53 protein-coding genes and 1 pseudogene (2 of these 54 cut by a window edge) are annotated in these 57421 nt (G+C 63.2%); 24 read left to right on the forward strand and 30 right to left on the reverse strand.

What is annotated here, in order from left to right:
* Nucleotides 1-889: the 5' portion of an adenylosuccinate synthase gene (locus tag NDO48_RS00520; RefSeq protein WP_018430025.1), read on the reverse strand. Its footprint begins 410 nt before the window's first position; the window shows 889 of its 1299 coding nt (coding positions 1-889); its start codon is at nt 887-889; the stop codon falls past the left edge of the window.
* A 193-nt stretch (nt 890-1082) separates the two neighbouring features.
* Here NDO48_RS00520 and NDO48_RS00525 point away from each other — a divergent pair, with 193 nt between their 5' ends.
* The 3 genes from NDO48_RS00525 (at nt 1083) to NDO48_RS00535 (ending at nt 4399) form a co-directional block, all read left to right on the forward strand.
* The gene (locus NDO48_RS00525; RefSeq protein WP_018430024.1) at nt 1083-1976 is read left to right on the forward strand and encodes a DMT family transporter; all 894 of its coding nucleotides are present in this window, start codon (nt 1083-1085) and stop codon (nt 1974-1976) included.
* A gap of 69 nt (nt 1977-2045) precedes the next feature.
* Entirely contained in the window at nt 2046-3785 is a 1740-nt protein-coding gene (locus NDO48_RS00530; protein WP_267320674.1) for a SulP family inorganic anion transporter, read from the forward strand.
* On the forward strand, nt 3785-4399 hold the full coding sequence (locus tag NDO48_RS00535) for a ParB-like protein (protein WP_018430022.1): 615 nt from the start codon (nt 3785-3787) through the stop codon (nt 4397-4399). Before NDO48_RS00530 ends, NDO48_RS00535 begins: the two co-directional genes overlap by 1 nt.
* Nucleotides 4400-4482: 83 nt before the next feature.
* Here the strand turns inward: NDO48_RS00535 and serA are convergent, their stop codons facing one another.
* From serA to glmM, 5 genes are all read right to left on the reverse strand, one after another.
* The gene (gene serA, locus NDO48_RS00540; protein WP_018430021.1) at nt 4483-6081 is read right to left on the reverse strand and encodes a phosphoglycerate dehydrogenase; all 1599 of its coding nucleotides are present in this window, start codon (nt 6079-6081) and stop codon (nt 4483-4485) included.
* A 171-nt stretch (nt 6082-6252) separates the two neighbouring features.
* Nucleotides 6253-7428, reverse strand: coding sequence for a phosphoserine transaminase (locus tag NDO48_RS00545; protein ID WP_018430020.1), 1176 nt, complete (start codon nt 7426-7428; stop codon nt 6253-6255).
* A 183-nt stretch (nt 7429-7611) separates the two neighbouring features.
* On the reverse strand, nt 7612-8295 hold the full coding sequence (locus NDO48_RS00550) for an outer membrane protein (RefSeq protein ID WP_018430019.1): 684 nt from the start codon (nt 8293-8295) through the stop codon (nt 7612-7614).
* 212 nt (nt 8296-8507) lie between these two features.
* Nucleotides 8508-9269, reverse strand: coding sequence for an outer membrane protein (locus tag NDO48_RS00555; protein ID WP_018430018.1), 762 nt, complete (start codon nt 9267-9269; stop codon nt 8508-8510).
* 237 nt (nt 9270-9506) lie between these two features.
* A complete protein-coding gene (glmM, locus tag NDO48_RS00560; RefSeq protein WP_018430017.1) occupies nt 9507-10859 on the reverse strand; it encodes a phosphoglucosamine mutase in 1353 nt (450 codons plus the stop codon).
* 254 nt (nt 10860-11113) lie between these two features.
* Here glmM and nudI point away from each other — a divergent pair, with 254 nt between their 5' ends.
* Nucleotides 11114-11545 carry a nucleoside triphosphatase NudI gene (nudI, locus tag NDO48_RS00565; RefSeq protein WP_267320675.1) on the forward strand — a complete coding sequence of 144 codons (432 nt, stop codon included), beginning with the start codon at nt 11114-11116 and terminating at the stop codon, nt 11543-11545.
* A 158-nt stretch (nt 11546-11703) separates the two neighbouring features.
* On the opposite strand, the gene ftsH is transcribed toward nudI, so the two are convergent.
* From ftsH to ybgC, 9 genes are all read right to left on the reverse strand, one after another.
* Nucleotides 11704-13638, reverse strand: a complete 1935-nt coding sequence (ftsH, locus tag NDO48_RS00570) for an ATP-dependent zinc metalloprotease FtsH (protein ID WP_018430015.1) — start codon at nt 13636-13638, stop codon at nt 11704-11706.
* Between the two features lie 105 nt (nt 13639-13743).
* Complete coding sequence (tilS, locus tag NDO48_RS00575; RefSeq protein ID WP_018430014.1) at nt 13744-15099, reverse strand: tRNA lysidine(34) synthetase TilS; 1356 nt, start codon at nt 15097-15099, stop codon at nt 13744-13746.
* Nucleotides 15093-16157: a tol-pal system protein YbgF gene (ybgF, locus tag NDO48_RS00580; protein WP_018430013.1), complete on the reverse strand. Its 1065-nt coding sequence runs from the start codon at nt 16155-16157 to the stop codon at nt 15093-15095. Before ybgF ends, tilS begins: the two co-directional genes overlap by 7 nt.
* Nucleotides 16158-16327: 170 nt before the next feature.
* Nucleotides 16328-16837: a peptidoglycan-associated lipoprotein Pal gene (pal, locus tag NDO48_RS00585; protein WP_018430012.1), complete on the reverse strand. Its 510-nt coding sequence runs from the start codon at nt 16835-16837 to the stop codon at nt 16328-16330.
* Nucleotides 16838-17095: 258 nt separating this feature from the next.
* Entirely contained in the window at nt 17096-18412 is a 1317-nt protein-coding gene (tolB, locus tag NDO48_RS00590) for a Tol-Pal system beta propeller repeat protein TolB (RefSeq protein ID WP_018430011.1), read from the reverse strand.
* Between the two features lie 37 nt (nt 18413-18449).
* Nucleotides 18450-19517, reverse strand: a complete 1068-nt coding sequence (locus NDO48_RS00595; RefSeq protein ID WP_018430010.1) for a hypothetical protein — start codon at nt 19515-19517, stop codon at nt 18450-18452.
* A 9-nt stretch (nt 19518-19526) separates the two neighbouring features.
* Entirely contained in the window at nt 19527-19979 is a 453-nt protein-coding gene (gene tolR, locus NDO48_RS00600; protein ID WP_026227608.1) for a protein TolR, read from the reverse strand.
* Between the two features lie 10 nt (nt 19980-19989).
* Nucleotides 19990-20703, reverse strand: coding sequence for a protein TolQ (gene tolQ / locus NDO48_RS00605; RefSeq protein WP_018430008.1), 714 nt, complete (start codon nt 20701-20703; stop codon nt 19990-19992).
* A gap of 371 nt (nt 20704-21074) precedes the next feature.
* The gene (gene ybgC / locus NDO48_RS00610) at nt 21075-21542 is read right to left on the reverse strand and encodes a tol-pal system-associated acyl-CoA thioesterase (protein ID WP_018430007.1); all 468 of its coding nucleotides are present in this window, start codon (nt 21540-21542) and stop codon (nt 21075-21077) included.
* Nucleotides 21543-21598: 56 nt separating this feature from the next.
* On the opposite strand from ybgC, the gene NDO48_RS00615 reads away from it, so the two are divergent.
* Complete coding sequence (locus tag NDO48_RS00615) at nt 21599-22849, forward strand: glycoside hydrolase family 5 protein (RefSeq protein WP_026227607.1); 1251 nt, start codon at nt 21599-21601, stop codon at nt 22847-22849.
* Between the two features lie 4 nt (nt 22850-22853).
* Here NDO48_RS00615 and NDO48_RS00620 read toward each other — a convergent pair whose 3' ends face one another.
* The 10 genes from NDO48_RS00620 to NDO48_RS00665 form a co-directional block, all read right to left on the reverse strand.
* Nucleotides 22854-23756, reverse strand: a complete 903-nt coding sequence (locus NDO48_RS00620; RefSeq protein WP_267320676.1) for a metallophosphoesterase — start codon at nt 23754-23756, stop codon at nt 22854-22856.
* Nucleotides 23753-24244, reverse strand: coding sequence for a GNAT family N-acetyltransferase (locus tag NDO48_RS00625; RefSeq protein WP_018430004.1), 492 nt, complete (start codon nt 24242-24244; stop codon nt 23753-23755). Before NDO48_RS00625 ends, NDO48_RS00620 begins: the two co-directional genes overlap by 4 nt.
* Before the next feature lie 3 nt (nt 24245-24247).
* Complete coding sequence (ruvB, locus tag NDO48_RS00630; protein WP_018430003.1) at nt 24248-25288, reverse strand: Holliday junction branch migration DNA helicase RuvB; 1041 nt, start codon at nt 25286-25288, stop codon at nt 24248-24250.
* A gap of 40 nt (nt 25289-25328) precedes the next feature.
* Nucleotides 25329-25949: a Holliday junction branch migration protein RuvA gene (gene ruvA, locus NDO48_RS00635; RefSeq protein ID WP_018430002.1), complete on the reverse strand. Its 621-nt coding sequence runs from the start codon at nt 25947-25949 to the stop codon at nt 25329-25331.
* A 13-nt stretch (nt 25950-25962) separates the two neighbouring features.
* The gene (locus NDO48_RS00640; RefSeq protein ID WP_018430001.1) at nt 25963-26376 is read right to left on the reverse strand and encodes a type II toxin-antitoxin system VapC family toxin; all 414 of its coding nucleotides are present in this window, start codon (nt 26374-26376) and stop codon (nt 25963-25965) included.
* Nucleotides 26357-26626, reverse strand: a complete 270-nt coding sequence (locus NDO48_RS00645; RefSeq protein ID WP_018430000.1) for an AbrB/MazE/SpoVT family DNA-binding domain-containing protein — start codon at nt 26624-26626, stop codon at nt 26357-26359. The genes NDO48_RS00640 and NDO48_RS00645 overlap by 20 nt, the downstream gene beginning before the upstream one ends.
* A 106-nt stretch (nt 26627-26732) precedes the next feature.
* The gene (locus tag NDO48_RS00650) at nt 26733-26984 is read right to left on the reverse strand and encodes an AbrB/MazE/SpoVT family DNA-binding domain-containing protein (RefSeq protein WP_018429999.1); all 252 of its coding nucleotides are present in this window, start codon (nt 26982-26984) and stop codon (nt 26733-26735) included.
* 190 nt (nt 26985-27174) lie between these two features.
* On the reverse strand, nt 27175-27687 hold the full coding sequence (gene ruvC / locus NDO48_RS00655; protein ID WP_018429998.1) for a crossover junction endodeoxyribonuclease RuvC: 513 nt from the start codon (nt 27685-27687) through the stop codon (nt 27175-27177).
* Between the two features lie 90 nt (nt 27688-27777).
* Nucleotides 27778-28314, reverse strand: coding sequence for a DUF1465 family protein (locus NDO48_RS00660; RefSeq protein ID WP_026227606.1), 537 nt, complete (start codon nt 28312-28314; stop codon nt 27778-27780).
* A 387-nt stretch (nt 28315-28701) separates the two neighbouring features.
* Nucleotides 28702-29091, reverse strand: a complete 390-nt coding sequence (locus NDO48_RS00665) for a hypothetical protein (protein ID WP_018429996.1) — start codon at nt 29089-29091, stop codon at nt 28702-28704.
* Nucleotides 29092-29565: 474 nt separating this feature from the next.
* On the opposite strand from NDO48_RS00665, the gene NDO48_RS00670 reads away from it, so the two are divergent.
* Nucleotides 29566-30117, forward strand: coding sequence for a DUF2269 family protein (locus NDO48_RS00670; protein ID WP_267320677.1), 552 nt, complete (start codon nt 29566-29568; stop codon nt 30115-30117).
* A 36-nt stretch (nt 30118-30153) separates the two neighbouring features.
* Here NDO48_RS00670 and NDO48_RS00675 read toward each other — a convergent pair whose 3' ends face one another.
* Nucleotides 30154-31788, reverse strand: coding sequence for an acyl-CoA synthetase (locus tag NDO48_RS00675; RefSeq protein ID WP_267320678.1), 1635 nt, complete (start codon nt 31786-31788; stop codon nt 30154-30156).
* Between the two features lie 53 nt (nt 31789-31841).
* Entirely contained in the window at nt 31842-32612 is a 771-nt protein-coding gene (locus tag NDO48_RS00680; protein ID WP_267320679.1) for a sulfite exporter TauE/SafE family protein, read from the reverse strand.
* A gap of 172 nt (nt 32613-32784) precedes the next feature.
* On the opposite strand from NDO48_RS00680, the gene NDO48_RS00685 reads away from it, so the two are divergent.
* The 8 genes from NDO48_RS00685 (at nt 32785) to NDO48_RS00720 (ending at nt 40321) form a co-directional block, all read left to right on the forward strand.
* On the forward strand, nt 32785-33432 hold the full coding sequence (locus tag NDO48_RS00685) for a thiamine phosphate synthase (protein ID WP_267320680.1): 648 nt from the start codon (nt 32785-32787) through the stop codon (nt 33430-33432).
* A 2-nt stretch (nt 33433-33434) separates the two neighbouring features.
* On the forward strand, nt 33435-34562 hold the full coding sequence (locus tag NDO48_RS00690; RefSeq protein WP_267320681.1) for a tetratricopeptide repeat protein: 1128 nt from the start codon (nt 33435-33437) through the stop codon (nt 34560-34562).
* 104 nt (nt 34563-34666) lie between these two features.
* Nucleotides 34667-35233 carry an elongation factor P gene (efp, locus tag NDO48_RS00695; protein ID WP_018429990.1) on the forward strand — a complete coding sequence of 189 codons (567 nt, stop codon included), beginning with the start codon at nt 34667-34669 and terminating at the stop codon, nt 35231-35233.
* Nucleotides 35234-35259: 26 nt separating this feature from the next.
* Nucleotides 35260-36060 (forward strand): inositol monophosphatase family protein, encoded by an 801-nt coding sequence (locus NDO48_RS00700; protein WP_026227605.1) that lies wholly within the window; start codon nt 35260-35262, stop codon nt 36058-36060.
* Nucleotides 36061-36132: 72 nt separating this feature from the next.
* The gene (gene trhA, locus NDO48_RS00705) at nt 36133-36822 is read left to right on the forward strand and encodes a PAQR family membrane homeostasis protein TrhA (protein WP_018429988.1); all 690 of its coding nucleotides are present in this window, start codon (nt 36133-36135) and stop codon (nt 36820-36822) included.
* A 187-nt stretch (nt 36823-37009) separates the two neighbouring features.
* A complete protein-coding gene (locus NDO48_RS00710) occupies nt 37010-38029 on the forward strand; it encodes a MotA/TolQ/ExbB proton channel family protein (RefSeq protein ID WP_018429987.1) in 1020 nt (339 codons plus the stop codon).
* Complete coding sequence (locus NDO48_RS00715) at nt 38030-39061, forward strand: peptidoglycan -binding protein (protein WP_018429986.1); 1032 nt, start codon at nt 38030-38032, stop codon at nt 39059-39061.
* Nucleotides 39062-39952: 891 nt separating this feature from the next.
* Complete coding sequence (locus NDO48_RS00720) at nt 39953-40321, forward strand: hypothetical protein (protein ID WP_157632811.1); 369 nt, start codon at nt 39953-39955, stop codon at nt 40319-40321.
* A gap of 108 nt (nt 40322-40429) precedes the next feature.
* On the opposite strand, the gene NDO48_RS00725 is transcribed toward NDO48_RS00720, so the two are convergent.
* Nucleotides 40430-40783, reverse strand: a complete 354-nt coding sequence (locus NDO48_RS00725; RefSeq protein ID WP_267320682.1) for a DUF1304 domain-containing protein — start codon at nt 40781-40783, stop codon at nt 40430-40432.
* 130 nt (nt 40784-40913) lie between these two features.
* Between NDO48_RS00725 and NDO48_RS00730 the strand changes: the two genes are divergently transcribed.
* The 7 genes and pseudogenes from NDO48_RS00730 (at nt 40914) to NDO48_RS00755 (ending at nt 53645) form a co-directional block, all read left to right on the forward strand.
* A complete protein-coding gene (locus tag NDO48_RS00730) occupies nt 40914-42398 on the forward strand; it encodes a carboxypeptidase M32 (protein WP_018429982.1) in 1485 nt (494 codons plus the stop codon).
* A gap of 212 nt (nt 42399-42610) precedes the next feature.
* Nucleotides 42611-45076, forward strand: coding sequence for a DUF3857 domain-containing transglutaminase family protein (locus tag NDO48_RS00735; RefSeq protein ID WP_267320683.1), 2466 nt, complete (start codon nt 42611-42613; stop codon nt 45074-45076).
* Between the two features lie 126 nt (nt 45077-45202).
* Nucleotides 45203-46855, forward strand: a complete 1653-nt coding sequence (locus tag NDO48_RS00740) for an FAD-binding dehydrogenase (RefSeq protein ID WP_018429980.1) — start codon at nt 45203-45205, stop codon at nt 46853-46855.
* 143 nt (nt 46856-46998) lie between these two features.
* On the forward strand, nt 46999-49467 hold the full coding sequence (locus NDO48_RS00745; RefSeq protein ID WP_267320684.1) for an autotransporter domain-containing protein: 2469 nt from the start codon (nt 46999-47001) through the stop codon (nt 49465-49467).
* Between the two features lie 19 nt (nt 49468-49486).
* Nucleotides 49487-49567, forward strand: a pseudogene (locus NDO48_RS30525) (FAD-binding dehydrogenase); the annotation flags it as partial.
* Nucleotides 49568-49993: 426 nt separating this feature from the next.
* Entirely contained in the window at nt 49994-52855 is a 2862-nt protein-coding gene (locus NDO48_RS00750; protein ID WP_018429978.1) for an autotransporter outer membrane beta-barrel domain-containing protein, read from the forward strand.
* Between the two features lie 100 nt (nt 52856-52955).
* Nucleotides 52956-53645 carry a nitroreductase family protein gene (locus NDO48_RS00755; RefSeq protein WP_018429977.1) on the forward strand — a complete coding sequence of 230 codons (690 nt, stop codon included), beginning with the start codon at nt 52956-52958 and terminating at the stop codon, nt 53643-53645.
* A 4-nt stretch (nt 53646-53649) separates the two neighbouring features.
* On the opposite strand, the gene NDO48_RS00760 is transcribed toward NDO48_RS00755, so the two are convergent.
* On the reverse strand, nt 53650-55455 hold the full coding sequence (locus NDO48_RS00760) for an ABC transporter transmembrane domain-containing protein (RefSeq protein ID WP_026227602.1): 1806 nt from the start codon (nt 55453-55455) through the stop codon (nt 53650-53652).
* Nucleotides 55456-55644: 189 nt separating this feature from the next.
* Between NDO48_RS00760 and rpmE the strand changes: the two genes are divergently transcribed.
* Entirely contained in the window at nt 55645-55866 is a 222-nt protein-coding gene (gene rpmE / locus NDO48_RS00765) for a 50S ribosomal protein L31 (protein WP_026227601.1), read from the forward strand.
* Nucleotides 55867-55968: 102 nt separating this feature from the next.
* Nucleotides 55969-56469: a hypothetical protein gene (locus NDO48_RS00770; protein WP_267320685.1), complete on the forward strand. Its 501-nt coding sequence runs from the start codon at nt 55969-55971 to the stop codon at nt 56467-56469.
* Between the two features lie 8 nt (nt 56470-56477).
* Here NDO48_RS00770 and NDO48_RS00775 read toward each other — a convergent pair whose 3' ends face one another.
* Nucleotides 56478-57101 carry a TetR/AcrR family transcriptional regulator gene (locus tag NDO48_RS00775; RefSeq protein ID WP_267320686.1) on the reverse strand — a complete coding sequence of 208 codons (624 nt, stop codon included), beginning with the start codon at nt 57099-57101 and terminating at the stop codon, nt 56478-56480.
* 94 nt (nt 57102-57195) lie between these two features.
* On the opposite strand from NDO48_RS00775, the gene NDO48_RS00780 reads away from it, so the two are divergent.
* On the forward strand, nt 57196-57421 hold the beginning of the coding sequence (locus tag NDO48_RS00780; protein ID WP_267320687.1) for an NAD(P)H-binding protein. The gene runs 617 nt beyond the window's last position; only the first 226 of its 843 coding nucleotides appear in the window; its start codon is at nt 57196-57198; its stop codon lies beyond the right edge, outside the window.

The following is a 57421-nucleotide window of genomic DNA, read 5'->3' on the forward strand; positions in this document are numbered from 1 at the left end:
GGCCACGGGTGCCCAGGAACTCGCCGATTTCGTTCTGCTGTTCGGTCGGGAAGGGGCCCTCGCCGACGCGGGTGGTGTAGGCCTTGGTGATGCCGAGCACGTAGTGGATCGATCCCGGACCCATGCCTGAACCGGCAGCTGCCTGGCCGGCCACCGTGTTGGACGACGTCACGAACGGATAGGTGCCGTGGTCGATGTCGAGCAGGGTGCCCTGCGCGCCTTCGAACAGGATGCGTTCGCCGGCGCGGCGCTTGTCGTCGAGCACTTTCCAGACGCGATCCATGTAGGGCAGGATCTTGTCGGCGACCGAGGTCAACTCGGCCATGATGGCCTCGTGCGTCACCTCGGGATGGCCGAGGCCGCGGCGCATCGCATTGTGGTGCGTGAGCAGCCTGTCGACCTTGACGGGAAGCGTTTCCAAATCAGCCAGATCCATCACCCGCACCGCACGGCGGCCCACCTTGTCTTCGTAGGCGGGGCCGATGCCGCGACGGGTCGTGCCAATCTTCGTTCCCGAATTGGAGGCGGCGTCCTCGCGGAAACCATCCAGCTCGCGATGCAGCGACAGGATTAGCGCGGTGTTTTCGGCGATTTTCAGGCGGTCCGGACCGATGTCGACGCCCTGGGCGCGGATCTTCTCGATCTCGGCCACGAAGGCATGCGGATCGAAGACCACGCCATTGCCGATGACCGACAGCTTGCCCTCGCGGACGACGCCGGAAGGCAGCAGCGACAGCTTGTAGACCTTGCCGTCCACCACCAGCGTGTGGCCAGCATTGTGGCCGCCCTGGAAGCGCACCACCACATCGGCGCGTTCGGACAGCCAGTCCACGATCTTGCCCTTGCCTTCGTCGCCCCACTGGGAGCCGACGACCACCACATTGGCCATGATTTCTTCCTTCCGGTTTCGCGTTGGGTCGCGAACAGTTCAAAATGACAGGCCTCTATAGCGCCAAGCAATTGGAAGCGCGACCTTTCTTTGCCTCCCGAGGCACAACAAATTCCGTCTTTGGACGCATTTACTTGGTCGGAATGGCCACTTAGGCGGGAATTGCGCCTTTTTGTCAGCGAGAGCCTGCCTGATGTATCGAAATGCCTATGTGCTGCTGCTTCTGACCGCCCTGTTTTGGGGCGGCAACGCCGTGGCAGGCAAGCTGGCGGTAGGGCACGTCTCGCCGATGTTCCTGACCATGACACGCTGGGGCCTGGCTGCAGTGCTGCTCGGCGCGGTCGGCTGGCCGCGGCTTCAGCGCGACTGGACCGTGGTGCGCAAGCACCTGCCTTTCCTTGTCGGGCTGGGCATGATGGGCTTTACGCTGTTTAATGTCGCGCTCTACTCGGCACTCACTTTCACCACCGCCATCAATGCCAGCATCGAGCAGGCAGGCATGCCGATGGTCATCTTCGCCGCCAATTTCCTGTTCTTCCGCATCAAGGTCGCCTTCGCCCAGGTGGTCGGTTTCCTGTTGTCTCTGCTGGGCATTGCCCTCACCGCCAGCCATGGCGACTTTGCCACTTTGCTCGCGCTCGACATGAATTTCGGCGACGGCCTCATGCTGATCGCCGTGATCGTCTACAGCGCCTACACGGTGGCGCTGCGCTTCAAGCCCGATATCCACTGGCAGAGCCTGATGATCATGCTGACAGCCTCGGCCTTCGTCACCTCGATCCCTTTCGCTGCCTGGGAGTATGCAACCGGCCGGTTCATCGCACCCGATCCGGTGGGCTGGGCATTGACTGTCTATATCGTGCTCTTTCCTTCGCTCATTGCGCAGATCTTCTACATCCGCGGCGTCGAGTTGATCGGCGCCAACCGGGCCGGCCTGTTCATCAATATGGTGCCGATCTTCGGCACTATCCTGTCGGTGCTGATCATCGGCGAGGATTTCGAACTCTATCACGCCATCGCGTTTGCCCTGGTGCTCGGCGGCATCTGGCTTGCCGAGCACAGCGGGCGCAAGATGGCGCAACCGTAGCGGGAACGGGGAGCGCATATCCCGCGTTATTGCGGACAGCCGGGGCAGGTATGCCAGCGGGATCCGAAGATGGGCGAGGCTCGGATGCAAGATGAGGCCGATCGACGGACCGGGTTGCAGGGCTCGCGCCTGCTCTTCGGCGCCTTGCAGGGTTGGCGCAGCCGTGACTTGAGTGGCGACCTGACGGCGGGACTTACGCTTGCGGCGATCGCCATTCCCGAGCAGATGGCCACTGCCCGCCTTGGCGATTTTTCGCCTGAAGTAGGCTTCTTCGCCTTCATTGCCGGTTCGCTGGCTTTCGCCGTACTCGGCGCCAGCCGCTACCTTTCCGCCGGTGCGGATTCGACCATAACGCCCATTTTCGCTGGCGGTCTTGCGCTGATCGCCACATCAGGGTCGCCGCAATATGCCGCGCTTGCCGCCATGCTGGCGCTGATGGTCGGCGCCATCGTCGTCGCCGGCGGATTGCTGCGGCTGGGCTGGCTGGCCGACCTGTTGTCCGTCCCCGTGACCTCAGGCTTTCTTGCCGGCATTTCGCTGCACATCATCATTTCGCAATTGCCGGGGGTGCTCGGCCTGCCGGCCGGCAGCGGCGATGTCTTCCAAAGACTGGCGGCGATCTATCATGATTTCGGGCAGGTCAATCTGTCGAGCGTGGCACTCGGGTTCGGCGTGTTTGCCGTCGTCTTTGCCGGCGAACGCATCAGCCCGCGCATTCCCGGTGCGCTCATTGCTTTGGCGCTCGCGACCTTGGCCGTCGTCGCGTTCGACCTGCCACGCCACGGCGTCGCTGTTCTCGGACCACTGCCTGAAGGTTTGCCGAACATCTCCGTTCCGTCGGTCGCGGTCGAGGACCTGCGCACGCTCGTGCCCACGGCGCTACTGATTGCGCTGGTGGTGATGGTGCAGACGGCTGCGACCACACGCTCCTTTGCCGGCCGGTCCGGCCAGGGGCCTGACGTCAACCGCGACTTTGTCGGTGTCGGTGCAGGCAGCCTGCTTGCCGGCCTGTTCGGGGCTTTTCCCGTCAATGCCAGCCCGCCGCGCACGGCGATCGTTTCGGAGACAGGCGGCCGGTCGCAGCTTGCCGGCCTGTTTGCGGCGGCGATCGTGCTGGCGCTCGTCCTGTTCGGCGCCAGGCTGCTCGCAAATGTGCCGGAGGCGGCGCTGGCCGGTGTCCTGTTTTTCGTCGCGCTGCGCATCCTGCGCTGGCCGACCTTTGTCGCAACGCTCAGGCAGGCGCCGGTCGAGTTCGCATTGATCGTGGTCACCGCGATCGCGATCGTGGCGCTGCCGATCGAGGTCGGTGTTGCTACCGGCATCGTGCTCTCTTTGCTGCACGGGCTGTGGGGCATGACCCAGGCCCGCGCCATCGAGTTCGAGAAGGTGCCTGGCACTTCGATCTGGTGGCCGCCGGACAAGGGCAAGGCTGGCGAGCGGGTGGCCGGCGTGCTGGTGGTGGCGTTCCAGGCGCCGCTGTCCTTCGTCAATGCCGAGCGGTTCCAGCGTGACCTGCAGGCGATGATCGCGGCTCGCGCCGGCGACCTGCGGCATGTCGTGCTCGAATGCAGCAGCGTCACCGACATCGACTACACTGCGGCCGGGGTGCTTTCCGACGTCATCGCCTCCTGCCGAAGCTCGGGCGCCAGCTTTTCGATCGCGCGGCTGGAATCGGTGCGGGCGCAGGCAGCCCTTGCCCGCTTCGGTATCGCCGGCGAGCTGGGACCCGATCACATCTTCCGCAGTGTCGACAACGCCGTTGCCGCGCTGACCGGGCAGGCAGTCGCGAAGAAAGGCAGCCAGCCATGATGAGCGAAACCAAACCCACCCTGAAGCCGGTTCTGGTGGCAGACCTCAGGCCGACGCAGATCACGGTCGGCTACCATGAAGTGGCGCTGAAACGTCACGAACTGCGAGCACTTTCGGTGACCAAGGCAGGTGCTTTCCTCGGTCATCATTTCGTTCCCGTCGTGCTCGGGCCCAAGGGGCGAAACCACATCGTCGACCATCACCACCTTGCCCGGGCGCTGTATGAGGAGGGCGTCAAGGACGTCTTCGTCACCGTCATTGCCGACCTGTCCATGCTAGACAAGGAGGCTTTCCTGGTGGTGCTCGACAACCGCGCCTGGATGCATCCATTCGATGCGACGGGAAAAAGAAGGCCCTATGCGGAGATCCCGAAGTCGGTCGACAGGCTCGTCGACGATCCTTACCGCAGCCTCGCCGGCGAGGTCCGGCGCAGGGGCGGCTATGCCAAGGACCTGACACCGTTCGCCGAGTTCCTCTGGGCCGACTTCTTCCGCCGGCGCGTCGACCTTGCCCTGATGAAGGACGATTTCGACAAGGCATCGCGACAGGCATTGCAACTGGCCCGCCAGACGGTTGCGAACTATCTGCCCGGCTGGAGCGGGGCAGATATGTAGATCTACCCGCTCAGCCAAAAGAAAAAGGCGCGGACCAAGCCGCGCCTTCTTTGCCTTGGGAGGCGATGATGTTCAGCGGCCGATCAGAAGCCGTTGACGTCGAACCGCAGGCGCCTGGCCGAGTCGATCGACTTGTGGTCGCGCACCTTGGCGAGCACGTCTTCGGGGAAGGGCGCGTCGAGATAGAGCAGCGCGATGGCATCGCCGCCTGGGCGGTCGCGGCCGAGCGAGAAGTTGGCGATGTTGACGCCGTTTTCGCCGCACACCGTGCCGAGCAGGCCGATGATGCCGGGCGCATCCGCATTGGTGGTGTAGAGCATGTGCTGGCCGACCTCGGCGTCGAGATTGATGCCCTTGATCTGGATGAAGCGCGGCTTGCCGTCGGAGAAGCAGGTGCCGGCGATCGAGCGCGTCATGTGCTCGGTCTTGACCGTCAGCTTGATGTAGCCGTCGAACACGCCCGACTTGTCGCGCTTGACCTCGGCGACGATGATGCCGCGCTCCTTCACCATGATCGGCGCCGAAACCATGTTGACGTCGGCGACCTGCGGGCGGATCAAGCCGGCAAGCGCTGCGCTGATCAGCGCCTTGGTGTTCATCTGGGCGGTCTGCCCGTCGAACAGGATCTCGACCTCGGTGATCGGATCTTCCGTCACCTGACCGACGAAGGCGCCCAGCACTTCGGCGAGCTTGACGAAGGGCTTCAGCCGCGGCGCCTCCTCGGCCGTGATCGAGGGCATGTTGATGGCGTTGGTGACAGCGCCCTTGACCAGATAGTCGGCCATCTGCTCGGCCACCTGAAGGGCCACGTTCTCTTGGGCCTCGGAGGTCGAGGCGCCGAGATGCGGGGTGCAGACGACGTTCTCCATGTTGAACAGCTCGTTCTGCTCGGCAGGCTCGACCTCGAACACGTCGATGCCGGCGCCCGCCACCTTGCCGCTCTTCAGCGCCGCGATCAGGTCCTTCTCGACCACCAGTCCGCCGCGGGCGCAATTGATGATGCGCACGCCGTCCTTCATCTTGGCGATCGCGTCGGCATTGATGATGTTGCGGGTCTTGTCGGTCAGCGGCGTGTGCAGCGTAATGAAGTCGGCGCGGGCGAGCAGCTCGTCGAGCTCGACCTTCTCCACGCCGAGTTCCTCGGCGCGATGCTCCGACAGGAACGGATCGAAGGCGACGACATGCATCTTGAGGCCGACGGCGCGGGTGGCGACGATCGAGCCGATGTTGCCGCAGCCGATCAGGCCGAGCGTCTTGCCGGTGATCTCGACGCCCATGAAGCGGTTCTTCTCCCACTTGCCGGCATGGGTAGAGGCATTGGCCTCGGGGATCTGGCGGGCGACGGCGAACATCAGTGCGATGGCGTGCTCGGCGGTGGTGATCGAATTGCCGAAGGGCGTGTTCATCACGATGATACCGCGGCGGGACGCAGCGGGGATGTCGACATTGTCGACGCCGATGCCGGCGCGGCCGACAACCTTCAGGTTGGTCGCAGCGGCGATCAGCTTTTCAGTCACTTTGGTGGCCGATCGGATGGCGAGACCATCATACTGGCCGATGACTTCGATCAGCTTTTCCTTGTCCTTGCCGAGATCAGGCAGATAGTCGACCTCGACGCCACGATCCTTGAAGATCTGGACGGCGGTGGTGGAGAGCTTGTCGGAAACGAGAACGCGGGGCATGGGCAAATCCTTTGCGATTGGCCTACCTCCCTCTTGCGGGAGGTCGGTCGCGGAGCGACCGGGTGAGGTAAATGGGTGAACGCAGGGAAGGGAGTGGCGACGGATGGATGCACTCCCAACCCAATCCGCCGTGCGGATTGACCCTCCCCACGAGGGGGAGGGCAAAGAGCGTCAGGCCGCTGCCTTGAGCGCGGCCTTCTGGTTGGCGAAGGCCCAGTCGAGCCAGGGCATCAGCGCCGCCAGATCGGAGGTCTCGACGGTGGCGCCGGCCCAGATGCGCAGGCCGGGAGGTGCATCGCGGTAGGCGCCGATGTCGAAGGCGACGCCTTCCTTCTCGAGCGCCGAGACCATGGCCTTGGCGAAGGCCGCCTGGCCGTCCTTGTCGAGGGCCGCGACCTCTGGATCGACGATCGACAGGCACACAGAGGTGTTGGAGCGCGTTTGCGGCACCACGGCCAGGTTGGCCAGCCAGCCCGATTCCTGGACGAAGGTGTCGATTGCCGCGAAGTTGGCGTCGGCGCGAGCGATCAGCGCGTCCAGTCCGCCCAGGCCCTTGGCCCAGTTCAGCGCGTCGAGATAATCCTCGACGCAGAGCATCGACGGTGTGTTGATGGTCTCGCCCTTGAAGATGCCTTCGATCAGCTTACCAGCAGACGTCAGGCGGAAGATCTTGGGCAGCGGCCAGGCCGGCTTGTAGGTCTCGAGGCGTTCGACGGCACGCGGGCTGAGGATCAGCATGCCATGCGCGCCTTCGCCGCCCAGCACCTTCTGCCAGGAGAAGGTGACGACATCGAGCTTCTGGAAATCGAGGTTTTGGGCGAACGCCGCCGAGGTGGCATCGCAGATGGTCAGGCCCTTGCGATCGGCAGGAATGAAGTTGCCGTTGGCAACACGCACGCCCGAGGTGGTGCCGTTCCAGGTGAAGACCACGTCGCGGTCGAAATCGACCTTGGCCAGATCGGGCAGCTCGCCATAGGGAGCCTCGAACTTGCGCACGTCTTCGAGCTTCAGCTGCTTGACCACGTCGGTGATCCAGCCGGCGCCGAAGCTTTCCCAGGCGACCATGTCGATGCCGCGCTCGCCGAGCAACGACCACATGGCCATCTCGACAGCGCCGGTGTCGGAAGCCGGCACGATGCCGATGCGGTAGTCGGCGGGAACCTGAAGAACCTCGCGGGTCAGCGCAATGGCCTGCTCGAGCTTGGTCTTGCCGATCTTGGCGCGATGCGAGCGGCCGAGCGGAGCGTCGGCGAGGCCATCAAGCGACCAGCCGGGACGTTTTGCGCAGGGACCTGAGGAAAAATTGGGGTTTGCCGGACGGAGTCCGGGCTTGGCGACGATCGTCATCGTGGTTCTATCCTTCCAGATAGTTGGCCCCTCGTTGGGGAGGGGTGGCCCACGGACGGCGATATTAGCAGCGGCCTCCGGCGTCAAGAGGAAATTAAGCGTCGCATCTGGAACAGTTTTCCAAATGCAAAGGCGACGGGCCAAAACCCGCCGCCTTTTGAATGGGTTGATCGTGGAGAGCGCCTACCAGAGATCGTAACGCAGGCCGACGCGGACCTGGTGGAAGTCGAGGCCCTTTTTCGTGTTGCCTGAGGGTATGTCGAAATATTCGAGACTCGGGGCAGACAGATACTGATAGCCAACGTCGATCGACGTGTTCTGGGCGACCTGATAGGCGACGCCCGCGCCGAGTGAATAGGCCAGCGCATACTGGGTCTCGCGATCGGAAAGGGCCTGGAACGTGTCTTCGACCTTGCGGCTCGAATAGAGCAGGCCAACACCGCCACCGACATAGGGTGTGAAACCGGCGATCGTGCCGAGGTCGACATAGGCGTTGGCCATGCCGCTCCAGATATTGCTTTCGGCCCGGATAGAGTCGGTGCCGTCAGTCCAATCATACTTGTCGTTGGACAGGAAGCCGACGTTCAGTTCGCCACGGAAGTAGTCGGTAAAGTGATAGCCGGCACCGATGCTGCCGTTGATACGCGTGCTGCGCGTGTCGACGCCACCGAACGTCACATCATAGGGTGACTTGTTGATGTTGTAGCCGAGGTCGCCGCGCAGGTACCAGCCGGAGCCGACCTCGACGGGAACGTACTCAGGCGCTTCCTCAACGACGACAGGTGGCTCGTAGTCCGCAGCTTGCACCGCCAGCGGCCACAGCATCGTTGCAGCCAGCGCCAGTGTAGCTCGTGAGGTGAGAATCATGATGGCATTCTCCTGAATGGCGCCGGCTGTTGCCCGAGAATCCAGCTACCGTTCCGAGCATTGTTAACCATGTCGGTTAAAGTGCGGTTAAGGCTAATGGATCGTTAGCGGGCTTTCGGCGAGCGGCCATGGGCAACGAAAAACCGCCCGGTATCGAGCCGGGCGGTTTTGACTGGCCTTGTTATCCAAGCGTCGCGACGACGCCAGGACGATCAGTTCAGCGAATAACGGACGCCGAGCTTGAAGTCATGCGAGGTGATGTCCTTGAAGTGCATGCCATTGTTCGGGATGTCGGCCGACGGGTCGTCATTGAAGATCTGGCCGGTGCGGGCATCGCCGAGATTGACGAAGCTGTAGCCGAGATCGACGGTCATGCGTTCTGTCGCCTGTATGCCGACGCCGGCATGCAATGCCCAGGCGAGGTTCCACTTCGAGGCTGCGGCCGCATAGCTGCCGCCACCGTTGATGATGTTGATGTCACGATAGCCAGAGATCGTGTTGCGCGACGCACCGATACCTGCACCAACGTAAGGCGTGATGCCATAGAAGGTGCCGACGTCGGCATAGGCATTGGCGAGGAACAGCCACTCGGACTTCTTGGCCTTATAGTCGTTCGTGTAAGGAGCGGCAGCGCCAAAGCGCACGCGATCCAAGGCCGAGAAGTCGGTGGCACCGCGATACTCTACGCTGATGTCGCCGCGAAGGAAGTCGTTGAACTTGTAGCCGACGCCTGCGCCGAAGGTCGGACCCGATGAGAATTTGCCCTTCTGTAGCCAGGTATGTTCAGAGATTGCAGGGTCCTCGAACAGGCTCGTTTCCAAGCTCTTGACCCTCTGATTGCTCATGCCGATATGGCCACGAAGGTACCAGCCGCCGTAGGAGGGCTGCTCGACTTCGATGATCGGCTCGGGCAAGTCCGCGGCAAATGCGGGGGCAGTGACGCTGACAAGCAGCGCGGCGGCGAACGCCTTCATTCCAAAATTTCGCATGATGATACCCTATACCTGCGGACCCGCTACGCGCCCGACCATGACTAACCGGGGTGGATAATGCTTGGTATAGGTTAAGGGGCGCTTAACCCTGCTGATTAACCATGACGACTTGCCGACGACTGCCTGGCGCCAAGTGGAAACCCGTTTGCGCATGCAAAAAAGCCCGCGCAAGGCGGGCTTTCTTCAATTGCTGAAGTCGTCGTGCCGGTCGGGCAAGTATCAGGCGGCCGAGCGGCTTTCAGAAATGACGTCGACGATGTCGTTGACGACGGACTCGACAAGCTGCGGGTCGTCGCCCTCGGCCATGACGCGGATCAGCGGCTCGGTGCCCGACGGGCGGATAACCAGCCGGCCGGTCTTGCCCAGGCGGTTGCGGCCTTCTTCGATGGCAGCCTTGACCGGGGCGTCTTCCAGCGGCTGGCCGCCGGCGAAGCGCACATTCTTGAGCAGTTGCGGCACCGGCTCGAAGGTGCGGCTCAGCTCGCTCATCGGCTTGTTGGAGCGCTTGATGCAGGCGAGCACCTGGAGTGCCGCCACCAGGCCGTCGCCTGTCGTGGAGAAGTCAGACAGCACGATGTGGCCCGACTGCTCGCCGCCGATGTTGAGGCCGTGCGCGCGCATGTGCTCGACGACGTAGCGGTCGCCGACCTTGGTGCGGTGCAGTTCGAGCTTGAGATCGCCGAGGAAGCGCTCAAGGCCGAGATTGGACATGACGGTCGCCACCACGCCGCCGCCGGCCAGGCGGCCGTTCTGCTGCCATGACTGGGCGATCAGGCCCATGATCTGGTCGCCGTCGACGATGGTGCCGTTCTCGTCGACGATGACGACGCGGTCGGCGTCGCCGTCGAGCGCGATGCCGATGTCGGCGCGCACTTCGTGGATCTTCTTCTGCAGGCCGGCCGGATGGGTCGAGCCGCACTCCTGGTTGATGTTGAAGCCGTTGGGCTCGACATTGATCGGGATAACTTCCGCGCCGAGTTCCCAAAGAACGGCAGGTGCGACCTTGTAGGCGGCGCCGTTGGCGCAGTCGACGACGATGCGCAGGCCCGACAGCGACATGGAGCGGGGCAGGGTGCGCTTGGCGAATTCGATGTAGCGATCATGCACGCCGTCGACGCGCTTGGCGCGGCCGAGGCCGTCGGAGTCGGCGAGCATTGCGGTCACGTCCTGGTCGAGCATGGCCTCAATGTTCTGCTCGATCTCGTCAGACAGCTTGTAGCTGTCGGGGCCGAACAGCTTGATGCCGTTGTCGTGGTAAGGGTTGTGCGAGGCCGAGATCATCACGCCGATGTCGGCGCGCAGCGAGCGCACCAGCATGGCGACTGCCGGCGTCGGAATCGGGCCGAGCAGGAACACATCCATCCCAGCGGCGCAGAGGCCAGCCACCAACGCGTTCTCGATCATGTAGCCCGAAAGGCGCGTGTCCTTGCCGACGACGACGCGATGCCTGTGGCTGCCGCGCTGAAAGGAGAGGCCGGCGGCCATGCCGACCTTCATGGCGATCTCCGCCGTCATCGGAAATTTGTTGGCCCGCCCGCGAATACCGTCGGTGCCGAAATAGCGTCCAGCCATGTTTAGCCTGTCCCCGTGGAGTCCACCCGCGATTGCTTTGCCACAATCAGCGGCGACCAACGCATCACATTTGGTGAGTTTATGTCATAAAACCTTAGAAAAGGGTTGGGGTTTTGCGTGGCAGTGATCTGCCGCCGCTCCAGCCATCTTGCGTATCTGACATCGAGAGCCGACAGCTATGGGGGCCGTGTGCCGGTCATTGCTGTGACTCGGGATCTGGCGATCTTGCCGGCCAGCCAGGATGGAGAGGGATTTTGCGTCAAAGGATCATCGTTTGCCCATTGATTGAAAATGAAGGGGCATATCTTCTTTGCAAGATGCCTGGCGACCGCGGGGTGTTTCCTGGGCAATGGGCACTTTCAGGCGGCGGACTGGAGCCTGGCGAAAACATCACCGAGGGATTGCTTCGTGAGATTCGAGAAGAGCTGGGCGCTGGCCTCGTCATTGAGGCGGTTCAGCCGTGGACGTTTCGCGACGATGTCAGGACAAAGTCCTACCCAGATGGAACGACCGAACAAGTCTATATGATCTATCTGATTTTTGACTGCAAAGCGGCCAATCGAAACGTAGCCATCAATGACGAATTCGAGGACTTCGCATGGGTTCTTCCGGGCCACTTCGAGAATTATGATCTCAATGAGGCGACGCGTACGACGCTGAGGGCCAGGGGGCTCATCCGCTCGTAGGCGAGGCAAACGATCGGGGTGATCGAATTCGGGCGTCGCCATTCTTGTCGCGATGGCGTTGCGCGATAGTTCGCCAGCAACCATTGCATCCAGAAAAACAAAAAACGCCGCCGAGTTTCCTCAGCGGCGTTTCTGCATTCGATCCAGTCAGGACCCGGTCAGTTCGACGGCTGGGGTTCCATGCCGCCTTCAGGCTCGGAGCCCTTCTTCTTGCCGCGCGACGAGCCGGCCTTGGGCACGGCCGAGCCGCGCGAGGTTGGGGTGTCGTCGCCCATGTCGCGCGAGGGCTTGTTGCCGGCGATCAGCTGCTTGATCTCCTCGCCCGACAGCGTCTCGTATTCGAGCAGGCCTTCGGCCAGCGCGATCCAGTCCTTCTTCTTCTTGGTCAGGATCGAGCGGGCGGTGACATAGGCGTCGTCGATCAAGCGGCGCACTTCGGCGTCGATGATCTGTGCGGTCTCCTCGGAGACGTTCTGCGTGCGGGCCACCGAATGGCCGAGGAACACCTCTTCCTGGTTCTCGCCATAGGCGACCTGGCCGAGCTTGTCGGAGAAGCCCCAGCGCGTGACCATGGCGCGCGCCAGCTTGGTCGCCTGCTCGATGTCGGAGGAGGCGCCAGACGTGATGTTCTCCTTGCCGAACTTGATCTCCTCGGCAACGCGGCCGCCCATCATGATGGCGAGGCGCGAGACCATGTACTTGTAGCTCATCGAGTAGCGGTCGCCCTCGGGAAGCTGCATGACCATGCCGAGCGCACGGCCGCGCGGGATGATGGTCGCCTTGTGCAGCGGGTCGGCCGCCGGCACATTGAGCGCCAGGATGGCGTGGCCGGACTCGTGATAGGCCGTCAGCTCCTTCTCGGCCTGCGTCATGGCCGACGAGCGGCGCTCGGCGCCCATCATGATCTTGTCCTTGGCGTCCTCGAATTCCTGCATGGTGACGAGGCGCTTGTTGCGGCGCGCTGCCATCAGAGCGGATTCGTTGACGAGGTTCATCAGGTCCGCACCCGAGAAGCCCGGAGTGCCGCGTGCGACCGTCTTGAGGTCGACATTGGGGGCCAGCGGAACGTTACGGACATGAACCTTGAGGATCTTCTCGCGGCCGATGATGTCGGGGTTCGGCACCACGACCTGGCGATCGAAGCGGCCCGGACGCAGCAACGCGGGATCGAGAACGTCGGGACGGTTGGTAGCCGCGATCAGGATGATCGACTCGTTGGCCTCGAAGCCATCCATCTCGACCAGCAGCTGGTTCAGCGTCTGCTCGCGCTCGTCGTTGCCGCCGCCGAGGCCAGCGCCACGATGGCGGCCAACGGCGTCGATTTCGTCGATGAAGATGATGCAAGGCGCGTTCTTCTTGGCCTGCTCGAACATGTCGCGGACGCGGCTTGCACCGACACCGACGAACATTTCGACGAAGTCGGAACCCGAGATGGTGAAGAAAGGCACATTGGCTTCACCGGCGACCGAACGGGCCAAAAGCGTCTTGCCAGTGCCGGGAGGGCCTACGAGCAGCACGCCGCGCGGAATCTTGCCGCCGAGGCGCTGGAACTTCTGCGGGTCGCGCAGGAACTCGACGATTTCTTCGAGGTCTTCCTTGGCCTCGTCGACGCCCGCCACGTCCTGGAAGGTGACGCGGCCATGGGCCTCGGTCAGAAGCTTGGCCTTGGACTTGCCGAAACCCATGGCGCGGCCGGAGCCTGACTGCATCTGGCGCATGAAGAAGATCCAGACGCCGAGGATCAGGATCATCGGCAGCCAGGACAGCAGCACGTTGAAGATCGAGCCGGAGCCGTCGTTTTCGGGGCGAGCGTTGATGGTGACGTTCTTCTGCTCCAGGCGCGACACGAGGTTGCTGTCGCCGGGCGAATAGGTCTGGAAGCCGTTGGAATTGTCGATGTAGCTGCCGCTGATGCGATCACCGGCAATCGTCACCGACTTGATGCGTCCCGAATTCAGGTCCTGGAGGAACTGCGAATAAGGCACTTCGCTCGACGCGCCGCGGGTTTGCGGGGTCTGGAACAGGTTGAACAGGGCGATGAGCAGAACGGCTATGATCGCCCACAGCGCGAAGTTGCGATAGTTCGGATTCATCGAATGTCCCGTTGGCGTTTTTCAGGGAACGCGCATGGTAAGAGTAAGCTTGCCCCTAACATAGGGAGGGGCTGCCACATTGCCAAGCTTGTACCTAAGTCGAGGTTAAGCTTGGATGCCAATGTGGCCACGGCATGGCGATGGCGGAATTGAGGCGGTGCCGAGCAGTTTTGTCACCGCCTTTGCCGGCGCCATGTCGAAGGCCGGCAGGAAACGCGTCCAGGGTGCGGCGACCGGAGTGCGGCTCGTTTCCGATAGCAAGCCGGCGCATGTTCCGTCGCGCCAGAGCGCGGGCTCGGCCGCAAGTGCAGTCTGGGCAAGACTTTGCGGTGCCGAGCTTTCGCCGGACAGCTTGCTGGCCATCGCTGTGCCGAGCGGTGCAACCACCAAATCCGCCCTTTCAAACATCTGCAGAAGCCTGTAGCGGCCGTCCCAGGTGCCGGCCCGCAGCGGCATAGGCGCAGGCAGTCCACGCCCTTCGCGGCATAGAAAAACGCCCTGCCGGCGGGCATCGACAAGCGCGCGCGACAATGTGGCGCGGACCGGCTTTTTTGCATTGGGGACATCGACAAGGCCAGCCAGCAGGGACTGCGCGCTGGCGCTGTCGGGCAGTTGGGGTACACCGCCTGCTACCGCAACCAGGATGCGAAGGGCATAGCGGGCGGCTTCGCCGTCCGTTGTATCAGTGAATTCGGGGGCGAGGCAGATCAGCCCCGTGGCGGGCCGGCTGCCATACGCCTCAATCAGGGCTGCTGCTCGCATGCCGAGGTCGATCCTTGCCGAAGCCGCCTCGCGCTGGTCGGCCAGGGCTTGCTGCAAGCGGGCGTTGCCTTCGCTTGTGAGTGCCTTGCGCATGCGCGGGCGTTCATAGGTCTCGTTGGCGTTGGTGGGATCGTCGAGCCAACCTGTGTCGCGGGCGCGCAACGCATCGCGCAGGCGTTCGCGCCTCAAGCCGAGCAGGGGCCTGACGATCCAGATGTCGCCGTCGAACAGCGTGGCGGGTGCCATGCCGGCTGCGCCGCGTCCGCTGCCGCGTTCGCCGCGCATCAGCACGGTTTCGGCCTGGTCGTCGGCGGTGTGGCCGGTGGCGACAACGGTCGCGCCGGCTTCGCGGGCTGCTCGGGCGAGAAGATCGTAGCGGGCGTCGCGTGCGGCGGCTGCGATGCCGGTCGACGGCTTGTCGCCGGTCCAGCGCATGATGCGGTGGGCAATGTTGTGCCCGGCGCACAAACGTGCCACCTCGTCGGCCTCCGCGCCCGAACCGGGTCTCAGCCCGTGGTCGACGGTAATGGCCAGCAGTTGCGTTTCAGGCGCATGCCGGTCGAGGTGGGATTTGAGAAGGAGAAGAAGGGCGGTGGAATCGCTGCCGCCGGAAATGGCGGTGACGATGGTTTTCTGCGAGGCGAAGTCGAACTCGGAGAAGGCCTGGAAAAAGTCTGTGTCGGGCACCTGCGTCAGCACGCGGCGGCTGTCCGTTCCTGCTTGACCCGCTCCTTGAGCGCGCCTGAGATGTCGGGGTAGCGCTTGCCGATCTCGCTGAAGGTGGCGCAGGCCACTTCGCGCTGCTTGAGGCCAACAAGCGAAACGCCAAGCTTGAGCATCATTTCAGGTGCCTTCTTGGACTTGGGGTATTCCTTGGAGGCGTTCAGGAAAATCTCGGCGGCGTCGCGATACTTCTTCTGTCCCAAGAGCGACTCACCCAGCCAGAAGCGGGCATCGGCTGTCTTGGGGTCGGCCGGAAAGCGGGCGATGTGGTCGCGGAAACCCTGCTCGGCGGTGGTGTAGTCGCCCGACAGCACGAACTGGTAGGAATTGCGGTAGATCTCGTCCGGATCGTTGGTCGAGGGCAACGAGGCGACCTTCGGCGCGCTGGGCGCGGCTGCGGGTGCAGTGGGCTGGGCCCTGGGCAGGGGGGCCGCAGTGGGGTGCTCGTCGGTTGTGCTCGAAACCACGTTGCCGTTCTTGTCGACGGTGATGGTGCCGAAGGTCGTGGGCGGCGCGCCATTGCCGCCGGGCAGGGTGGTGCCGGGATCGCCCGTGCCGGATTCGACGATCACGTCCTCGACCGACTGTCCACCGGCGGCAGGAGCGGCAGGTGCCGAAGCCGTCTGCTGGTGCGAGGTTCCCGGTTGAGGCGCCACTGGCGCCTCAACGATCGAGTTGTTGGTCTTGCCGGAAGCATCGGACTTCTTCTGTCCGCCGCTACCTTCGAGCTCCTGGAAGCGGAACTCGTTGTCTTCCTGCATCTTCCGCATCTGCTCCTGCATCTGCAGCAGCTGGAAGTTCAGCTCTTCGATCGAGCCGTTGAGCTTGCGGATCTGCTCCTCGAGCGCGGTCACGCGCGGGTCGCCCGCCTGGGCGAGCTGGACCGTGCCCTGGTCGCTCTTGCTGCCGAAAACGCCCGGCAGGCCGATCTTGGGGATTTCAATGCTCAGCCCGGAACCGTCGCGCGCATGCGCTGAAGCCCCGAACAGCAGGAAGATGGCTAGGGTGCCACTCAGGATTGATCGAAAATGCATTAGCCTCTCGCCGTGGAACGGAAATGGTTGCTTCGCGCCGATGCGCTTTCGTCATTTATCAGGACGCGAGACTTCGGCCAAATTTTGTTTCGTCCGGTTGTGCGGAATGCCTGAAAAGCAAAAGGCGGCCCGGAGGCCGCCTTTCGAAGTCAGTGTGACTATTCTGCCGATCAGCTGCCGGCGCCCGACAGGGTCGTGACGGCGCGGCGGTTCTGCGACCAGCAGGAGATGTCGTCGCAGACGGCGACCGGACGTTCCTTGCCGTAGGAGATGGTCTTCAGGCGGTTCGAGGCGACGCCCTGCGAGATCAGGAAGTCGCGGGCCGCCGCAGCGCGGCGGGCGCCGAGAGCCAGGTTGTATTCGCGGGTGCCGCGTTCGTCGGCATGGCCTTCGACGACGATGCGGTACTGACCGTACTTGTTCAGCCACTGTGCCTGGCGGGCGAGAATGCCCTGCGCGTCGGCGCGGATCGACGAGGAGTCGGTGTCAAAGAAGATGCGGTCGCCGACATTGACGGTGAAGTCCTGCGACGAGCCCGGAGTGGCCGCACCGGCGCCACCGCCGAGGCCGAGGTCGGCCGCGCTGTTGGGGGTCTTCTTCGAGGCGCAGCCGGCAATTGCCAGCGAGGCGACAAGGGCCACGACCACGGGGTTGGTTGCAAACTTAGCGATACGGCGCATCCCGCCTCTCCTTCGCATTCGAGTGATTTCGTTGAACATCCAGTAACCACGTTGCAGTTAACCGGCGTTCAAGAAACATGGTTAAAAATCAGTTGCCGCGTATCTTTGCGTCCCCGCAACGCGGCAATCTGCCAGTCTCAATTTCGCCGCGCACCCTAGGCGGAAATGCGGCGGAAAGGCGGCATTGTCAGGCAAATGACGCCGCCTGTTTCGATTGGTCGCGCCCGCGGCTGTAAGGTTAACCGCGGGCGGACCGGATCAGTCGAGCAGCGGCGACCAGGCCGGGTCGGAGGCAAAGCCCTGTGTCGGGATCGCCTGCTCGTTGCGGCCGGTGAGGTCGATCGAATAGAGCTTGGGGCCGCCGCCGCCGGGCGCATCACGGAAGAACATGACGACACGGCCGTTCGGCGCCCAGGTCGGACCTTCCTGCTGGAAACCGGTCGACAGGATGCGCTCGCCCGAGCCGTCGGTCTTCATCACGCCGATCTGGAACTGGCCGCCCGACTGCTTGGTGAAGGCGATCAGGTCCCCGCGTGGCGACCACACCGGCGTCGAATAGCTGCCGCCGCCGAAGGAGACGCGGGTCTGGCCGGAGCCGTCGGCGCCCATCACGTAGATCTGCGGCTGACCGCCACGGTCGGAGGTGAAGACGACCTTGGAACCGTCAGGCGAATAGGATGGCGAGGTGTCGATGGCGCTGGAGTTGGTCAGGCGCGTGGTTGTGCGGCTGCGCAGGTCCATCGAGAAGATGTTCGAATTGCCGTCGTCGCGCAGCAGGCTCATGATGACGCGCTGGCCGTCAGGCGAGAAGCGCGGCGCAAAGGTCATGCCGGGGAAGTTGCCGACGAGTTCGCGCTGGCCGGTCTCGATCTGCAGCAGATAGACCTGCGGCTGGCCGCTCTCGTAGGACATGTAGGTGATTTCCTGACGCGTCGGCGAGAAGCGCGGCGTCATGGCTATCGAACGGCCGTCCGAGAGGTAGCGCACATTGGCGCCGTCCTGATCCATGATCGCAAGCCGCTTCTTGCGCGCGGTCTTGGCACCCGTTTCGTCGATGAAGACGACACGGGTGTCGAAATAGCCTTTCTCGCCGGTCAGACGCTCGTAGATGGCGTCGGCGATGATGTGGGCAATGCGGCGAGAATTGGCCTTGTTGGCAAAGAACTGCTCGCCGGCGAGCTGCTGGCCGGCGAAGGTGTCCCACAGGCGGAACTCAGCCTTCAGCCTGCCGTCAGCCTCCTGGCTGACGCGGCCGGTGACGAGCGCCTGGGCATTGATGACCTTCCAGTCCTCGAAGCGCGGCGCGACGTCGGGATTGGAGATTTTCTCGATGAAAGCGCCCTTGTCGATCGGCGCGAACAGGCCGGAGCGCTTCAGGTCGGCGGCGACGATGCCGGCGATCTCGGCCCCCATTGCATCGCCCGACAGGAAATCGGTGATGGCGATGGGCAGCGGCTCGACATTGCCCTTGTTGACGTCGATCTCGACCAGCGCCCGGGCGGGCAGGGTGGCAAAGGCGGTCATGCCGCTCGCCATCGCACTGATCAAAAGGATCGCTTTGATTACATGCTTCATTAGACAGGCCTCTTAGGTCCGGGTGAGCGGCTTGCGCTCAGAACATCTCGCTCGGGTCGAAATTGACGATGACTTGGTCCCAGCCGCCGGCATATTTGTCAGCCGGCAGATTGTAGGGCGCGCATTGGAGGACGGCGCGGCGTGCCGATTCCGCGGCTGCGCGCTCGATGCCTGCCGAGCCGCCGCCGGAGATGATCTCCGGGCGCCCCTCGACTTCACCTGTTGGCGTCAGCCTGAACTGCACGGAAACCTTGAGGTTGCCGCCGTCCATCGCACCTGCCGGCACGTTCCAGCAGCGCTGGATTGCGCCGCGCAGGGCGTCCATCTCGCTCTGGCTCAGCTTGTTGCCGCCGGTGTCCTTCTTGCCGCCGAGCGATGCCTGTTCGGTGGAGCGCTTGGCGCCGCCGCCCGAAGGCTTCTGCTTGTTGAGAAGGGCGGCCACCTCGTCGGCGTTGAACTCCTTCTCCTCGGACTTCGGCTTGGACGAGGCCTGCTGGGTCTGCTTGTCTTCCTGCTTGCGCTCGGGCGTCTTGGCCGTCTGCGCCTGGGGCGGCTGCGGCTTGGCCTCGGGGGCGGGCGCATTCTCCGGCAGCTTCATCGCCTCGGCCTCGGCCTGATCCGAAACGATGGTCTGGGCCACCGGGTCGGGCTTGACCTCCTGCTTGGGCTGCGGCTGCGGGGTCACTTCCGTCGCCGGCACGGGCGTCGGCTTCTGCTCGGCCTGCTTCACCGGCTCGGGCTTTGGCTGTTCGGGCGTCGGCTTGGGTTCGGGCTTGGGCGAGGGCGGTGTGGCGCCGGTCGCCTCGACATCCTTCTGCGTCGGCTCGGGCGCCGGCGGCTTGTCGCTGTCGACCTTGTTGTCGCCGACGTTCTGCGCGTCGGCGACAATGTCGGGCCGCTGTGTCGGCTTCGGCGCCGGCTTCTCCTTGGCGGGAGCCTGCTTGTCGCCCTTCTGGATCTGGGTGATCGATTCCACCGGCACGATGTCGACCGGGAACGCCTCGACGTCGGCGACTTCGAGGGCGCTCGGGGACGACAGCGAGAACAGGCCGAAGCCGAGCACCGCTGCATGCAGGACCACAGATGTCGTGAGGCCGGTCTTCATTTTCGCGGACTACTTGTCCTGTTCCTGAAGGGTGACGAGGCCGAGGTTCTTGTAACCAGCGGCCGAGATGCGGGCCATGACCTGCATCACCGTGCCGTAGTCGGCGGTCTTGTCGCCGCGCACATAGATGCGCTCCTCGTAGCCGGTCTTGGCGATGGCCTCGAGTTTCGGCACGACCTCTTCAAGCGCGATCTCGGTTTCCTGCAGATAGATCTGGCCGCCCTGGTTGACCGAGACGGTGATCGGCTGCGTGTCGGAATTGAGCGCCTTGGCCTGCGTTTCCGGCAGGTCGATGGGCACGCCCACGGTCATCATCGGTGCGGCCACCATGAAGATGATGAGCAGCACCAGCATGACGTCGACCAGAGGCGTGACGTTGATCTCGGAAACCAGCGCATGACGGCGTCCCCGCCGCCCGCGTCCGCCGCGGCCACCGCCGCCTGCGCCAACTGACATTCCCATGGTCTACTCCTCAGGCCGCCCGCTGCGCGACTTTTTCATCGATTTGGCGCGACAGTATGGCGGAGAATTCGTCGGCGAAGCCTTCCATGCGCGCCGCCAGCTTGCCGGCGTCGGATGACAGCTTGTTGTAGGCGATGACGGCAGGGATAGCGGCGAGCAGGCCGATGGCGGTCGCCAGCAGCGCTTCGGCGATACCCGGGGCGACGACGGCGAGGTTTGTCGACTTGGAGCCGGCGATGGCCTGGAACGAGGTCATGATGCCGATGACGGTGCCGAACAGGCCGATGAAGGGAGCTGCCGAGCCGATGGTGGCGAGGAAGCCGAGGCGGCCTTCGAGACGTTCCATCTCGCGGGTCAGCGCAAGGTCCATGGCCTTGTCGATGCGGGTCTGCAGGCCAAGCGGTGACTTGGCGCCCTTCTCGAAGCTCTTCTTCCATTCACGCATGGCGGCGACGAAGATCGCGCTCATGCCCGTGGTCTTGCGATCGGAGAGGTTGCGGTAAAGCTCTTCCAGCGACTGGCCCGACCAGAAGATCTGCTCGAAGCGATTCAGCGCCGCACGCATGCGGTTGTAGGAGATGACCTTGTCGACGACGATCGCCCAGGTCCAGACCGAAGCGCCGAGCAGGCCCAGCATCACCAGCTTGACGACCCAGCCGGCCTGCCAGAACAGCGCCCAGATCGACACGTCGGCGCCATGCTGAGCGAGAGGTAGGTTTTCCATCTTGAAACAGTCCTTAAGATTTCCGGGCCTGGCTACAGAGCCTGCTTTGAATTTCGGATCGGGCCGCCTTGCAGCCGGGTAGGGTCATTGCGATCCCAAGTTCAAAACAGGCTCATGGCTAGCCCTTGCGCATCATCCCATTGTGGTCCGTTCGCGCGAAGCTTCCGGAAGTGCCCCAAAATGCGCCTTTCGCGGCCTTTTCGGGGCGAAATTTGGTGAAAGGAAGGCCGCTCGTAATCCTTACGACTTTCACCTCGCCCTTAATGGACGGTTATGGTTAAGGATGGGTTAGTATCTCGGGCCGTTCCTGATGACTCTCGGTCAACCTCCGCATTCGCAGGTCGATGTCACGGGAAGCTTGTAGTGCGGCCTCAGCCGCGTGGCATGAAGGCTTCGATCCAGTCCCTGGGAAAGCGCCGGGGGCGGCCGTTCTCACCGATGATGGCGGCCTCCACCCGCGCCTCGACCAGCACGTCGCCGCCACGCTTGAGCTGCTGGGCCATGGTGATCCGGGCGCCTGAAATCTCCACCGTGCGCGTTTCGATGGTCAGCACGTCGTCGATCTTGGCCGGGCCGCGGAAGTCAATTTCCATGCGACGCACCACCCAGACGATCTTTTCGCCATGCTTGCCGTCGGCAAGCTCGGTGTGGTGGACGCCGGCGAGGCGCAGGAAATCGGAGCGGCCGCGTTCGAAGAATTCGAGATAGCGGGCATGGTAGACCACGCCGGAAAAGTCGGTGTCGGCATAATAGACCCGCGCCATCAGCCGATGTCCGAACGACGTCAGCGCGCCGGAAAGTCCCGAAGCAAGCGTGTCCTGTTCACCATGATCGGCCATGGGGCTTTCCTTTTTCCGGTCTTGCGGGCACCAGTCTTGTCCAGTCCGGCAACCCGATGGCAGCAATAACGGCGATGTTCAAGACCTCACTGACGGCGACGCTCGCGCTGGTTCTCTCGCTCGCTCCGGCCTCCGCCGCCAGCTTCTCGATGAAGCGCGGCATCAATCTCGACATCTGGGACACCTGGCCGGGTGAGGATCGCTGGGGCGAGGCGGACGTGCTCTTGCCCTTTCCGGAATGGCGCAAGAACCTGACCGAAGCCGACCTCAAGGCGCTTGTCGCCGACGGCTTCGACTTTGTGCGTATGCCCGTCGATCCCTCGGTTTTCCTGTCCGAAAAGGCAGTGCCGTTGCACGAACAACTTTTCGCGAGCGTTCTTGACGCGGCGCGCGCGATCAATGCCGCGGGCCTCAAAGTGGTCGTCGATCTCCATTTGATCCAGTCGGGCGGCAACGGCCAGATCGGCATGACCGAAGTGATGGCCGATCCCGGACAATTCGACCGCTATGTCGAGATCGTCCGACAGATGGCGCTGACCCTTACCAAGGAGAATCCGGAGCAGGTCGCGTTCGAATTGATGAACGAGCCCGTCGTCGACTGCGAGCCGGGTGAGAAAAAGGTCTGGCCGGAGCGGCAGCAGCGGCTTTATGCGGCCGCGCGCGCATCGGCGACGCGGCTGACGCTCGTACTCTCCGGTGGCTGCTGGGCAAGCGCCGAGGGATTGGCGTCAGTCGACCCGAAGGCCATCCCTGACGACAATGTGATCTGGACCTTCCATTCCTACGCGCCGTTCCTGCTTACCCATCAGGGCGCTACCTGGGCCGGCGACTTCATTCCCTATGTCACCGGGCTCCCCTATCCGCCGCACGAGGCGCCGCGCGCAGAACTCGATGCCACGCTCGACAACGTCAGGAAGAAGATCAGGGCGGAAGCCCCGGTGCTGCGCCGTCCGGGCCTGCTCAGCTATCTCGACGAGCAGGTCGCCACAATCGACAGCAAGGAAAAACTGGCAGTCGAACTCGACGCGCCCTTCGCCCAGGTCGCCGCCTGGGGGGCGAAGAACGGCGTCGCGAGCGACGACATCTATCTCGGCGAATTCGGCATGATCCGTCAGGAATACGGCAATCCCTTCGTCATGCCCGGCGCCTGGCGCGCAGCCTATGTCAAGGACATGATCGCCCGCGCCGAAGCCCACGGTTTCGCCTGGTCCGTCTGGGGTTACGGCGGCGCCTTCGGCATCGTCGATGAGTTCGAGGGCCGCAAGGCCGAGCCTGACGTGTTGGAGGCGATCAGGGCGCTGAAGTGAGCGTCTAACCCAAATCGATCGACAGGATTTCCGGTCGCACGCCAAAGCGGATCGGTGCGATGCTGAAGCCAAGGCCGCCCGAAACGATCAGGTTGCGCTCGTCCTCGACCACGTGACCGTAGGCATAACGGTTGCCGTAACGCGAAGGAACGACAGGCGAATAGCCGAACAAGCGCACCTGTCCGCCATGGGTATGACCCGACAGGGTCAGTGCGACGCGTTTCGGCACGTCGGGGAAGATATCGGGTTCATGGGCGAGCAGGATGACAGGCGCGTCATCACTGATTTTCACAAGCGTGCCGGGAAGGTCGTCGAGCCCGGCAAAGTTTTTGCGGCCCCAGGCTTTGCCCGGCCGTAGCGCCAATTGGTCGGCAAGCCCTGCGATCCAGAAGCCTTGCCCGTCCTTTTGCAGGCGAACGGCGTCATTCTCCATGACAGGAATGCCTGCCGCCTCAAGCGCCCGCCTGGCAATCGTCGGACCTTGGCCTGCCTTCTGCGCTGTCAGGTCCTCCCACCAGTCATGATTGCCGAGGACGGAAAAGACGCCGAGCGGTGCCTTGAGGCCCGAAAGGGCAGGGCCCCATTCGGCCGCGTCGACCCAGTTCGACACCATGCGCGTACCGGCGACATAGTCGCCGAGCAACACGATGACGTCGGGCTGCAGGGCATTCGCCTCTTCGACCAGTGAGGCAATGCGTTCCGGCGTCATCCACGGGCGACAGGCGTGAATGTCGGCGAGGGCGACGATGCGCAGCTTCAGGCTGTCGGGCCAGTCAGGCGGGGTCAGGGCGTAGCGCTTGACCCGGGTCAGCAGCATCGGCTCGATGCCAACCGCATAGGTCCCGAGCGCGGCTGCCGCCACGATCGACCCGCCGAGAAAACGGAAGAAACCGCGACGGGTGATCAAGCCCTCATACCCGCGCGGTGGCGTTCGAAGCGCTGCTCGCGCACGCCGCCCGACCACTGATCGCGCTCTTCTTCGGCGATAAGTGCAAAGCCGAAGGATTCATAGAGATGGCGGGCAGGCTTGAGCCCGGCGAAGGTGGTGAGATAGACACCTGGGAAACCTTTGGTGTCGACATGGGCGATTGTTTCGCTCATCAGCCGACGCCCGAGCCCGGTGCCGCGCGCGTTGTCGCTGGTGATGAACCAGCGCAGATGCGCCAGTGACTCGGCCGCAGTCGGGGCTTCGAGGCTGATGGTGCCAAGCAGTGCGCCATCGTCGTCGTATTCGGCGGCGAAGAAGTCCAGTCCGGGCCTGAAATCGCCCAGGAAAGCTGAAAGCTCGCTGGCAACCTTGGCCTCGAAGGGCAGTCCGAAACCCCAGTCGCGGGCATAATATTCGGCGTGCAGCCTGACGATGTCGGCTATCAGTCCGGGGCGATAGCCGAGCATTTGTCAGTCCTCTTCCTGGAACAGGTTTATCTGCTGCACGGCAACTTCTCTCGGTGCCTCCAGCCCCAGATGTCTCCAGGCGTTGGCCGTCAGCATGCGGCCGCGCGGCGTGCGCTGGATGAAACCCTGCTGGATCAGATAGGGCTCGATGATGTCCTCGATGGCGTCACGCGGTTCGGACAGGCCAGCTGCGATTGTTTCGATGCCGACGGGGCCGCCGCCGAAATTCATCGCGATCATGGAGAGATAGCGCCGGTCGAGCTGGTCGAGGCCGAGCGCGTCGACTTCGAGCCGCGACAGCGCCTCGTCGGCGATACGGCGGTCGACCGGGCCGGCGCCAGCCACGGCGGCAAAGTCGCGCACGCGGCGCAGCAGGCGGCCGGCAATGCGCGGGGTGCCGCGGGCGCGGCGGGCGATCTCGATGGCGCCGTCGTCGGCAAGCGGCATGCCGAGAATGCGTGCACCGCGGCGTACGATCAGCTCAAGCTCCTCGACCGTATAGAAATTGAGCCGGGTCGGAATGCCGAAGCGGTCGCGCAGCGGGTTGGTGAGCAAGCCGAGTCGCGTGGTCGCGGCGACAAGCGTGAACTTGGCGAGGTCGATCTTGACCGAGCGCGCCGCCGGGCCTTCGCCGATGATCAGGTCGAGCTGGTAGTCCTCCATCGCCGGATAGAGGATTTCTTCGACCGCCGGGTTGAGCCTGTGGATCTCGTCGATGAACAGCACGTCGCGTTCTTCGAGATTGGTGAGAAGGGCTGCGAGATCGCCGGCCTTGGCGATGACCGGGCCCGAAGTCGAGCGGAAATTGACGCCGAGCTCGCGCGCCATGATCTGGGCGAGCGTCGTCTTGCCGAGGCCGGGCGGCCCGACGAACAGCACATGGTCCAGCGCTTCGCCACGCCCCTTGGCGGCCTCGATGAAGATCTTGAGATTGGCGCGCGCCGCCGCTTGGCCGACAAAATCGTCCAAGGTCTGCGGACGCAGGCTGTTGTCGGCATCTTCGCCGCGCTTTTCGGGCGTGATGAGGCGGGTCGGCGTGTTCATGTGCCCGTCCTCGCATGGAGACCGGCTGCGGGCAAGGCACTCACCGTGCCAGCTCCTTCAGGCCGAAGCGTATCAGCTTGGAGGAATCGGCGTCCTCGCCGGCGGTCTTCATGGCGGCTGCCACCGCATTGGCGGCGATGTCGCGCGAGTAGCCGAGATTGACCAGCGCCGAGACCGCGTCCGCGATCGGTGCAGGGGCCACGCCTTCGCCCAGCTCCTGCTTGAGCCCGATTGTGCCGGAGGCCGATCCGGCATAGGCCGGCGCCTTGTTCTTGAGTTCGGTGACGATGCGCTCGGCGACCTTCTTGCCGACGCCGGGCGCGCGGCTGACCATGGCGATGTCGCGCAGGGCGATGGCATTGGCGAGGTCGGCGGGGGCCAGCGTCGACAGCACGGCCAGCGCCACCTTGGCGCCGACGCCCTGCACGTTGTTCTGCAGCAGGCGGAACCATTCGCGCTCGAGTTCCGACTGGAAGCCGTAGAGCCGGATCATATCCTCGCGCACGTAGGTCTCGATGTAGAGAACCGCGGCCTCGCCGGGGCCGGCCATGGAGGCCAGCGTGCGGGCCGAACAATAGGCGACGTAGCCGACGCCATGGACGTCGAGCACACAGTAATCCTCGCCGATCTCGTCGACGGTGCCCTTCAACTTGCCGATCATTTGGTGCGTCCCGTCATGGATGAGTATCCGGTGCGATGATGTCGAGGTCGGGAAAGTAGCTGCGATAGCGCGAGGCGTCGCGGGTCAAAAGCCTGTGTCCCGCCACTTGCGCATGCGCGCCGATGAGGAAGTCGGGCAAAGCACGGTCGCAGGTGCCGCCGTTATGGCGATACGCCAGATGCGCCTTGCCTGCGGCGAAGGCCGCCTCGAAGGGAATCTGCGCCTTGTGGACCGCGAGCCCTTCCAGGGAATTCGCAAGATCGGCCTCCGTCGGAAAGCGAACGGATACTTCCGACCAGATGACCGGATTGACGACGAGAGCGCCGACGCTTCCTTGCTGCACAAGGCTTCTTCGCGACCATACACTGGCCGGGCCGCCCTGGAACATGTCCAGGAAGATGTTGGAATCAACGAGGACCGAGGTCATCGCGCGGCCCCCTCAGCCATTCCATGTATTCGTCTGTCGTCATGCCGCCGAGATCGATTGTTCCAGCCACCCTGTCTGCCCAGGCATTGATGGCTGTCGCCCGGCGCTGCCGCGCCTCATCGTCTTCACGCGCCACCAGCGTGACGACATCGCCCGTCACCACGAATTCCACCTCCGAACCGGGCTCGATGCCGAGCTTGTCGCGGATCTCCTTGGGGATGGTCACCTGGCCTTTTGTGGTCACGCGCATGGTAATACCTCACAGGTATTACCTACGTGCCATATGAGAACAAGTCAAGAACATGGCTGCTGTGGCGCAGCTCTCCAGTGCGGGTTCTTCTCACGACGAGCCGGCGTTACCTGTCTCTTGCCAACGCCGCCAGTTCGTCGGGACTGATCGCCTGTTCGGCAGCGCCCTCGAGGCGGCCGAGTATTGCCAGGAACCGGTCCAGCCGGTCGCGGTCGGCCAACCTGGCGATCTCGTCCTTGGGCACGATGGTGATCTTGCCGCCCTCGATGCCGAAGATGACCTCGGTGTTGGCGACGATGCCAAAGGTCTCGCGCAGGTCGCGCGGAATCGTCACCTGGCCCTTGCTGGTCACACGCATGGAATCATTCCTTTTCTTGCCGGCAAGGAATGTTTCAGCAAAGAGAACAAGTCAAGAACATTGGGCTTGGTGTATCGGCCCGAAAGTCGATGCGCGATAGAACATGTCCGCGATTCCGCGGAGCCGCTCCATCTCTTTGTGTTGACGCAATTCCGGACGGAAAACCGCTTCACACTTTTCCTGGAATTGCCTAGCTGGCCAGTTGCGCCAGCCGGTAGGCCGGGCTCTGGCGGTGGTGGGCATGGCAGATGGCAATCGCCAAGGCGTCGGCCGCGTCGGCGGTATCGAAACCGGCCTTAGGCAACAGCACCTTGACCATCATGGCGATCTGCTTCTTGTCGCCGTGGCCAACGCCGATGACGGCCTTCTTGACGGCGTTGGGCGAATATTCTGCGACCACAAGCCCGGCGCGAGCCGGCACCAGCATGGCGATACCCCGCGCCTGACCGAGCTTCAGCGTTGCGGTCGCGTCCTTGTTGACGAAGGTCGCCTCGACCGCGGCCTCATGCGGCATTTCGCGGTGGATCACGTCGGCCAGCCCGTCATGCAGCTGGCAGAGCCGGCTGGCAAGCGCTGCCTTGTTGTCGGAACGCACCGTGCCCGATGCGACGAAGCGCAGCGAATTGCCGAGCGATTCGATGATGCCCCAGCCGGTGCGCTGAAGGCCCGGGTCGATGCCAATAATGCGAATCGTCTCTCTCATCCGCGAACTCTATCTCCACGGAGGCAAGACGCCAGAAAAATGTGAACAAACCGGAAACGATTCGCGGTATTTCAGGCTCTGGATGGAAGCTTAGTTGCGCGCGAAAGCGGTGTTGAGCAGGCTGATCTGGTCGGACACCGGGTTGCTGCTGCGGCGCATGGCCTGCATCGGCAGCACGGTGGCGCCGTTGCCGTAGATCTCCTCGTCCATGCGGCGGACCAGCGCCTGCAGGCGTAGCGAGCGGCGGACGAGATCGACGAAATCTCCAGGCAGTTCGTTCCAGCCGGCGGCGTCGTCATGCGCCGATGCGGTGTCGAGCCGGACCTTGGCCTTTTCAGAGGCGACCTGATCGCGGGTCATCTCGCCGGAATTGGCGGCGCGCTGGAGCAGGAGCCAAGAGGCGATCTGCATCAGGCGGGTGGTGAGGCGCATCGATTCGGCGGCATAAAGCGTGGCTGCGAGCCGCGACAGCTTCTTGGCCTCGGCGCGGCCGGCGCCGTCGAGATATTCCGCAGCCTGTTCCACGAGCCCCATGCCCTCGTTGTAGAGAGGCTTGAAGGATGGCGAAAACACCCGCCTCTCGGCGAGCTTGACCGTGTTCGCGCTTTCCCTCGAAGGCTCGTTCATCATCAGTTTCCTGCTTCCCTGGCTTGCGTCGTGCCCGTCTTTTGCGACGGATTCTGCGCTTGCCAACTCCTATTACGCTAAGCCCTTCGAAAATGCGCTTCCAGTCAGCTGAACGCAAGCGCATGTTTAACAAAGGGTTAACGCGTCGCATCGGGCCGCTTTTGGGCGGCATTTCCCGCTTCGACGCACGAAAAAAAAGAGCCGCGGAAAAGTGCGCGGCTCTCAGGAGTTTAACAGGGAGGCGTCAAACAAAGTGGCTCCAACCACTCGGTAAGAATCCAGATCACTGGATACCCACATTAAACATCTGGAATGCTTAATGGAGCCTTAAGGGCGACGCCCATTTGTCCTGAACTGTGCCGTCGCGGCACAGCACCTCTTGGGGCTTCAGTTTGCCGGCTGCTGTTTCCACACGGTCGGTAGGGCAATGAAGACGAACAGGAACATCGCTGCATAGAAGGCCATCGACGAAATCGCCACCACGGGTTCGATCGCGGCGTTGCCGCCAAGCAGGAAGAACAGGCCGACCAGCAGGCCGATGCCGCTTATGGCGGTGAGCCAGAAATGGATCCTTGCCAGCGTCTTTTCGCGGGCGGCCGGGAACAGGTGATAGAAGAAGGCGAACACCGACGACATCAGCCAGCCCGCCACCATCGTGTGGGCATGAACAGGCATCTGGCTGTGGTCCTGGCTGATCGACATGTGCAGGCCAAGCGCCATGCCGGCGATGGCGTAGACGATTGCGAGCGTGAAGAAATTCCGTGCGACCCCTTGCATAGTTCTCTCCTGATGCCTTTTCCCCCCGCAGGGAATGGGTGTTGACTGGCAGACCGCGGGAAGCGGCCGATGCCGGGCATTTGCGCCTTGTCTGTTTCCGTCGCATGTCGCGCGGGTTCCTGGCATGCGTCCGGCAGTTACATTGGCTCGCCACGAGGAGGTTTCGCCGTCGGCATGGATGTCGGATGGCGCGCCCCGTTACAGTCGAGCGTCCTGCCAACTGTTTGGGGTTCACAGGAACGTCCGGGCTCCGGCTCCTTTCAGGAGCCAGCTTGGGCGCGAGCTGGCCGGGTCGTCGCCTGTCGTCGCGTTTCGATGTCATTGCTGCCACGGCAAATGCCGCTTGCGGAAACAAGGCCTGCATTGCCCGACACATCGTCGAAACACTGCGAATGCTATTTGCCGCCGCCGAAAATTAGCGATGCCTGAAGCGCCGGGCGCTTTGGCAGGTGATGTGACGGAAGGTTCGGAGAGATGGACTTCTATTCAGTGGTCAAGTTCATGCATGTCGTGGCGGCCGTGCTCTGGGTCGGTGGCGGATTTGCGCTCATGCTTCTGGCCGTGCGGGCCGATCGTGCCGGCGACACCGAAGGCATGCTGCAGGTGATGCGTTCGGTGGGAGAGCTCGGCAACCGGCTGTTCATGCCGGCCTCGTTGGTCACGCTGCTGCTCGGGCTCGCGATGTGCTGGTTCTGGGTCGGCTTCCGCGATCTCTGGATCATCATCGGACTTGCCGGCTATGCGGCAACTTTCCTGATCGGCACGTTGGTGTTCAAACCGACCGCCGACCGCATGTCCGCGCTGATCGCTCGCGACGGCGTCACGCCAGCGGTGCTCGAGCAGGGCAGGCGCATCCTCAAGGTGGCGCGGTTCGATTATGCGGTGATGCTCGTCATCGTCGCCGACATGGTGCTCAAGCCGACGCCGTCCGATGTGCCGGTCCTGGCCACCATGGCCACGGTCTTCGGCCTCGGCCTTTGGGCCGCGTTCGACGGGTTGCGTCCGGCGCCTGCTACCGCTGCCTGACACGGAAGGCGGCGCCTTCCGGGCGCCGCTGTTGCCTCACCTCATTGACATGTCGCGCAGGCGGAATTTCTGGATCTTGCCCGTCGAGGTCTTTGGGATCTCGGCGAAGATCACTGCCTTCGGCACCTTGAAGCGGGCTAGCAGGGTGCGGCAGTGCTCGATGATTTCGGCCTCCGTCGCTGCCTTGCCTGGCTTCAGCTCGACATAGGCCACCGGCACCTCGCCCCATTTGTCGTCGGCACGCGCGACCACGCCGCAAGAGGCGACCGCTGGGTGCTTGTAGAGCGCATCCTCGACTTCGATGGACGAGATGTTTTCGCCGCCAGAAATGATGATGTCCTTGGAGCGGTCCTTGATCTGGATGTAGCCGTCGGGATGCATCACGCCGAGGTCGCCGGAATGGAACCAGCCACCGGCGAAGGCCTCGTCCGTGGCAGCCTTGTTCTTGAGATACCCTTTCATGACGATGTTGCCGCGGAACATGATCTCGCCGATGGTCTCGCCGTCGGCCGGTGTCGTTTCCATGGTCTCGGGGTTCAGGACCGTCAGCCCTTCGAGCGCGGCATAGCGCACGCCCTGCCGCGCTTTCTTTGCGGTACGTGCGCCCTTGTCGAGACCGTCCCATTCGTCATGCCATTCGTTGACGACGGCCGGGCCATAGGTCTCGGTCAGGCCGTAGAGATGGGTGACGGCGAAGCCGGCATCGGCCATACCCGACAGCACCGCCTCGGGTGGTGGCGCCGCGGCGGTGTTGAAGGTCACCATCTGCGGAAAGGTGCGCTTGTCCTCGTCCTTCGCGTTGATCAGCAGCGACATCACGACAGGCGCGCCGCAGAGATGGGTGACGCCATGGTCGGCGATTGCTTCGTACATTTGTCTGGGGCGCACCCAGCGCAGGCAGACATGGGTGCCTGCCTGCACGGCAAGCGTCCAGGGAAAGCACCAGCCGTTGCAATGGAACATCGGCAGCGTCCACAGGTAGATCGCGTGCTTGCCCATGCTGGCATGGATGGTGTTGGTGTAGGCCATCAGTGCTGAACCGCGATGATGGTAGACCACGCCCTTCGGGTTGCCAGTGGTGCCTGAGGTGTAGTTCAGCGAGATCGCATCCCACTCGTCGTCCGGCATCGACCAGGCATAGGTCTCGTCGCCGGAAGCGACGAAAGTCTCGTAGTCGACGCTGCCGATGCGTTCGCCATTCGGATAAGGGGCATCTTCGGGATAACAGGGATCGTCATAGTCGATGACGAACGGCTTCACCGTGGCCAGTGCCAGCGCCTCCTTGACCACGCCTGAGAACTCACGGTCGACGATCAAGAGCCTGGTCTCGGCGTGGTCGAGTTGGAAGGCAATGATTGCCGCGTCGAGGCGGGTGTTGAGGGAGTGCAGCACCGCCTTGGTCATCGGCACGCCGAAATGGGCTTCCAGCATCGGCGGTGTGTTGGACAGCATCACCGTCACCGTGTCGCCCTTGCCGATGCCTTTGGAGGCGAGCGCAGACGCCAGCTTCAGCGAGCGGCGCCAGAAATCGCGGTAGGTCAGGCGCTGGCTGCCATGGATGACAGCGACGTGACCGGGAAAGGTCCTGGCGGCGCGTTCGAGGAAGGTGAGCGGCGTCAGCGGTTGGTGATTGGCGGGGGTCTTGTCGAGGTGTTCCTCGTATTTGCCCATGGCGTTTCTCCCTTGTGGCGCCGAGCCTAGTCCACCGCCTTCATGCGGTCATCTCACATAAAGTCGCGTAAGCCGTCGTAAAGCAGCTTGGCTGCCACCAGCGCCACGGTGGCATAGGTGAAGGGGTAGAAAATCTCCGGCCGCATCCGCCGCACCAGCCAGGCGCCGGCAAGGGTGGCCAGCGGCGCGATCGGCACCAGCACAAGCGAGGCCGTCAGGTTAGCGGCGTCGAACTGGCCAAGCGCGAAGTAGGGGATCAGCTTGATGGCGTTGGTAACGGCAAAGAAGATGACGCTCGTGCCGGTCAGCACCTTGGGGTCGAGCCGCAGCGGCAAGGTGTAGACCTGGAAAGGTGGGCCGCCGACATGGGCGACGAAACTTGTGAAGCCGGCGATCGAACCCCAGACGGCGGCAGCAGCTTTGCTCGGTTCCGACTTGTGGCCGCTGCCGTGGCGAAGGCTGGTGTAGAGCCAGCGAGCCACGAAGATGATGGCGATGGCGCCGACGATGAAGCGCACCATATCGGCCGTCACCACCGAGGCAAGCAGCCAGCCGATGCCTATGCCCAAGATAGAGCCCGGCAGCATCTGCCAGAGGATCGAGCGGTCGTAGACGCCGCGCCAGGTCCACAAGGAAACGACGTCCATCAGGATCAGGATCGGCAGCAGGATCGCTGCCGCCTGAACCGGCGAGATCACCAGCGCCATCAGCGGTACGCCGACGAAGCCGACGGCACCGCCGAAGCCGCCCTTGGACAGGCCGACGAGAATCACCGCCGGAACAGCCGCCGCATAAAACCACGGGTCGAGAAGCAGAGCCGTCATGGAGAGCCTTTTGGTCAGGGATAGCCGGATCGCGGCGGCTTGGCGAGTGCCGTGCCAGTGTTTTCATATGCTTGCGTCTGGCAGCCCGTCCTGTTCAACGGCGGCACTTTGCTCTATGCCCCAATGCAAACATGATCGCCTTGCATAGGCGACAAGCACCCGGATCGAAAAGATGACCGCAAACACGCCGCCCAATCGCTGCCGCATCGTGCTGATCGCACCGCCTTCCATCGAGGTCGAGCGTGTCGAAGCAGCCCTCACTGGCGGCGACGTCGCTTCGCTCATCCTGCCGGGCGAGGGCGTTGACGCGTCGTCGTTCCAGGCGTTTGCCGAAAAGGTCGCCGCCAAGGCGCATGAAGCCGGCGTGGCCGTGGTGATCTCTGGCGACACGCGCGTTGCCGGTCGCATTCATGCCGACGGCATCCATGTCGAAGGCAAGAAGGCCGAGCTTGCCGAAGCCGTCGAGCACTACCAGGACCGTATGATGGTCGGCACCGGCGGCGCCAAGACACGCGACGACGCGCTCGAACTCGGCGAGGAGCGGCCCGACTACATCTTCTTCGGCCGCTTCGGTTACGACACCAAGCCGGAGCCACATCCGCGCAACCTTTCGCTTGGCGAATGGTGGTCCGAGATGATTGAGATCCCCTGCATCGTCATGGCCGGTTCCGACATCGCCTCGGTCGAGGAAGTGGCTGCGACCGGCGTCGAATTCGTCGCCATGCAGGCTGCGGTGTTCGGCGAGGGCGTCGATCCGCGCGAGGCGGTCGCCCGCGCCAACGCGCTGCTCGACGAGAAAGCTCCCCGTTTCGAGGATTAATCATGCATTGGTCGCGCCTGATCGCCGGACTGTTGTGGTTGGGCTCGGGCCTTGGGCCTGCGCTTGCTGTCGAAAGCGCGCCGGCAGCGAGCGGTGACGCTGGTGCCGTGCCGGCACTCGGCAAATCGGGCCACACGATCGATCCCAGCCGCTTTGGGCCTTCGTCCGATATGACCCCAGCGCCAGTGCTGCCGACGGTGGCACCTGTCATGGCGCCTGGCACGTCCCCGTCGTCGCCCGATCTCGGTGCCAGCCCGGCTGCGAAGCCGACCGATGGCATCGACCCCAACCGTTTTGGCGGTAAGCCGTCGGACGAAGCATATGGCGCTTTCCAGCGCGGCCTCTACAAGACCGCCTACAATCTGGCGTTGCCCCGCGCCGAGGCTGGCGATGCCGCCGCCCAGACACTGATTGCCGAGATCCTGTCGCGTGGCCTGGGCGTTGCCCGCAATGACGCCGAATCCGCCAAATGGTACGAGCGGGCGGCGGAGCAGGGCGTGCCCGAAGCACAGTTCCAGTATGCGCTGCTGCTGCTCGACGGAAAATACGTTACCCGCGACGAGAAGGCGGCCAATGCGCTGATGCAGTCCGCAGCAGAGGCCGGCAACAGGCTGGCCCAGTTCAACTACGCGCAATTGATTGTCCAGCGCGAGCCGGGTTCGCGCGGCCTCGAAAGGGCTGTTCCCTATTATGAAAGAGCGGCGGAGACCGGACTGGCCGATGCGCAATATGCGATGGCACAGGTCTATGCCAACGGTGTCGGCGGCCGGCTACGCGACGACCACAAGGCGCGGCTGCTGCTTGTCCAGGCAGCGCGGCAGAATTACGACACCGCCCAATTCGACCTGTCGCTGTGGATGCTGGACGGACGCGGCGGCGACCGCGACCTCAAATCGGCCTTCGGCTGGATGAAGCTTGCCGCAGACGGCGGCAATGTCGCCGCCCGCAACCGGCTCGCCAAGTTCTATATGGGCGGCATCGGTATAGATCCGGATTCGATCCAGGCCGCAGCCTGGTACATTGCTGCGCGTCGTGCTGGGCTCACCGATCCCGAAATGGACGATTTCCTGCGCGGCCTTACCGACGACGAGATGAAACAGGCGCTGGAGCGCGCCAATCGCATCCGCTGAGGCAGGTGAAAATCGCGACTTCTCTTGCCTAAAAAGGCATTTTATGGTCTTGGGGGCCCCGATGGCGCCCCTTCTGGCGCAAACCTCTCTTCCGGAACCAAAACATGGCCAAGATCAATGGCAACGAAATCCGTCCCGGTAACGTCATCGAGCACGATGGCGGCCTTTGGGTGGCGGTAAGGACCAATCACGTCAAGCCCGGCAAGGGCGGCGCCTACAATCAGGTCGAGCTGAAGAACCTCATCAACGGCACCAAGCTCAACGAGCGCTTCCGTTCGGCCGAGACGGTCGAAAAGGTCCGCCTCGAGCAGAAAGACTTCTCGTTCCTTTACGAGCAGGGCGACGCCCTGGTGTTCATGGACACCGCCAGCTACGAACAGCTTGAACTGCTCAAGGATTTCGTCGGCGACCGCGCCGCATTTCTGCAGGACGGCATGATGGTCACGGTCGAGCTCTATGACGAGCGCCCGATCGGCATCGCACTGCCCGACCAGGTGACGCTGACGATCACCGAAGCGGACCCGGTCGTGAAGGGTCAGACGGCTGCGTCGTCCTACAAGCCGGCCGTGCTCGAAAACGGCGTTCGCGTCCTGGTTCCGCCGTTCATCTCTTCGGGCGAGCGCATCATCGTCGACACCAACGAAATCACCTACGTCCGCCGCGCGGACTGATTTCGACACTGCTGAGGTTGTAGAAAATGGCGCGTTCAGCGATCCTAAATGTTATGGTGCAGGCCGCCATGAAGGCCGGCCGTTCGCTGGCGCGCGACTTCGGCGAGGTGCAGAACCTGCAGGTCTCGCTGAAGGGCCCGGGCGACTATGTCAGCCAGGCCGACCGCAAGGCTGAAGACATCCTGTTTGCGGAGCTGTCGAAGGCACGCGTCGGCTACGGCTTCCTGATGGAAGAGCGTGGTGTCGTCGCCGGCGAGGACGACCAGCATCGCTGGATCGTCGATCCGCTCGACGGCACCACCAACTTCCTGCATGGCATTCCGGTGTTCTCGATCTCGATCGCGCTCGAGCGTCAGGGCCAGATCGTCGCAGCCGTTGTCTATAATCCGGCGATGGACGAGCTCTACACCGCCGAGCGCGGTGGCGGCGCCTTCCTCAACGACCGCCGCCTGCGTGTGTCGGGCCGCACCAAGCTTGTGGATGCCGTCATCGGTTGCGGCGTGCCGCATCTCGGCCGTGGCCACCACGGCAATTTCCTGCTCGAACTGCGCAACGTCATGGCCGAGGTCGCCGGTGTCCGACGTCTTGGCTCGGCTGCACTCGACCTGGCCTATGTGGCCGCCGGCCGCATGGACGGTTTCTGGGAAACGGGGCTATCACCCTGGGACGTCGCTGCCGGCATGCTACTGGTCCGCGAAGCCGGTGGGTACGTGTCCGATGGCAAGGGCGGCCAGGACATGCTTGAGGGCGGCTCGATCGTCGCCGGCAACGAGCTGATCCAGAAGGCCCTGCTGAAGACGCTGAAGAAGCCGGTTACGCCGCGCTGATCGGCCGCGCAGGCCAAGCCTTGCCTGCCAACCCTGCGTCTGCCCATATTGGGAGTGGCGCAGGGACGAGCGATGACGGACCATCTCCACAAGCGTGAGACATCAGTGCCCTTCATCGGGCGCTACACCCATTCGCGCGCCGAGCTGATCGCCGACGGCGTGGTGCATGCGATCGGCATCGTGCTTGCCGTCGCCGCGGGTTCGGCCCTGCTTTCCATCTCCGCTTTCCACACAGCATCGGGCGAATATCTCGCGGCCGTCGTCTTCGTAGTGGCGCTTCTGACCGTCCTGTCGGTGTCGCTCGCCTACAATCTCTGGCCGATCTCGCCGGCCAAATGGGTGCTTCGCCGCTTCGACCACGCCGGCATCTACCTGCTGATTGCAGCCACCTACACACCGTTCCTTGCCCAGCTGGATGACCGCGTCACCGCCGCATGGATGGCCGGTGTGGTCTGGTCGGCTGCGGTCGCCGGCATGGCGATCAAGCTTTTCCTTCCCGGCAGGCTCGACCGGCTGGCACTGGTCTTCTACCTTGCCATGGGGTGGAGCGGCATTGTCATCCTCAGGCCGCTGATCGCTACGCTTCCGACTGCCACATTGTGGCTGCTGTTTGCCGGCGGTGCCGTCTATTCCTGCGGCGTCATCTTCTACACTTGGCAGCGCCTGCGCTTCCAGAGTGCGGTCTGGCACAGCTTCGTCGTCACCGGTGCTGGACTGCATGTCGCCGCCATGATCGACCTATTGGTCGTTGCACGCCTCTGACCGGACGAAGCGTCTTTCAATTTCGTCACATTTCCGCTTACAGTCGTGATGCATGAGAGTGCCGCGCGTCCGTTCGGATGCGCAAGGCGCGCTCTAACACTTTGAATCGACGTATTGTGCTTTCCGAAGACCAGTTGCGGTTTTCGGGCCGACACGTTGGAACGCGGGAATTGGAACCGGGTCGCCGATGGCATTGTTGAAATCTCCCGGAGCGGGCAAAGGCTCCGATGTCCTCAATTACGACCCGCATCGCCTGTCCAGCCCGCAGGTGTTTCTGCTGACGATGATCATCTTTCTGGCGATCGTCGCGTTTATCGCGGCGATCCTGACCCGGCAGATCAGCCACGCCTTCGTCACCAATCCTGGCCTCAACGGTCTCATCATCGGTGTGCTCGTCATCGGTATCGGGCTCGCCTTCGTCCAGGTCGGGCGGCTGTTTAGGGAAGTTCGCTGGGTCAATTCGTTCCGCGCCGGCTCCGAAGCCACCGAGCCGGTGCTGCTTGCGCCGATGAAGGCGATGCTTGGGCGCTCGTCATCGATGGCGTTTTCGACCAGCTCTATGCGGACGATGCTCGATTCCATTGCCACCCGCCTCGACGAAAGCCGCGACGTGTCGCGCTACCTTGTTGGCCTGCTGGTCTTCCTCGGCCTGCTCGGCACCTTCTGGGGTCTGCTCGAAACCATCGGCTCCATCGGCGACACAATCCAGTCGCTCGACCCAGGCACGGGTGACGCAGCGGCTGTGCTCGAGGCGCTGAAGGCCGGTCTCGCTGCGCCGCTGCAGGGCATGGGCACGGCATTCTCGTCCTCGCTGTTCGGCCTGTCCGGCTCGCTGGTCCTCGGCTTCCTCGATCTCCAGGCCGGCCGCGCCCAGACACGCTTTTACACAGAGCTCGAAAACTGGCTGTCGACCGTGACCGACCTGTCGTCCGACATCGTCGTCGCCGACGCGAAGGCCGGTTCGTCCGATGAAATCCGCGTGCTGACCGAGCGCCTGCGCAACATGCAGGAACAGGGCGGCTCCAACCCGCGCGTCGCAGCCGCCATGGCCAATCTCGCCGATGGCATTTCGGGTCTGGTCAAGAACATGCGCAGCGAACAGCAGATCATGCGCGACTGGGTCGAGGCTCAATCCGACGAGCAGAAGGCGATGCGCACGACGCTCGAAAAAATTGCCGACGCGCTCAAAAAAGAGGGAGTCCACTAGGTGGCTCTTGCGCGTGGGCGGCGAGGGGATCGCCGCATCGACTATTGGCCGGGCTTTGTCGATGCACTGTCGACGCTGCTGCTTGCCATCATGTTCCTGCTTTCGGTCTTCGTGCTGGCACAATTTCTGCTCAGCCGCGAGATTTCGGGCAAGGACGAGGTACTCAACCGCCTGAACTCGCAGATCAACGAGTTGACGCAGCTGCTTGCCCTGGAGAAGTCCAACTCCCAGGATGCCGAGGATTCGCTGGCCAATCTGCAGGCGTCGTTGTCCGCGGCCGAGGCCGAGAAGAGCCGGTTGGAGCAATTGCTGTCGCAGGGTGCAGGTGCCGGCGACGCCGCCAACACGCGCATCGGCGAGTTGTCGGGTCAACTCGACAACGAACGCCAGGTCAGCCAGCGGGCGCTCAGCCAGGTGGAGCTGCTCAACCAGCAGATTTCTGCCCTGCGCAAGCAGATCGGGGCGCTCGAAGAGGCGCTCAATGCTTCGGAGGCGCGCGACAAGGAATCCAACACCAAGATCGCCGATCTCGGCCGCCGGCTGAATGTGGCGCTTGCCCAGCGCGTGCAGGAGCTCAACCGCTACCGCTCTGACTTCTTCGGCCGCCTGCGCGAGATCCTGTCGGACCGTGAGAACATCCGCATCGTCGGCGACCGCTTCGTCTTCCAGTCGGAAGTGCTGTTTCCGACAGGATCCGAACAGATCAACGATGCCGGCAGGGGCGAGATGAAGAAGCTCGCCGACGCTATCATCGAGTTGCAGAAAGAAATTCCGCCAGAGATCAACTGGGTGCTGCGCGTCGACGGCCACACGGACAACATCCCGCTGTCGGGGACGGGCCGTTATCGCGACAACTGGGAGCTGTCCTCGGCGCGTGCGACCTCGGTGGTCAAGTTCCTGATTGAGAATGGCGTTCCCGCCAATCGTCTCGTTGCGGCCGGTTTCGGCGAGTTCCAGCCACTCGATCCGGCAGATACCGCCGAAGCGCGCTCGAAGAACCGTCGCATCGAGCTCAAGCTTACAGAGCGTTAGGAAACGGCTCTGTCAGGTAAAGTGCAGCTCACATGGAATTGAGATCGGTCACGTATATTTGTGCGTCCAATCAAATTGCTGCGATTTTGGCGGTTTAAATATTATCTTTTATTAATTTTATTTCTTCGTCCGAGGCGCCTAGAGTCTGTTTGCAGTCCGGGAAACGCCGGCGATGACCTCCCACCGCGACACGACGCAACTTGACGGACCGCAGCCCCCGTGGCGGTTCTCCGCCCGGCGAAATTCCGGGAGAGCTCAAATGCGCTCTACTTTGCTGAAAGCGGCCGTTGCCGCGCTTCTCGTCTCGTCACCTCTGTCGATGGCATATGCAAGGGGGCACGATCACGGCGGTGGCCGTGGCTCGCATGAAATGAGCCAGCCGAGAGCCTCAAGGGATGATGAGGATAACGATGCGTCGCAGCCGGTCTATGGCAAGACCCCGCTGGTTTGCATGCCCTGGCAGACCGTCTGGGCCTGCATGCACGATCAGCGTTGATCGAGAGTTGGCTTCTTGACGCTGGCCAGGATCTGGCAACGGGCCTGGCCAGCTGGAAGACCTGGCGGACATCAGGCAATGGCTACCATCCAAAGACTTTGCTGAGGCGCTGTTGATCTGCCTGTATTCGCGTGTTCGCAGGTGGTACCTTGGCTCTCAGATAGGATGCTGTGCTCCGACGGCGTTCATCGTTGCAGGCGTTGCCCGAAGAGCCGCATGCCTGCTGAGACAATGAGCTTCAGCTCTTATAGCCGTGGATCAACTATAGTTGAGGCCGCCGCGCTATTTAGGGCGAATTTTTGGTCCATGAAGCGAGCCGGATAATTATTTTTTCTTAATTTTGTTTTGGTCTTCGCACGCCCTAGATTTCAGGTGCAGTCCGGGAAACGCCGGCGATGGTCCTCCCCACCGTGACGCGACGTTTCCTGACGGACGGCATATGCCGGGGCGGAAATCCGACCGGCGATTTCGGGAGACGCAAAATGCGCTCTATGGCATTCAAGGCGGCCCTTGCCGCGATTATCGTTTCGATCCCTCTGGCTGGTGCTTTTGCCGCGACGTCTAACGACGTAGCGAGCCGCCCTGGAGGTTTGAACGGCGGTGGTGACTCGACGGGCGACTCGGCACCGCTCGCTGGCCGGCGCCCAATGGGAATGATGCCGCCGGCAACCACTGCAACAATCAACACCATGCCGGTGCATCGCCATCACTATCGCCACCACCACCACAAGCTTCCGGCCAAGAATGGCGAAAACAAGTACTGAGAATAGCCGTTGGCGACGGCATCCTCGAACAGTCCGGTCGTCGCCATCCGGTACCAACGCCCCCAGCCACGCTGGGGGCGTTCGCATTTCGTATCGCCGTTGTCTTGCCTACCACCCCGCCCAAACAGCCGCGAGCGCCAGCACCGCCGGAACTGTCTGGACAATGAGGGTCTTCCTGCCAACGGTGGCTGCGCCGAAAAGTCCGGCGATCATCACGCAGAGCAGGAAGAAGATCCTCACCTGATATCCATTGTCGCCAAGCCATAGCCCCCATATCAGCCCGGCAGCCAGGAACCCGTTGTAGAGTCCTTGATTGGCGGCGAGCGTCTTCGATGCCTTGGCGAATTCGGGCTTGAGGCCGAAGGTCTTATGCCCTCGGGGCGTGTCCCACAGCACCATTTCGAGATAGACGATGTAGAGGTGGATGAGCGCCACCAGCCCGACAAGCACATTTCCCAGCACAGCCCACCTCCTGTTCGGGACACTCCACCACGTCGAACATGTTCCCTGCAAGCCTGGACCAGCCAACGGGTCTTGCGATCCGGCCCGGTTTCATATCCTTTCGGCGCAAATCCGAAACACAGGAGCCATCATGTCCTTCGCCAAGCTCGACGAACTCGGCCGCAAGCTCGAAGCGCTCGAACATGCGCTTGCCATTCTGGGCGCTGACGAGGCCACCCACATGGCGGTTGGTGGCGGCGCCAAGCGGGCCGAGGCCATGTCGGCGCTCGCCGGCATGTACCACCGCCAGGCAACCGCTCCCGAGATCGCCGACTGGGTCGAAGCCGCCGATGGGGAGGCCCTCAACGCCGAGCAGCAGGCAGCTCTTGGTGAATTCCGCCGCCAGTACACCAACATGACCTGTCTTCCGTCCGAATTCGTCGAGCGGCAGACCGCCGCCCGCCTGCGCTCGGAACAGCTTTGGCGCGACCTCAGGGCCAAGAATGACTGGGCCGGCTTCCAGCCAGCACTTGAGGGCATCGTCGCGCTGGTCCGTGAGGAGGCTGCCCTTAGGTCCGATGCGCTCGGGCTATCGCCCTACGACGCACTGATGGAGCAGTACGATCCCGGCAATCGTACAGCCGACATCACGCCCGTCTTTGCCGACCTCAAAGCCTTTCTGAAGGACTTTGTCCCGGAGGCGCTGGAGGTTCAGGACGAGCGCAATGCCAGGAACCCGCCGCGTGCCCTGTCGGGCATCTATGCGATCGAGCGCCAGCGCGAACTCGGTCTCGCCATGATGGGGGCGGTCGGCTTTGATCTCACCCATGGCAGCCTGTCGGTGTCGCATCACCCGTTCTGCGGCGGCGTGCCTTCAGATGTGCGTATCACCACGCGCTACAAGACCTCCGACTTCCTGTCGGCGCTGATGGGAGTGCTGCACGAGACCGGCCATGCGCTCTACGAGCAAAATCTGCCCGAGGCGTGGTCGCACTGGCCGCTCGGCAAGGCGCGTGGCATGGCCGTGCACGAAAGCCAGAGCCTGTTCGTGGAAAAGCAGCTCGGCCGCAATCCGGCCTTCTGGCACTGGGCGCTGCCGCTGGTTGGGCAGCATCTCGGCGAGACCTGGTCGCTCGACGAGGTTCTTCCGCACGTTCACCGGGTCGAGCGCGGCCTGATCCGCGTCGACGCAGACGAAGTCACCTATCCGCTGCACGTCATCCTGCGTTACGAGCTGGAGCAGGAACTGGTTGCCGGCAGCCTTTCGGTCGCCGACCTGCCTGAGGCTTGGGACGCCAAGATGCGCGACTATCTCGGCTTGTCCACCATCGACAATCCGGCCGACGGCCCGATGCAGGACGTGCATTGGCCGAGTGGGGCATTCGGCTATTTCCCGTCTTATACGCTGGGTGCGATGATGGCGGCGCAGCAGTGGGCGGCCATCGTCCAGGCGCATCCTGCCATCGACGACGACATCGCCCGCGGTCACTTCGACACGGTCAACGACTGGCGCCGCGACAACATCTGGTCGCAAGGCTCGCGCTGGTCGACGCCCCAACTGCTCGAACGCGCAACCAGCGAAAAGTTGAACGCGGCGTATTTCACGGCTCATCTGAAGAAGCGCTACGGCCGCTGAAAAATTGAGCCTATATTTCGCTGGGTATTTCGCCTTTACTTTGCTGTCGATCCCGCTGAAAACTTTGCCATTAGGTATTGGGGCGGGGTCGCATAGTGAGTTGCATTCTCTTGGCGTCGAGGCAGCTGATTGTTTGCCTTGCCCTGCTCTTTGTGCCTACGCAACTTGCGTGGGCGGCCAGTGAAGTAGCTAAGGCTCCGGTCGAAACCTGGGTGACGGACGTCGATATCCCGGATGCCGACGAGGCTCGGGCGAGGCAGGTTCGCAACGGCATCTCGTACCTGCTTTCTGATTGGCAGGGGAAGTACCGTCCCGGAGGCTACATCGGATACGAGCGCGAGGCCTACAAGGTGGTCGATCGTCCGGGTCTTGAACAGGCCGCGACGATCAACCTGAAATTTGATCCCGCAAGGCACACGATCAAGCTCAATCATCTGCGCGTAATCCGCGACGGCGTCGTACAAGACCGGCTCGGGGACGTCACTTTCGATGTTTACCGTCAAGAAAAGGATTCTGAACGCGGAATCTTCGATGGTTGGCTGACGGCGCGTATCGACATCAATGACGTGCGCGTAGGGGACGTCATTGACTACGCAACCACGACCGATAGGCAAGAACTCGTTGGTCAGGAGTTGTTTTACTACCGGTTTTCGACGCAGTGGGACGAGCCTGTAGGGCTTATCAGGCGCGAGATCATTTGGCCCTCGTCGCGCAGCTTGACGATCAAGGACGAGCGAACCAGCGTAAGGCCAAAGATCACGCCGGCTGGGGACCAGACGCGTTACCTGTGGGAGATGTCCAAGCCAGAGCCGGTCAAGATCGAGGACAATCTGCCTGCCTCATTTGCGCCCTGGGGCACTGTCCAGATTTCGTCCACTGCGAGCTGGCGGGATGTGGCCGATGCGGTTGTTCAGGATTATCGGCCGGTCCGAACCTTTCCGCCGGCCTTCTTGGCAAAGCTCGACAGCATTGCTGCGCGCCATGAAGATCCGCGCGAGCGCATGGTCGAGGCACTGCGTATCGTCCAGGACGAGGTTCGCTACATCAGTCTGTCAATGGGAGCGGGATCATACTTGCCGCGCGATCCCTCCACGGTGATTGCCAGCGGCTTTGGAGATTGCAAGGACAAGACGCTGCTGCTTGTTTCGGCCTTGAGCTACCTCGGGGTGAAAGCCGAAGCCGCGCTGACTGACATCGATGAGGGTTATGGCTTGAATCGGTTCTTGCCGTCATTGCGGGTGTTCGATCATGCAATCGTGCGTGCCGAAATTGGCGCGCGTGTCTACTGGCTGGACGGGACGGACTACCTCCAGGGTGGCCGAGGTGACGAGCTTGTAGAACCCGACTTTGGATATGCCCTGCCGCTGGAAAGCTCGAACGGTGCACTGGAGAAGATGCCGGCCCCCAAGCTTCTTCAGCCGACGGTTACTGTCGCAGAGGAGGTCAGCTTTCCGGTAAAAGCGGGTGATCCGCTAATGCTGAAAACACTGACCACCTATTATGGCGTCGATGCCGATAACATGCGGCGCAAGTTGGCAGGGCGATCGGTTCACGAACTCGGCGACAGCTATCTTCAGTACTACACCCGGCAATATCCAGGCATTCGCAGCACGGCTGTGCTGGCCTCGGCGGATGATCGCGATCGGAATATCGTCACCTTGTCGGAAACGTATGAATTGCCTGCAGATGCCTTGGCACACGGTGATCTGATCAAGAATTTCCAGCTTCGCGCGGATTTCGATCCTGCCGAATTTCCCAAGCCGGCCGCGGCTGATCGGGTTGGGCCGATTTGGATTGGCGGCCCCATGTTTCGCCGACACAGCGTGACGGTCAAAAACCTGAAAGCTGCATTTAGCGCCGAACAAGCAAAGACGGTCGTGACCCCCAACGTCGTCTTGCGGACAAGTTGGAGCAGTACGCCAACGGAGTTCGTCCTTAGCTGGGACATCAAGAAGCAGGAACCAGAGGTCTCGGCGGAGGGGGTGCGCACTTATCTGGCCGCGGTAAACGACATCCTCGACAATACCCAGTGGGCGTATGACTTCAGCGTTGAGGCGCCTGCGGAAGACGAGCCCATGTCGGGGCTGGAAGCCCTCGAGACGATGATCTTTGCCTCATGGCTGCTGGCGGTTCTGGCCGCCTGCATTGTCGAGCAGCGCTCATTCAAGCCACGGCCCGGCCAGCTCTACTGGCCTATCTCGCCGCTAAAGTTCATGGTCATGACTGCCGTGACGGCCGGGCTGTACGTCGTGTTGTGGGGATGGCGCGTATTCCGCCAGCAAAATCTGGCATATGGAGCGCGATACTGGTCGTTTGTGCGTGGGTTCTTCCTGCCCATCTTCATGGTACAGACATTTGTCCGTCTCAACCGCGACCTTGGCGTCAGGCAGATTGCGATCTGGTTGGGAGTTGCGGCCGGCCTGCTGTTCTTGGGCAGTGAACTCTATTCTATATTGTTCGATAGGCCGGAAGACGTCTGGTTGGCCAGTTTGCGCCGGAGCGTCGAACTGGTCGTTGCGATGATTGCGCCCCTGCCTCTGGTGGTCGTTATCAACCGGCTTAACGCGAGGCACCCTGAATATCTGGCCTGGAGTTCCCAGTTTACGAGCTGGGACAAGGTCTGGATTGTTGCGGGCGTGTTCTATCTTCCATTCATATTCTATTTTGGCGCGACCTAGTTGGCCGAAATTCGGCCAGTGCTGACGACCTTCCCTTGCGGAACAACGTCGTTCCGACTTTCTGCTTGAACTTGAGCGCCGTTGCCCGAAACTCCCCACAATACCAAAAGATCTTGGGAGGGGCAGTTGGCGGATCGGACGGATGCGATCGTCGTCGGCGGCGGGCTGGCCGGGCTTGTCGCGGCGGCCGAGCTGGCCGACAGGGGCAAGCGGGTCATCATCCTCGAGCAGGAGGGCGAGAATTCGCTCGGCGGCCAGGCCTTCTGGTCGCTCGGTGGCCTGTTTTTCGTCGACAGCCCGGAGCAGCGGCGCATGCGCATCAGGGATAGCCGCGAGTTGGCCCTGCAGGATTGGATGGGCTCGGCCCAGTTCGACCGGCCTGAGGACCATTGGCCGCGCAAGGTCGCCGAGGCCTTCATCGAATTTTCGGCCGGCGAGATGCGGCCGTGGCTCCATGCCCAGGGCATGCGCTGGTTTCCCGTCGTCGGCTGGGCCGAGCGCGGCGGGGCGCAGGCGCATGGCCATGGCAATTCGGTGCCGCGTTTCCATGTCACCTGGGGCACGGGCCCCGGCGTGCTCGAACCTTTCCTGCGGCGCGTCGCCGAGCAAGCCTCGGCTGGTCGGATCGAGTTGAAATTCCGGCATCAAGCGAGCCGTCTCATCAAGACCAATGGTGCAGTAACCGGCGTCGCCGGCGAGGTGCTTGAACCCTCTGATGTCGGGCGCGGCGAGCAGTCGGGTCGTGCCGTGGTCGGCGATTTCGAAGTCCATGCCGACGCGGTGATCGTCACCTCGGGCGGCATCGGCGGCAATCACGATCTGGTTCGCAAGGCCTGGCCGGTCGGCCGGCTCGGCCCGGCGCCGCAGAAGATGGTCGCCGGCGTGCCGCACCATGTCGACGGCCGGATGGTCGCTATCACCGAAGCCGCCGGTGGCGCGGTGATCAACCGCGACCGCATGTGGCACTACACAGAAGGTGTGACCAACTGGAACCCGATCTGGCCGAACCACGGCATCCGCATCCTGCCGGGGCCGTCGTCGCTATGGTTCGACGCACGTGGCGTGCGGCTCGAAGCGCCGTTCCTGCCCGGTTTCGACACGCTCGGCACTCTGAGGCGGATACTCTCCACCGGCCGCGAATACTCCTGGTTCGTGCTGACCCAGAAGATCATCAAGAAGGAGTTCGCGCTGTCCGGCTCCGAGCAGAATCCGGATCTGACGTCGAAGCGCTGGATCGAGGTCCTGAGGAGCCGCCGCGCCAAGGGTGCACCGCCTGCCGTCGAGGCTTTCAAACAGCATGGCGAGGACTTTGTCGTCCGCGACACTCTGCGTGATCTCGTCACTGGCATGAATGCGCTCGTGGGCAACGACCTCATCGACTATGACCGGCTGGATGCGCAGATCGTGGCGCGCGACCGCGAGATCGACAACCCCTTCTCCAAGGACGCGCAGGTCACCGCCATCCATGGCGCCCGACGCTATCTCGGTGACCGGCTGGTCCGCACCGCCAAGCCGCACAAGGTTCTCGATCCGGCAAATGGCCCGTTGATTGCCGTCCGGCTTAATGTGCTGACGCGCAAGACCTTGGGCGGCCTGCACACCAATCTCGACAGTCAGGTGCTTGGCGCCGATGGCGAGCCGATCCCCGGGCTCTATGCGGCGGGCGAGGTCGCCGGCTTCGGCGGCGGCGGCTACCACGGCTACAACGCGCTCGAAGGCACTTTCCTCGGCGGCTGCATCTTCTCGGGACGCAATGCCGGCAGGCATGCGGCCGCCTAGCAAAGATGTTCCCAAAAATAGTCTGCTGAAAAGCGCGCAAGGAACCTTCCACCAAGCTCCGTTATGCGTTAGCAGGGGCTCATTCATTTCAGGTGCCTGCGCAGGGTTCTTTGCGCCCTCGCTCTGCAGGTGGGGAGCAAATAGTGTCTGCCAAATTTTCCAACGCGCGCGCCATGTCTGGCGTGTCCGCGCTCGCTCTTTGCCTTCTCCTCCAGCCGGCCTGGGCCGATCCTGTGGTGGTGCTCCTGGATGGCCAAGACATCACCGCAGATATCGGCTTCGACCCATTCCAGGAGTTCTCCGTCGGCGCCGGTGCCACCGGTACCTATTCCGGCAGGATCTACGAGTCCGGCGAAGTCGGCTTCATCAGGAAGACCGGTGTCGGCACGCTCGTCGTCACCAATGGCACCAACAGCTTCAGCTCAGGCGCCATCATCAGCGCCGGTACCATCCGCATCACCGGCGGTTCGGTTCTCGGCTCGGGAACCATCACGCTCGACGGCGGCACGCTGCAGTCCGGTGCGGCTGGGCTCCAGCTTATCAACCACACCATCCAGTTCACGTCGACGGGTGGGACGATCGATACAGGCAGCTTCGATCTGACAACCCACGCCCAAATGATTGACGGCGATGTCCCGCTTGGCGCCTTTACCAAGCTCGGCAGCGGTTCGCTGATTCTGACGAACATCTACGGGTTCAGCAACTATGCCACAGCGACCAACGTGGCCGAGGGCAGCATTGTCGCGGGCAACGCCAATGTCTTCAGTGCCAACAGCAGCTACACCGTGACGAGCGGTGCCTCGCTTGTCCTTGACAACTACAACCAGGTGATCGGCTCTCTCGCTGGTGCCGGCGCGGTTGATCTCGGCACCGCGACACTGACGACCGGAAACGACAACAAAAGCACCACGTTCTCCGGCGTCATCTCGGGCGCCGGCAAGCTGGTCAAGACGGGCAGTGGCACCCAGACGCTTACTGGCACCAATCTCTATTCCGGCGGCACCAACGTTGACGCCGGCACGCTGAGCGTTGGCGTCGGCGGCGTTGGCTCGATCCTCGGCCCGGTCGCGGTCAAGTCGGGTGCCCGGCTCGGCGGCAGCGGCACCATCGGCGGGAACGTCACCGTGCTGGCCGGCGGCACGCATGGCGCTGAGAACCAGACCATCAACGGAAATTACGTCAACAGCGGTATCTTCGAAGTCGCGGCGACGCCAGCAGGCGCCGACAAGTTGACAGTCAACGGCACTGTCGACATCTCGGGTGCGACGCTCAATCTCGTGCTTTCGCCGTCGAGTATGGGTGCATGGCTGCCGGTCAACGGCCCCTTCACCCTGATCGCCAATGACGGCGGTGATGCGGTCGCGGGCACATTTGCGTCCGTCGGCAATCTCAACAGCCTGCTCTTCCTCGATCACCTCATCAACTATACGGGCGGCGACGGTAACGATGTCACGCTGACCCTGAGCCGCAACAACGTCACCCTGGTCAGCGTCGCCGAGGCGCCCAATCAGGCGTCAGCCGCGGGCGCAGTTGCCGCCTTGCCGAATTCCAATCCGGTTGCTGCTGCCTTTCTTTTGTCCACCGACGAGAACCAGGCTCGTGACGCCCTCAACCAGCTGTCCGGCGACGTGCACGCTTCGGCCAGCGGCGGTTCGTCCCAGGCGAGCTCGTTCGTCGGCGAATTCGCCAACGACCGCGTGCGCTCGGCCTTCGGCGATGTCGCTGCACCCGACCTGCCGGTCATGGCCTATGGCGAAGGCGGGCCCGAACTGGTTGCCGCCGACACCGACCGCTTCGTGGTCTGGGGCCAGGCGCTCGGCAACTGGGGTTCGGTCGATGGCAATGGCAATGCCTCCGGTTTCGATCATTCGAGCGGCGGCCTGGTTGCCGGTGCCGACACCGTCGTCGGCGGCGACTGGCGTGTTGGCCTGCTCGCCGGCTACAGCCGCACCAGCTTCGAGACCGATGGCGGGGCGTCGTCCGGCGACAGCGACAATTTCCATCTCGGCGTCTATGGCGGCCGTCACTTCGGTGCCGTCGCGCTGCGCGCCGGTGCCGCCTATACGCGTCATTCGATCGACACCACGCGCACGGTCTCGTTCCCGGGTCTCAGTGAAACGCTGAAGGCCAGCTACGACGCCGGCACGGCGCAGGTCTTCGTCGAAGCGGGTTACCGGGCAGAGATGGGGCGTGTTGCCTTCGAGCCCTTCGCCGGTCTCGCCTATGTCTCGACCTCGACCGACGGTTTCACCGAAACCGGCGGAGCAGCCGCGCTCACCGGCGCCGACAAGAGCTTCGACAGCACCACGTCAACGCTCGGGCTGCGCGCGGCGACCGACCTTCATCTCGGCGACGCCAAGGCGACCGCCCGCGGCGGGCTCGGCTGGCGGCATGCCTTCGGCGGTGTCGAGCCGTCGTCGACGGTGGCATTCGCCGGCGGCGACAGCTTCACCGTCTACGGTGCGCCGATCGCCCGTGATGCGCTGCTGATCGAGGCCGGTTTCGACCTCGCCATCGCGCCCAAGGCGACGCTCGGCCTGACCTATACCGGCCAGATCGCCAACGGCGCCCGCGACCACGGCGCCAAGGCCACCCTGGCCGCCAAGTTCTAGGTTCCGAGCACGTAGCCAGGGCTACAACGCGCTCGAGCATATTTTCCTCGGCGGCTGCATCTTCTCGGGCCGCTGCGCCGGCAGGTATGCGGGGCGATAGTGGAAATGCACCCAAAAATAGTCAGCTAGCCGACCTTCTGTCGATGCAAGGTGTGCTTTAGCAAGTGCAGGTGCGTTCGCCCTTTGGATGGTTTGTAGCAATGATTCATGAGATGTCGTCATCATGGGGCGAACCAATCCATAGCGTCGGTGCAGTTGTGCATAGTTTAGGTGATGCAAGCGAACATTGCCCGTTGCTCAGGCACCTTAGGTGTTCTAGATCATAACTGTTTCTTAATTTCTTGGCGGGGGGCATTGGGTTCCCCGCATCATGAATTTGCCCATCCGGGCATGCATGCAATTTGGTGGGGGCATCATGATTTTTCACGGCCGCAGCGTTGCGACGCGGACCCGTTTCGACTCGACACAGGCTTCCCCGATTTCTTCCGGTCATTCGCCCAGCAGGCAACTCGCCCGAGTCTCTGCCTTGCTGGCAGGCACGGCGCTGGCGACGCTCGCGGCTGTGGCGGTTGTGCTCGGCGCTGCATCGCCGGCACATGCAATTGACCAGTATTGGGATGGTGCCGGCAGCGTTCCTGATGGTGATGTCGATGGTGGCGCTGGCACGTGGAGTTCTGCCGGCACCAACTGGACCAATTCCGACGGTACGACAAACCAAACATGGCTTGGTGGAACTGCCATCTTCGGCGGTGTCGGGGGCGGGGTAAGCGTCCAGGAAAACCAGAATTTCGATACGCTTCGTTTCACTGGCGACGGTTACAGGCTTACTGCTGCCCCTTCGGTTTCGCTCGTCCTGGCTCCGACCGGTAGCGCGGCGACCATAGAGGTGGGCAGTGGCATCACCACCGAGATCGGAATGATCCTGGGCGGCTCGGCTGCACTCAACATTGTTGGCGGCGGCACGCTTAAGCTCAGCGACTCGATAAACACCTATACCGGCGCGACGACCATCGGCACCGGCACCACGCTCCAGTTGATCGGCTCCAGGAGCAGCATCAGCGCCTCCAGCGGGCTGACGGTCGACGGTACATTCGATGTTTCCGGGGCAAGCGGAGCCTATATCAAGGCTCTGGCGGGCGGTGGTTCTGTAACGCTGGGCGACAGATCCCTGTTCCTGACTTCCGCAAACGGCACCTTCTCCGGGGTCATTTCCGGGAGCGGTGGTCTCAACGTTCAAGGTGGAACGCAGCTGCTGACAGGGACGAACACGTTCACGGGCGGGACCGGTATCAGCAGCGGCGCCACTCTTCGCATCGGGGATGGCGGCACCAGCGGCATGATCGCTGGTTCGATCAGCAACTTCGGCACCGTTGTCTTTGATCGCTCCGACGACCTGACTTTTGCCGGTCAGATCAACAGCGCTGGCTCGTTCCAGCATGTCGGTGGCGGCAAGTTGACCCTTACTGGCGGTGGCTACAACAGCAGCAGTGGCACGGGCAGCGTGCTGATCTCCAACAACGGCACACTTCAGTTCGGCGACGGCACTGTCAGCAGTTGGCTCGGAGCTGCGGGTGGCGCGATAACCATCGAAGCCGGCAGCACGCTGATTTCCAACATGGGCAACGTCAACACGTACAACTGGAGCGGCAAGCTTGCCGGTGCGGGCGATTTCTTCAAGCGGGGATCGAACACCATTACCCTGAGGGGCGATAGCTCTGCATTCGCCGGCGAAACCTTCGTGGAAGCCGGGATGCTGAATGTCGGCTACAAGGGCATTGGTACGCTGGCTGGGCCGATCTCCGTTGCCTCGGGCGCGCGGTTCGGCGGCAGCGGTGCTGTTGTTGGCAACGTGACAATCGCCGCAGGCGCGACCCATCGCGTTGGCGATACGGCCAATCCGCTTGCGACGGGTCTCGTCCACACGCAGACCATTACCGGTAACTACGTCAACCATGGCATCCTCGAAATCGAGGCGACGCCCGACGGGGCCGACAGGCTGACCGTCAACGGCACAGTCAACATAACGGGTGCAACCCTCAACTTGTCGCTCTCGCCCAATGATCCGACTGCGGCCGGCGGCTGGGACCCGCTGAATGGGCCATTCACGATCATCGCCAATGACGGCAACGATGCCATCACGGGAACTTTCGCCTCCGTCGGCAATCTCAACAATCTCATTTTTCTCGACCACCTGATCGATTATGTCGGCGGCGACGGCAATGACGTCACGCTGACGCTCAAGCGCAACGACCTGTCAGTTGGCGAAGTCGCCCATTCGTCCAATCAGGCGGCGGTCGGCGATGCCATCGATAGCCTTCCGGGCGGCCATCCTGTTCGTTCTGCGCTGTTGTTGTCCACCGACGAGAACCAGGCTCGTGACGCCCTCAACCAGCTGTCCGGCGACGTGCACGCTTCGGCCAGCGGCGGTTCGTCCCAGGCGAGCTCGTTCGTCGGCGAATTCGCCAACGACCGCGTGCGCTCGGCCTTCGGCGATGTCGCTGCACCCGACCTGCCGGTCATGGCCTATGGCGAAGGCGGGCCCGAACTGGTTGCCGCCGACACCGACCGCTTCGTGGTCTGGGGCCAGGCGCTCGGCAACTGGGGTTCGGTCGATGGCAATGGCAATGCCTCCGGTTTCGATCATTCGAGCGGCGGCCTGGTTGCCGGTGCCGACACCGTCGTCGGCGGCGACTGGCGTGTTGGCCTGCTCGCCGGCTACAGCCGCACCAGCTTCGAGACCGATGGCGGGGCGTCGTCCGGCGACAGCGACAATTTCCATCTCGGCGTCTATGGCGGCCGTCACTTCGGTGCCGTCGCGCTGCGCGCCGGTGCCGCCTATACGCGTCATTCGATCGACACCACGCGCACGGTCTCGTTCCCGGGTCTCAGTGAAACGCTGAAGGCCAGCTACGACGCCGGCACGGCGCAGGTCTTCGTCGAAGCGGGTTACCGGGCAGAGATGGGGCGTGTTGCCTTCGAGCCCTTCGCCGGTCTCGCCTATGTCTCGACCTCGACCGACGGTTTCACCGAAACCGGCGGAGCAGCCGCGCTCACCGGCGCCGACAAGAGCTTCGACAGCACCACGTCAACGCTCGGGCTGCGCGCGGCGACCGACCTTCATCTCGGCGACGCCAAGGCGACCGCCCGCGGCGGGCTCGGCTGGCGGCATGCCTTCGGCGGTGTCGAGCCGTCGTCGACGGTGGCATTCGCCGGCGGCGACAGCTTCACCGTCTACGGTGCGCCGATCGCCCGTGATGCGCTGCTGATCGAGGCCGGTTTCGACCTCGCCATCGCGCCCAAGGCGACGCTCGGCCTGACCTATACCGGCCAGATCGCCAACGGCGCCCGCGACCACGGCGCCAAGGCCACCCTGGCCGCCAAGTTCTAGGTTCCGAGCAGGCGGCGCCGATCAAGGCGCCGCCATCCCCGTTGACGCGAACGGCGGCATTCACGATTGTCGCCGACATCATATTTCCGGGGAGGAATGCATGACCGTCTCGTCAGCCCACGCCTATCGCGCCGTTCCGTTGCCTGATTTCACGGAAAAGCCCGTCGAGGAGATGCGGGCCGGCGCCCAGGCCTTCTATGACGAAATCCGCACGCGTCATACGGTGCGCGATTTCTCGACCCGGACAGTGCCTCGCGACATCATCGAGACCTGCATCCTCGCCGCCGGCACCGCGCCCAATGGCGCCAACCACCAGCCCTGGCATTTCGCCGTCATCGGCGATGCCGGGATCAAGCGCCGGATCCGCGAGGCAGCCGAGATCGAGGAACGCGCCTTCTACGAGGGCAGGGCCGGCGAAGAATGGCTGAAGGCGCTGGCACCGCTCGGCACCGACGCCTCGAAACCCTTCCTCGAGGAAGCGCCTTGGCTCATCTGCGTCTTTGGCGAGCGCAAGAGCCGCTCGGCCGACGGTGTTTCCCGCAAGAACTATTACGTGCCCGAATCGGTCAGCATCGCCACCGGCTTCCTGATCGCAGCACTGCACCGTGCCGGCCTCGCGACGCTGACCCACACGCCGAACCCGATGAGCTTCCTCAACGAGATCTGCGGCCGCGATCCGCATGACAAGCCCTATATCCTGATGGTCGTCGGCTACCCCAAGGAAGGTGCGACCATCCCCGTGCACGCCATGGAGAAGCGCCCGCTGGCGGAGATCGCGACGTTCCTCTGAGCGACTACTCCGCCGCGCCCTGGAAAGCGCTGGCGCCGGTGTCGAACTGCAGCTGGGCGAGGCGGGCGTAAATGCCGCCCTTGGCGACGAGGCTCTGATGCGTGCCTTCCTCGACGATGGCGCCGCCGTCCAGGACCAGGATGCGGTCGGCCTTGAGCACGGTCGCGAGCCGGTGGGCGATGACGATGGTGGTGCGGCCCTGCATAAGGTGCTCGAGCGCCGTCTGCACCTGCCTTTCGCTTTCGGCATCGAGTGCCGAGGTCGCTTCGTCGAGCAAAAGGATGGGAGCGTCGCGCAGGATGGCGCGAGCAATGGCGATGCGTTGGCGCTGGCCGCCAGACAAGGTCACGCCGCGTTCGCCGACCTGGGTTTCATAGCCGTCCTGCAGCTTCTCGATGAACTCGTCGGCGAGCGCTGCCTTGGCTGCAGCCTCGATGTCGCTCCTGCTCGCCCCGGGGCGGCCGAAGCCGATGTTGTCGGCGGCCGAGCTTGCAAAGATCGTCACATCCTGCGGCACGATGGCGATGCGCTCGCGAACGGCTTCGGGGTCGGCCTTCTTGAGATCGACGCCGTCGATCAGCACCGCTCCGCTTTCGGGGTCGTAGAAGCGCAGCAGCAGCGAGAACACGGTGCTCTTGCCGGCGCCCGACGGGCCGACGATCGCGATGGTCTCACCGGGCCTGACCTTGAAGTTGAGGCCGTGCACGGCAGCGCGGTCGGGGCGGACGGGATAGGAGAAGGTCACGTCGCGGAATTCGATGGCTCCGGTGCTCTTGGCGGGCAGGGCCACGGGCAGGGCAGGGGCGGCGACGGTCGGCTCCTCGGCAAGGATTTCGGTGATGCGCTCGGCAGCGCCGGCGGCGGCGCTCAGCTCGCCCCACACTTCCGACAACGCTCCCAGCGCTCCGGCGGCAAATACCGAATAAAGCAGGAACTGGCCGAGCGTGCCGGGCGACAGCGTGCCGTCGAGAACGGCGCGCGAGCCGAACCACAGGACGGCCACGACCGACGCGAAGATGGTGAAGATGGCGAAGAAGGTGAGAATCGCACGCGCCAGAACCGAGGCACGTGCCGCCTGGAAGGCGGTCTCAACGGCTGCGGCAAAATGGCGGGTCACCATCTTTTCGTTGGTGAAGGCCTGCAGCGTGCGGATGGCGCCGATCTGCTCGCTGGCGAAAGCCGTGGCGTCGGCCAGCGTGTCCTGGGCGGCGCGCGACTTGCGCCTGACCGAACGGCCGAACGCGACGAGCGGCAAGACGATCAGCGGGATGGCGGCGATCACCAAACCAGAAAGCTTGGGGCTGGTCACGACCATCATGGCGAGCGCGCCCAACCCAAGGATGATGTTGCGCAGCGCAACCGACGCTGTTGCGCCCACGGCCGACTTGATCTGCGTGGTGTCTGCGGCGAGGCGCGAGACGATCTCGCCCGACATGGCGGTGTCGAAAAAGGCCGGCGACAGGCCGGTGACGTGGGAGAATACGTCACGGCGAATGTCGGAGACGACGCGTTCGCCGAGCGTGATGACGAAATAATAGCGGCAGGCGGACGCCAGCGCGAGCAAGGCGGCGATCGCCACCAGCATGGCGAAGTATTTGGCGATGAAGCCCGAATCGGAAGTCGAGAAGCCGTGATCGATCATGCGTCGCACGGCGATCGGCAGCGTCAGCGTGGTGACTGCGGCGAGGATCAGCGAAATGATGGCGCCGACGACCAGCTTGGGGTAGCGGCTGAGATAGGGCGAGAGCCGGCTCAGCGGGCGCAGCGAACGCCTGCGCTCCTCAATCGCGCCGTCGGTCGTCTTCGCCATGATATTTCCCTCTGGGCCGCGACCCATTTGCCGGCTGGGCGGCCTTGTGATTCGAATTTGGCTGATGTATAGCCACGCCGACCGTTTCTGAAGCCGTGGCTTTTTCTAGCTGCGGCTTCGAGTTTTCGAAAGAGGCGCATCGCCGCAGGACACCTGCGTATGCCGCGCCGCGACAGCAGGAACAGAGCGATGAAGGCCGATATCCATCCCGACTATCACACCATCAAGGTCGTCATGACCAATGGCACCGAATATCTTACCCGCTCCACCTGGGGCAAGGAAGGCGATACGATGAACCTCGATATCGACCCGACCACGCACCCGGCCTGGACCGGTGGCCAGCAGACGCTGCTCGACCGCGGTGGCCGTCTGTCGAAGTTCAAGAAGCGCTACGAAGGCCTCGGCATCTAAGCCGAACCTGCTTCCAGAGTTACAGAGAACCCGCCCTCGTGGCGGGTTTTTTGTTGACCCGAGTCTGCAAATTTATCCGATAGGTCTTTGGCGGGGAGGCGCATGTCGAAGCAGGACGACAATCTGTGGGGGAGCCTCGTCGGAGGATACAAGGTTCCCTATGATCCGAGGCCGATGCTGGAGGTTTTGTCAGAACATCATGACAACGATGCCGCCTGGGAAGAACTCTGGAACGAATTGCATCACCAAGGCGACGTGGGGGATGCATCCTACGCTGCCGTGCCCGTGCTTGTCCGTCTATCGGCGCAGCATCGCCCGGCCCATTGGGGGCTCTATGGGCTTGCCGCGACGATCGAGGAGGCCCGGCTGATGTTTCCACGAAATCCACCTGTTCCCGGCTGGCTGATGCAGGACTATGCCAAAGCCTGGGACGAACTTTTCCGACTGGCCTTGCGCGATCTGACGATTGAGACGGACCCGAAGCTCGTGACCTGCGCGCTGGCCGTCGTCGCGCTACATCGCAAGCAGTTGGCGTTGGCACGCCTTGCCCTTTGCGCCGACGAGGAGCGACTGGAGATGCTGGAACGGCAGTTTGCGGTTTAGCCGCCTCTCTAGCCGCTCGCCCCAATCTCCCTCAGCGCCATTGCCTTGTAGTCGGCCACCAGCGCATCGCCCTCCGCCCTCTCCACCGAGATCGCCAGCCGCATGGTCGCCTCGCCGAGCGACATGACGAGGAACGCCTTGCGCTCGATGGCTTCGCCCTCCGCGGCGGGTGCCACGCGCTGCCAGGCTTCCGCCAAAAGCGCACCATTGGCCCTGGAGTCACGCAGATCGATGTCGCGTAACGCCTTGTCAGCCTGGGTGCCCGACCAGATGTCGCGCATCACCGGTTCGACGAGGAAAATGCCGTAATAGGTGTCGATCAGCGCGCCGAACGCCTGGAGCAGGCCGTCCATGTCGCGCACGCCTGCAAGTCCGTCGGATATGCAGGTGCGGCCCTCGGCGTTGTAGCGCTCGGCCAGCGTGCGCACGATTGCCGCCTTGTCGGGGAAATACTGGTAGAGCGAGCCGATCGACACGCCGGCGCGTTCCGCCACCTCGCCCATGCGCATGGCGTCGCTGCCATTTTCCTCGATCAGGGCGGTTGCTGCCTGCAGCATGCGCTCCACCCGCTCCTGGCTGCGCTTCTGGCTTGGCGCCCGGCGCAGCGCGCCGCTGTCTTCCGTCTTGTCCATGGTGAGGCCTGCGATGATTCCGCTTGACGATCATAATATGAGGGTTTATCACATTTGCAAATGTGAGGATTGCTCATATTTTGTGGAGGCCAAGATGTCGTCTGAAATTGCCAATGCTCCCTTCCTCATCCTTGGCGGCACCGGAAAGACCGGACGCCGCGTCGCCGGGCGTCTGGCCGCACGCGGTCTGCCGGTCCGCATCGGTTCGCGCAACGCTGCACGTCCCTTCGACTGGGAGGATCGTTCGACATGGGCGACGGCGCTCAAGGGCGCGCGCGCCGTCTATATTTCCTACCATCCCGACCTCGCCGCACCGGGCG

This window comes from Aminobacter sp. MET-1, assembly GCF_026521175.1.
In the GTDB taxonomy this organism is placed as follows: Bacteria; Pseudomonadota; Alphaproteobacteria; order Rhizobiales; family Rhizobiaceae; genus Aminobacter.

Coding starts and splice junctions, on each gene's coding strand:
- NDO48_RS00525 (WP_018430024.1), top strand. CDS start 1,083: ATGTATCGAAATGCCTATGTGCTGCTGCTTCTGACCGCCCTGTTTTGG.
- NDO48_RS00530 (WP_267320674.1), top strand. CDS start 2,046: ATGGGCGAGGCTCGGATGCAAGATGAGGCCGATCGACGGACCGGGTTG.
- NDO48_RS00535 (WP_018430022.1), top strand. CDS start 3,785: ATGAGCGAAACCAAACCCACCCTGAAGCCGGTTCTGGTGGCAGACCTC.
- serA (WP_018430021.1), bottom strand. CDS start 6,081: ATGCCCCGCGTTCTCGTTTCCGACAAGCTCTCCACCACCGCCGTCCAG.
- NDO48_RS00545 (WP_018430020.1), bottom strand. CDS start 7,428: ATGACGATCGTCGCCAAGCCCGGACTCCGTCCGGCAAACCCCAATTTT.
- NDO48_RS00550 (WP_018430019.1), bottom strand. CDS start 8,295: ATGATTCTCACCTCACGAGCTACACTGGCGCTGGCTGCAACGATGCTG.
- NDO48_RS00555 (WP_018430018.1), bottom strand. CDS start 9,269: ATGAAGGCGTTCGCCGCCGCGCTGCTTGTCAGCGTCACTGCCCCCGCA.
- glmM (WP_018430017.1), bottom strand. CDS start 10,859: ATGGCTGGACGCTATTTCGGCACCGACGGTATTCGCGGGCGGGCCAAC.
- ftsH (WP_018430015.1), bottom strand. CDS start 13,638: ATGAATCCGAACTATCGCAACTTCGCGCTGTGGGCGATCATAGCCGTT.
- ybgF (WP_018430013.1), bottom strand. CDS start 16,157: ATGCATTTTCGATCAATCCTGAGTGGCACCCTAGCCATCTTCCTGCTG.
- pal (WP_018430012.1), bottom strand. CDS start 16,837: ATGCGCCGTATCGCTAAGTTTGCAACCAACCCCGTGGTCGTGGCCCTT.
- tolB (WP_018430011.1), bottom strand. CDS start 18,412: ATGAAGCATGTAATCAAAGCGATCCTTTTGATCAGTGCGATGGCGAGC.
- NDO48_RS00595 (WP_018430010.1), bottom strand. CDS start 19,517: ATGAAGACCGGCCTCACGACATCTGTGGTCCTGCATGCAGCGGTGCTC.
- tolR (WP_026227608.1), bottom strand. CDS start 19,979: ATGGGAATGTCAGTTGGCGCAGGCGGCGGTGGCCGCGGCGGACGCGGG.
- tolQ (WP_018430008.1), bottom strand. CDS start 20,703: ATGGAAAACCTACCTCTCGCTCAGCATGGCGCCGACGTGTCGATCTGG.
- ybgC (WP_018430007.1), bottom strand. CDS start 21,542: ATGGCCGATCATGGTGAACAGGACACGCTTGCTTCGGGACTTTCCGGC.
- NDO48_RS00615 (WP_026227607.1), top strand. CDS start 21,599: ATGGCAGCAATAACGGCGATGTTCAAGACCTCACTGACGGCGACGCTC.
- NDO48_RS00625 (WP_018430004.1), bottom strand. CDS start 24,244: ATGCTCGGCTATCGCCCCGGACTGATAGCCGACATCGTCAGGCTGCAC.
- ruvB (WP_018430003.1), bottom strand. CDS start 25,288: ATGAACACGCCGACCCGCCTCATCACGCCCGAAAAGCGCGGCGAAGAT.
- ruvA (WP_018430002.1), bottom strand. CDS start 25,949: ATGATCGGCAAGTTGAAGGGCACCGTCGACGAGATCGGCGAGGATTAC.
- NDO48_RS00640 (WP_018430001.1), bottom strand. CDS start 26,376: ATGACCTCGGTCCTCGTTGATTCCAACATCTTCCTGGACATGTTCCAG.
- NDO48_RS00645 (WP_018430000.1), bottom strand. CDS start 26,626: ATGCGCGTGACCACAAAAGGCCAGGTGACCATCCCCAAGGAGATCCGC.
- NDO48_RS00650 (WP_018429999.1), bottom strand. CDS start 26,984: ATGCGTGTGACCAGCAAGGGCCAGGTGACGATTCCGCGCGACCTGCGC.
- ruvC (WP_018429998.1), bottom strand. CDS start 27,687: ATGAGAGAGACGATTCGCATTATTGGCATCGACCCGGGCCTTCAGCGC.
- NDO48_RS00660 (WP_026227606.1), bottom strand. CDS start 28,314: ATGAACGAGCCTTCGAGGGAAAGCGCGAACACGGTCAAGCTCGCCGAG.
- NDO48_RS00665 (WP_018429996.1), bottom strand. CDS start 29,091: ATGCAAGGGGTCGCACGGAATTTCTTCACGCTCGCAATCGTCTACGCC.
- NDO48_RS00670 (WP_267320677.1), top strand. CDS start 29,566: ATGGACTTCTATTCAGTGGTCAAGTTCATGCATGTCGTGGCGGCCGTG.
- NDO48_RS00675 (WP_267320678.1), bottom strand. CDS start 31,788: ATGGGCAAATACGAGGAACACCTCGACAAGACCCCCGCCAATCACCAA.
- NDO48_RS00680 (WP_267320679.1), bottom strand. CDS start 32,612: ATGACGGCTCTGCTTCTCGACCCGTGGTTTTATGCGGCGGCTGTTCCG.
- NDO48_RS00685 (WP_267320680.1), top strand. CDS start 32,785: ATGACCGCAAACACGCCGCCCAATCGCTGCCGCATCGTGCTGATCGCA.
- NDO48_RS00690 (WP_267320681.1), top strand. CDS start 33,435: ATGCATTGGTCGCGCCTGATCGCCGGACTGTTGTGGTTGGGCTCGGGC.
- efp (WP_018429990.1), top strand. CDS start 34,667: ATGGCCAAGATCAATGGCAACGAAATCCGTCCCGGTAACGTCATCGAG.
- NDO48_RS00700 (WP_026227605.1), top strand. CDS start 35,260: ATGGCGCGTTCAGCGATCCTAAATGTTATGGTGCAGGCCGCCATGAAG.
- trhA (WP_018429988.1), top strand. CDS start 36,133: ATGACGGACCATCTCCACAAGCGTGAGACATCAGTGCCCTTCATCGGG.
- NDO48_RS00710 (WP_018429987.1), top strand. CDS start 37,010: ATGGCATTGTTGAAATCTCCCGGAGCGGGCAAAGGCTCCGATGTCCTC.
- NDO48_RS00720 (WP_157632811.1), top strand. CDS start 39,953: ATGGTCCTCCCCACCGTGACGCGACGTTTCCTGACGGACGGCATATGC.
- NDO48_RS00730 (WP_018429982.1), top strand. CDS start 40,914: ATGTCCTTCGCCAAGCTCGACGAACTCGGCCGCAAGCTCGAAGCGCTC.
- NDO48_RS00755 (WP_018429977.1), top strand. CDS start 52,956: ATGACCGTCTCGTCAGCCCACGCCTATCGCGCCGTTCCGTTGCCTGAT.
- NDO48_RS00760 (WP_026227602.1), bottom strand. CDS start 55,455: ATGGCGAAGACGACCGACGGCGCGATTGAGGAGCGCAGGCGTTCGCTG.
- rpmE (WP_026227601.1), top strand. CDS start 55,645: ATGAAGGCCGATATCCATCCCGACTATCACACCATCAAGGTCGTCATG.
- NDO48_RS00770 (WP_267320685.1), top strand. CDS start 55,969: ATGTCGAAGCAGGACGACAATCTGTGGGGGAGCCTCGTCGGAGGATAC.
- NDO48_RS00775 (WP_267320686.1), bottom strand. CDS start 57,101: ATGGACAAGACGGAAGACAGCGGCGCGCTGCGCCGGGCGCCAAGCCAG.